This window comes from Arthrobacter sp. Y3221157 (genome assembly GCF_059089865.1).
On sequence record NZ_JBNHFD010000015.1, the window covers coordinates 1 to 57,671 of the forward strand.

Below are 57,671 nucleotides of genomic sequence, written 5' to 3' on the forward strand. Positions count from 1 at the left end.
ACGCCTTCGCCGTTCAATTCCCCAACCGACTCCCGATCTGACCACCCGGCAGACCGGACAACCGACCGGTCCCTTACACAGAAAACTTGACACCCCCAGGAATCCAGGATGCCCTGTGCCGCAGCCAAGTACGGGAGGCGGATTGCACCACTAGTCCGTGAGTCTCATCTGTTGCTTCATCACCGACGAGCCACACCTTTGCCGAGTGTGCCAGTAGTGGACAAACTGAGTCCCAAGTGAGCTCGCTTTGCTCAGCTATGCGAAACAGCAGCTCATCGAAGGTAGGGACAACTTGAATAGGAGCGCCCAAAGCGAGGGCAGCGGCCGTTTGCAAATCTATGGCAGATTCTCCAGCCGGCAGGGAAGATCGGAAAGCAGGGGCTTCTCGCAGTAAGTTCTCTGCCTGTTCGACCAGGACAGAGCGCTGGAAACGCTCGCGCAGCGAGAGTTTGTCTTCGAGAATCCACTGACCTTTCGAGGTGCGCCTCCAGAGAACACCTTGAGTGGCCAGCTGAACTTCGAATTCAAGACTTCCGGGCTTCCGCTGCACAAACAACTGCTGTTCCTGAGCACCAAAGATTTCGTAGACAACCCCTGATCTGTCAGCGGGGTTGTCGTACCACTCCACGGCCTGATCTACTAGGTAGCCAATTTCCACACCGACGCCCGACTCGTCCATCTGTGAATAATCAAAGTAGGACCATTCGTCATCGGGAGGGACGAGGAAAAACCAGCCATCTTCGTCGCGACATTGAGTAACATCCAACCAGTCCCCATCTGCCCGGTACTGGCACTCATCGGAGCCGCCGACGATATAGCGGACCAAAAAGAGCTCGCAGCCACCCTCAGGATGTGGCGCGGTGACAAATTGAAACTGCCATTTCATGGCCTCCTTATGAACTGAATCCGTTTCAGGCGCAACATCCTGGTTGTCGTGAGCCACCCCAACCTGCTTTCGTTGAACGAACTCCGAAAAGTGTCTCACCCGCTAGAGACACGGCAGTAACAGTCTGATTGCTTCGGCCGGGACAACCGAGCCAGGGGCTGGATCCTAGTATGTTTGGATGACCACCAGCTAGTCATACGGAAGTTATTCCTCCAGCTGGTGTATTGGGGAAGCAGCAAGCACAGGAGCAGGTCTTGACAGTTACAGCCGAAAACCGGGAACTCAACGTCGCACCCGGTTCGGTGGTCCACGTCCGAGACGAGGAGTGGCTGGTCACCAGCCTGGAAAAGTCGGTTGACGGAACACTCATCAGGGTCCAAGGCCTCAGCGAGCTAGTAAGAGACACAACAGCGGCTTTCTACTCCGCGCTGGACCGCATCGAGGTTGTGGACCCGGCCAAATCCAAGGTTGTCGCGGACGACACCCCGAACTACCGCAAGGCGCGGCTCTTCCTAGAAACCACTCTCCGCAAAACCCCCACACCCCAGTCTGCGGAGCACCTCACGGTCTCAACGCGCATGCTCGCGAGAAACCTGAAGTACCAGCAGATCGCCGTCGCCAAAGCCCTGGACACCAAGAACATCAGGCCCCGTATCCTCATCGCGGACGCCGTCGGCCTCGGCAAGACGCTCGAGATCGGCATGATCCTCAGCGAACTCGTCAAGCGCGGCCGCGGAGAACGAATCCTCGTAGTCACACCCCGCCACGTCCTAGAGCAAATGCAGCACGAACTCTGGTGCCGCTTCGCTCTCCCGTTTGTCCGTCTCGACTCAGCCGGCATCCAGAAAGTCCGCCAAAAACTGCCAGCGACGCGCAACCCCTTCACCTACTACAAGCGCGCCATCATCTCCATCGATACCCTGAAGAGCGCGCGCTACCGCGCCCACCTCGGCAAGCTGAACTGGGACGCCGTCGTCATTGATGAATCGCACAACCTCACCAACACCGGCACGCTCAACAACGAGCTCGCCCGCATCCTCGCCCCCAATACCGAGGCCCTGATCCTCGCCTCGGCCACCCCGCATAACGGCCGCAACGAGTCCTTCGCCGAGCTCCTCCGGCTCCTCGACCCCACCGTTGTCCGCCCTGACGGGACCTTTGATCCCAAGCAGGTGGAGAACCTCATCATCCGGCGGCACCGCCACAGTCCCGAGGTTGCCCAAGAGGTCGGCGCAGACTGGGCCGAGAGGGAGGAACCGGACAACCGGCTTGTCGCCGCGTCGGCAGCGGAGAATGCGATCGCCGAGGAGCTCTCCGGCACCTGGCTATACCCCAAGGGTCGTCCGTCCCCCTACTCAGGACAGAACGGGTCCCTGTTCTCCTGGACGCTCGCCAAGGCTTTCCTCTCAAGCCCAGCCGCGTTGCTGGAAACAGTGACCGAGCGCCTGAAGAAGCTCGACGCCGATGCCGCCACTGAAGCGAAAGAAACAGAGGCGTTGGGTCGCCTTCGTCAGCTTGCCGAAAAGGCCAACACGGGGGATTCAGCCAAGTACAACGAACTAGTCAGCTACCTGAAGAAGATCGGCGTCGGCAAGGGATCTCCAATGCGGGCCGTCGTCTTCGCCGAGCGCGTCGCCACGCTCAAGTGGCTGCAGGAGACCCTGCCCAAAGCCCTCGGCCTCAAACCGGAAAACGTTGGTCTACTCCATGGCGGCCTGAGCGACGTCGAACAGCAGAGCATCGTCGATCAGTTCAAGCGCGGCAACAGTCCGCTCCGCGTCTTGGTAACGGGCGACGTGGCCTCCGAAGGCGTTAACCTGCACGCCGAATGCCACCACCTCATCCACTTCGACATCCCGTGGAGCCTGATCAGGATTGAGCAGCGCAACGGCCGCATCGACCGCTTCGGCCAGCGCCACACGCCTCAGATCACCACCCTTCTGCTGAACCCCAGCAACACCCGCTTCTCAGGCGACATCAAGGTGCTCACCCGGCTGATGGAGCGGGAGCACGAAGCCCACACCGTGCTGAATGACGTTGCCTCCCTCATGGGAAAGTACAGCGTCAAGCAGGAGGAGGACGCCATCCTCGAAGTCCTCCTCGGCAAGAAGGACTTCGAAGACACCGTCGGCGAGCCAGACCCGGACCCCGAGTCTGGCGACGTATGGGACTTCCTCGACTTCGAGGCCCTGAACCAGGACGGCCCCCCAGAGGATGTACCGGTCGAAAAGCCATCAGGTCTGTATGCCACGGACCTGGACTTCCTCGACGAAGCGCTGAACGAGGCCTTCGCTGAACCGCAGAAGAAGCTTGGCTGGACCATTCACGCCAGCCACGGGCTCGCCGAGCTGAACCCGCCAGCTGACCTCCAGCATCGCCTGGGCTACCTTCCCCAGGACTACTTGTCCGAGCGGAGGGTCACGGAGACGCTCAAGCTCGCCACCACCGTGGAAGCCGGCACCCGCCAACTGGACCGGGCCCGCGAATCTGACGACATGAGCTGGCCCGAAGCCCATTACCTGGGCCCGCTCCACCCCGTCCTCGACTGGGCCAGCGACCGCGCCTTGGGTTCGATGTCCCGGAGCGAAGTGCTCGCCGTCCGCGGCGACGTCGACGCCCCACAGGTTCTGCTCATGGGCACCCTCATGAACCGCCGCGGACAGGTGGTGTCCAAGGCCTTCATCGCCGTCGAGTTCCCAGATCCCAGCAATCCCAACTTCTGCATGGATCAGCCCTTGGAGGACCTGGGCGACCACCTGGCAGCTATCGGCGTTCATAACAAGGCAACAAATCCCGGCCCCGTCAGCCTGGACGGGTTGCAGGCGCTTCTCCCGAGGGCGGTGGAGAACGCCAGGCAGACAATGCAGATGACGTTCGAGTCCGCGGCAAAGGCTGCCGAGCAGCGGCTGCAGTCGTGGACGGACCGCGCCACCGGCTGGACCCAGCTGTCCTTCGAACTCACACAGCGTGCCGAGGTCAGGAAACAGCGAGAGCGCGTCACTGAGGAACAGCTCATCGCGGAGTCGCTCGCTCCGGCTCAGCGCCTGGTCCGCCCGCTTCTGATCGTCGTTCCCCGCAATACCCCTACAGCCGTCCCGGAAGGTGCTGACCAGTAATGCCGTCCTTTGATTCGATCGTTGTCGGTGAAGACTGGATCAGCGAACATTTCTTCACCACCGATTCCACCAAAGAGTCCTTCCAAGCTGAAGTCATCAAACTCCGGAAGTCCTGGGACGAGCAAGCCAAGGAAGGCCACCCCACCACGCTGTCCCGCTTCTCCGAAGTCCGCGGCCGGCTGCAGATCCTCCTCGCCGGACTGACCGAGGACCCTGCGGGCGCTCGCGAGGCATACGCACTCCTGCGCACCGCGCTCGGGTTCAAAGGTACGACGGCGGCAGTCACCTTTGAGCGCAGCGGCACCGAGACATTGGTGCCCGGCGTGTGGAAGACGGACAATGCCGACGTCGTGTTTCTTGAGGCGAGCGCAGCCGACGCTGCTGAAGATGTTTTGTCATCGGTAAAGCCGCTCGGACGCGTGCTCGTCGACGGCAAGGAGATGCCGTCCTTGACGCTGGCCAAGGTCGTGTCCGAGATTTACCTTGCTGAGCGCTCGCCCAAGTACGTCGTTCTCATGGCCGGACGATGGCTGGTGCTGACGGAGCAGGAGCGCTGGGCCGAGGGGCGCTATCTCGCCGCCGACGCTCTGCTGGTTGCCGACCGTAACGACACCAAGAAACATTCTGAAACCGATCGTTTCCTGGCAATCTTTGGCTGGGACTCGCTGATGCCAACTCCTGACGGGTCCATCTGGTGGGATGACGTCCTGGCGGCTTCCGTCAAACACACCATCGGTGTTTCTCAGGACTTGAGGGAGGGCATCCGCCGTTCCATCGAAATCATCGCCAATGATGTCCTCAAGAGGCGAGCCGCTCGCGGGCTCCCGGTGGACGACGTCGATGGTCAGGACCTCGCCCGCCAGTCCCTACGGTTCCTCTACCGCATACTTTTCCTGCTGTACGCAGAGGCTTCACCGGAGATGGGTGTCCTGCCCATCGGGGCTGGCGAATACAACGAGGGCTACGGCCTGGACCGACTCCGGGAACTGACGCTCATCGACATCCAGTCACAGGAATCTCAGCGTGGCACCCACATCTACGAATCGCTGGAGCGCTTGTTCCGGCTTGTGGACGGCGGCCATAAGCCCCGGCGCGGATCATCGGCCGCTGAGGACCCTACCGGAGACAACGAAGGTCTCGTCTTCCAGCCGCTGAAGGCCGACCTATTCCAAGAATCAGCCACTTCCCTCATCAACGATGCGAAGTTGAGTAACTCCGAGCTCCAGCGCGTCCTGCAGCACCTGCTGCTGAGCAAGGAAGCCCGAGGGAAAGACCGCGGATTCATCTCCTACGCAGAACTAGGCATCAACCAGCTCGGCGCCGTCTATGAAGGCCTGATGTCCTATACGGGCTTCATCGCCGCGGAGCCCCTCTACGAGGTGGCGAAGGACGGCAACCCGGAGAAGGGTTCCTGGGTGGTCCCAGTGGACCGCTCCGAGTCCATTGAAGCGAAGCACTTCGTAAAGTACGAGGACGAGCGAACAGGCGAGAAAAAACTCGTGCTCCACGAGACCGGTTCCTTCGTGTTCCGACTTGCTGGCCGTGAACGTCAACAGTCTGCCTCCTATTACACCCCGGAGGTACTGACCAAGTTCGTTGTATCGCAGGCCCTCGAAGAGCTGTTGGACCAGGATGGGACCATCACCCCTGCCGACGACATCCTCCAGCTGACCGTGTGCGAACCAGCGTTGGGATCGGGCGCGTTCGCCATTGAAGCGGTGCGTCAGCTCGCTGATGAATATCTGAAGCGGAAGCAGAAGGAACTCGATCATCAGATCCCGGCGGATGAATACCCCCAGGAACTGCAGAAGGTCAAAGCACAGATAGCCCTGCATCAGGTTCATGGCGTCGACCTCAACTCAACGGCGGTGGAGCTTGCCGAAGTTTCGCTCTGGCTGGACACGATGGTCCAGGACCTTCAGGCGCCGTGGTTCGGGCTGCGACTGCGCCGAGGAAACTCGCTCATCGGTTCGCGAAGAGCCGCGTATTCACGTCAGTCAGTAAACGACAAGACCTGGCTGAAGTCCGCACCGGCCGAGGCGCCGCTTACAGGTCTCGTTGCGGCCATGGCGGACGACACCGACGACCCGAATGTTGCCAGCCGTATCCACCACTTCCTGTTGCCGGCTGAAGGCTGGGGAGCCGCGGCCGAGGCCAAGGAAGTCAAAGACTTAGCGGGTGAAGCACAGAAAGAGCTGAAGGTCTGGCGCACCAAAGTTAAGGCAAAGCCGAGCAAGACTCAGGTCGATCGCCTGATGGCCTTGAGCAGCCGCGTGGAATCGCTGTGGAAGTTGACGCTGCGTCGCATGCAGGTCGCTGAGGCCGAGGCGCGCCGTGAGATCGACTACTTCGGCAAGATTAAGCCGGTGGTCCATGAGGCGGATTCAGTGGCTAAGGCTGTGGATGGCCGTATCGTCACCCGGGAGGAAATTGAGCAGTCCCTCAACGATGAAGATGGCTCCTATCAGCGACTGCGCACGGTCATGGATGCATGGAACGCCCTATGGTTCTGGCCGTTGACCGAACGCGCGACAGGTGGATCCCAGCCGCCATCCCTCGAGGACTGGATTTCCGGGCTTGAAGGCATTCTCGGAATCGCAGCTTCGGCGGGAAAGACGTCAAGGAGATACGGCCGCATCGAGGGGCAAACGTCGGTTTTGTCAATGGCCTCCTGGGGCGAGCTGGAAGCCATTGAGTCCTTCGACCTGAGTACTTCTCAGGTTAAGCCGATCGCCACGGTCAAGACAGAGCATCCTTGGCTCGATGTTTGTGAGCGAGTTGCTGTGGAGCAAGGCTTCTTCCACTGGGAACTCGACTTCGGCTCTGTATTCGGCCGTGGCGGTTTTGACCTACAAGTCGGGAACCCGCCGTGGGTCCGTCCGCGCTCTGACGAGGCGGCCCTTTTGGCTGAAGGCGATCCATGGTGGCAACTGGCCGACAAGCCCACTCAGGGTCAAATAAAGGCCAAACGGGGCGTTACGCTGGCGCTGCCAGGCATGAACGAGCTCTTCATAGGGGCGGCTGTCCCCACGCCGGTGGTCGCCGAGTTCATCGGTTCGTTGGCCCAGTACCCACTTCTGAACGGGCTCCAACCGGACCTCTACCGCGCATTTATGATTCGAACATGGCGGTCGGCTTCGGCGCGCGGGGCGATAGGTTTGATACACCCAGAATCGCATTTCACTGAAAAGAAAGCAGAGCATCTCCGTGCCGAGACATACCGGCGCGTTCGACGGCACTGGCATTTCCGAAACAAGAAGAAGCTGTTCGCGGACCTCACCGACCAACTTGAGTTCGGGGTCCACGTCTACGCGGGCCACAGGCATGCCCCGCGGTTCATCATGGCCGCCTCTCTGTATCAGCCTGATACTGCTGAGAGATCATTGCTCCATGATGGTTCGGGGGAGGCGCCGGCGCTAAAAAGTCCCGACGGAGACTGGGATACCCGTCCACATTCCGAGCGCATTGTGAAAGTTGATGAATCGACGCTGGCGGTGTGGGCAGACATTCTGGATGAGCCCGGAACCCGCGCCATCCATGCGCGAATGGTCTACCCAGTCAACGCGGAGAGCTCAAGGGTCCTAGCGAAACTCAGCAAGGCTCCACGCGTCAGGGAGCTGGGCTTGCAGTATTCTTCAGGATGGCATGAAACCGCTGATCGCAAAAAAGGACATTTCGAAGTCGGGTCCGACATTCCGAATTCATGGGGAGACGTTATCCTCCAGGGGCCGCACTTCACTGTCGGCAATCCCTATTCGAAACAGCCCCGCGAAGTCGTGAAGAGTAACAACGACTGGGACGAAATCGACATTGAGGCCATCCCGCCGGAGTTTATTCCGCGCACGAGTTATCAGCCAAGCGGGGAAAGAGAACGATACATTAAGGACTACGGAATTTGGCGAGACGCTGAGGGGGCGGATTTTGTCCTCGACTCGTACCGCATAGCCTGGCGCCGAATGGCGGCAACCTCGAGTAGGCGTACGCTTCACCCAACGATTATTCCTCCAGGAGCGGCCCATGTAGATGCCGTTCTTTCTGCCGTTTTGAGCCCCCGAAATGAGGCGGGGCCCTTGCTCTTGTGTCTCGCGACGATGACTTCTCTTCTATCAGACTTTTTCGTTAAGGTCTCCGGGGTTGGCGATTTAAGGCAGCCTGCTATTGATTCTCTCCCGACGATTCTGTGGCGGGGAGATGAATTTCAGCGTCTTCTGATCGGCAAAATGGCCGAACTTCTCTTCTTGTCAGACGCCTTCAATGACCTCTCTGCAGCTGCACAAAAGGATGGGCTTTACGTCGGAAGCCCGGTGAAAAATGCGGCTGCACGCCGGAACCTTGAAATTGAAATAGACGTAATTGTGGGGCTCCTTTTTGGTGTGACAATCGACGAGCTCTGCACGATTTACCGCACTCAATTTCCCGTGCTCCAAGGCTACGAACAAAATGACCTCTACGACTCCAAAGGACGCAAGGTCCCTGGGGAGATGAATCGTCTGTATGGAAAGTTCGGCGAGAGCCTGCCGCACGAAGAACGGAGGTGGACGCACCCTCAGAGCGGCGTGGAATACGTCTTCGAGTACCCGTTCCAGAGCTTCGATCGTGAGGAGGACATGCGCAAGGCGTACGCGCACTTCTCAAGCATGCTGGGGGAGAAATCCTGATGTCGGAACTACTGCCCACCAGCCAAGCCGGTGACCTCCGCCGAGGCCTGTCGGATTACCTCGCCACAACGTTCGCCCTTACGGATGGCAACGCGCAGTCGGCCATTAAAGAGTTCCTCGCCGACCCAGAGAAGGGTCTGTTCAAAGGTTCTTACGTCCGGCTGCGTTTGCCATTCGAAACGGCTGAGCCAGGTTGGCGGGACTGCTTGGACTGGTACGAGGGGTTCGAGCCCTACGGTCACCAGACGCAGGCGTTTCAACGGCTAAGCAGCAAGGCCACCGCCAACAATGGAGCCGGCGCCCCCCGCCGCCCAGAGCCCACGCTCGTAACCACAGGGACGGGCTCCGGTAAGACTGAGGCGTTCCTGTACCCCATCCTGGATCACGTCCTGAGGGCAAAACGTGATGGCGTCACAGGCATGAAGGCGCTCATTCTCTACCCCATGAACGCCCTCGCGAACGACCAGGCCAAGCGCCTGGCCGAAATGCTGACCACCTACTCCGAACTCTCCGGGATCAGCGCTGGCATCTATACCGGTCAGCAAGACACCAGCCGCACCAAAGTCTCCAGGGACGGTCTCATCAACGATCGGCAAGTCTTCCGCGAGGACCCGCCGGACATCCTGCTCACGAACTACAAAATGCTGGACATGCTCCTGCTGCGCCAGGAGGACGCACCCCTCTGGCAGAAGTCCGCGACGAGCCTGCAGTACGTGGTCCTGGATGAATTCCATACTTACGACGGCGCCCAAGGAACTGACGTCGCCATGCTGCTGCGGCGGCTTGGGCTCTCGTTGAAGAGCTACTGGCCCGAAGACCTCGCAAGCTATCCACATGGGCTAACCGACGAGGACCGTGCCCGGCCGCTCGGCCGGGTCACCCCCGTCGCAACGTCCGCAACCCTTGGCAGCAAGGGCGATCCCGAGGCTATGCTCCGTTTCGCTGAGACAGTTTTCGGCGAACCGTTCCTCCCGGAAGCCGTGGTCACAGAGTCCAGGCTGAGCCCTGAAGACTGGACTGCGTTGGGCTCCGGCACCGCACAGTCGAAGGATCTGCACGTCGTCGCGCTAACTATTTCCGAAACGAATGCGGCCGTAGTGGCACTGGGGGAAGCGGGTGCTGGTCCGGAAACCGTCGTTGAACCAGTCCTCGACTCGCTCTTCGAGCAGCGGCCTAAGGACCTGCTAGATGCGATGCGTACGCATCCGCTCACCGCAGCCCTACTCGACCACGCAACAGCCGGTATCGAGCTCGCCAAACTCTCACAGACAATTTTCCCGGCGCATTCCCTGCCGGATGGCGTCAACGCTTCTGACGCCGAAGAATTCCTATCTATTGTCATCGCGCTGCTCAGCCACATCCGCGCGCGCCATGGCCGTGGGGCCCTGACTGTCGAGACCCACCTCTGGATCCGTGAAATGTCCCGCGTAGACGCCGCAGTGGATACGGTCCCTCGGTTCCGTTGGTCGGATGACGGAATTGATCAGTCGAACGACATGTTCCTGCCCGCCGTCTATTGCCGGCATTGCGGCCGGTCTGGCTGGGGTGCCGTCCTGGCACCGACCGGCATGGACCTGGAGCTGGACGACTCCAAAATCCGAGAGGCGCGCCTGGCGAACAACCCGAGGTTCAGAACTCTCATTTCCGCCGCCGCCGAGGCCGACATCATCGAGTTCCGTCAGGACGGCGCGGAGCAGGTCCAAGGACTCCACTGGCTGCACACAGTCAACCGGGGACTTTCCAAGACTCCTCCCGCTCCCGACAGCGCAGACCTGGCCGAGGGCCGTGTAATCCCGGTTCTGATGCTGACCGGTCAGGATGCAGACGACCAGTCGAAGCGGGACGTCTGCCCATCCTGTCTGGCCAAGGAAGGCATAGCCTTCATGGGCAGTGCCATTGCCACGATGCTCTCCGTGAGCATCTCCAACCTCTTCGGCGCCGAAGGCCTGGATGAGGGAGAGAAGAAGGCGTTGGTCTTCACTGACAGCGTGCAGGACGCCGCCCATCGGGCCGGGTATGTCCAGTCCCGTTCCCACACCATGACGCTCCGCACCGCGCTGCGGCGCGCGCTGGGGGAGAACACGGCGACGCTCTCAGAGGTTGTCGACGCCGCCATTGCCAATGCAAAGTCGCCTGCGGAGCGTTATCAGCTGGTGGCCCCCGAATACGTGGACCGGCAGAGTTTCCGGCAGTTCTGGAATCCGAAAGCGACACCGGCCGAACAGGCGCGCGGACGCCGGTTCGTCAGGCGCCGCCTGCAGTTCGACGCCATCCTGGAGCTCGGCCTGCAGTCCCGCACTGGCCGGACGCTGGAGCTCACCGGTTCTCTCGCCGTCGAGACGGACGCTGGTAACGCCACGCGCATGCTCGCCGTCGCCCGCCGGGCGCACGACTCGGTGCAGCACCAGACAATGCTCGGGGACACCGCACCTACCGACCAGCAGTTGCTGCAATGGATCCGCGGCACCGTGGAGCGGATACGCCTCCAAGGCGGCATTCACCACGAGTGGCTCAAGGGCTACATCTCCACTGACGGCAAACGGTGGCAGATCTGGGGCGGCCGTCCCAAAGGCGAAGGCATGCCTGCATTCCCGTCCGGGCGACCCGCACCGGCGTTCCCGCGGATCGGCCGCGCGGACGCCGCAACCGACAACCTGGACACCGTCACTCCATCGACCTCGTGGTACTCCCGGTGGGCAGCGCGCTGCCTCGGCATTGCGCCGTCGGACAGCGGGTACCTTTCAAAAGCGCTGATCACCGCGCTGGAAGAAGACGGCGTGCTCGGCAGGACCAGCACCAACTCCGGAGCCGACGTCTACTGGCTGGATCCGGCAAAGATCATGCTCTCCCTCCCCGCTGTCGATGACCTCGAGTCCGGCCGCCACGTCCTTGCGTGCAAGGTCTGCAAGGCCGTGACTCCAGGGAGCCTGACCGTCATCGACCAGCTCGACGGCGCCCCCTGCACCCTGGTCCGGTGCAGCGGCAGGCTGGAACGCCAGGCGGCCGACACCCGGAACTTCTACCGCGACCTATACGCCTCGCGGGAAAGTAAACGTGTGGTCGCCCGGGAGCACACCTCCCTCCTGGACGACAAGACCCGTATTCTCTACGAGACCCAGTTCAAGTCGGGATCCGACAATCCACAGGCTCCCAATGTCCTGGTGGCCACGCCCACTTTGGAGATGGGCATCGACATCGGCGACCTCTCCTGCGTCATGCTTGCCTCGCTGCCTACTTCGGTCGCCTCCTACCTGCAGCGCGTCGGCCGTGCAGGCCGCCTCACTGGCAACTCGCTGGTCCTCGCGTTCGTTCGGGGCCGGGGCGAGCATCTGCCCAAGCTGCATGACCCGTTGTCTGTCATTAACGGTGAGGTCCGCCCGCCTGCAACCTATCTGGACGCAGAAGAGATTCTGGGGCGCCAGTATGTGGCCCATGTGGCAGACCGGTTCGCCCGGACCGACGGCCGCCCGCACCCCCGCGATGCTGTTCAGGCTCTCGGAAGCGTTGCACCGGGCTCGTTCATCGGGGAGCTGATCCAGGACGCCACGACGAATGCCAAAGATTACCTGGCTGAGTTCCTGGGCCAGTTCGGTGAATGGGTCTCCGAGGGAAGCCGTCAGCGGCTGATGGCCTGGGCATCAGAGCACGACGACGGCGAGCCAAGCGGTCTCGCCCGGCACCTCATCCGGGCGGCAGGGGAGTGGAAAGCCGACATCGACGAGCTTGAGGCCCGCCGCAAGGAAATCGACAAGGCTCTGCCGGAGCTGGAGGCCGCAGCCAAAGAAGCGGAGCGGTTGGAGGACAAGTCCTCTGACGCAGTTCAGGCCCTCCGCACGGCCAAAGCGACTCTCCGCATGATCGGCGACCAGCTCAAGCAGCTCCGCGGCGACTACTGGATCTCCGTACTGGAAGCGTACGGCGTCCTGCCCAACTACACCCTGTTGGACGATTCCGTCAGCCTCGACGTGGGGCTGTCCTGGAAGGACGCCGACACACAGGAGTTCGTCACCGATACCGTCACGTACAACCGTGGTGCCTCCATAGCGCTCAGTGAGTTCGCCCCCGGTGCCACGTTCTACGCCCAGGGCATGGAGATCCTGATCGATGCCGTGGACCTCGGGCCGCAGCAAAGCCACATTCAGAAATGGCAGATGTGCCCGCAGTGCGGCTGGATCAAGACAGACCTGGGCACCAGCGCACCGGTCACCAGTTGCGTCAGGTGTACGACGGCGGCAATCGCCGACATGGGTCAGATCTTTGACGTCGTGGTCATGAAAAAGGTCTCCGCCGAAGTCCGTCGGGACGAAGCATCCATCAACGACCGCCGCGATAACCGCGTCCGTGAACGGTTTACGATCGCGGCCGCTGCTGATATTGATCAGCAGCACCTGCAAAAGCGCTGGTTCGTGGAAGGCTATGAGTTCGGCGCGGAGTACTTCAACCGGGTGGACATCCGGTGGATCAACACCGGGCGGACCGCGTCCAACGGTGGGGTACGGACGATTGCCGGCGACGACGTTCGCACACCGATGTTCCGGCTGTGTTCCTACTGCGGCCAGCTGGACCAGTCAGCTAAAGAGAACCGGCCGAACGAGCACCGGTTCTGGTGCAAATTCCGGAAGGAAACCCGGGAGAGCATCAAGGAAGTAGTCCTGGCGCGCGAGCTCAATACCCAGGGCGTGGTGTTGCACCTGCCGCTGGACGTCACCTACGGCGACGATTTCTCGGTGCCGAGTCTTCAGGCCGCGCTGCTCATGGGTCTCCAGAAGGTCCTGGGCGGAGCACCTGACCACCTCGGGGTGCTGAAGATCAACGATCTCGCACATGGCGGTGGCCGGATCGCACTCATGCTCCACGACAAGGTCCCCGGAGGCACGGGATACCTGGCAGAGTTCGCTGATGCGAAGCGGGTGTGGGAGCTGCTGTACGCAGCCTGGGAGATAGTCCGGGACTGCAGTTGCCGGTTCGAGGAACGGCTTGCCTGCCACCACTGCCTCCTGCCGCATGCGGAGCCATGGCAGGTGGACAAGGTTGCCAGGGCAAGTGCCGAGCGACTGCTTGGTCTACTGCTGCGCTCCGGGCAGAAACCCGCTGACGGTGAGGTCCCGCCGTCGTACTCGGACTGGACCGTAACCGAAGAAGCGCCAAGCGTCGATACATCAATCGAATCGCTGTTGGAAAAGCGGTTCCGGAAAGCCTGGATGGACCGCCTCAAAGCAGTGGGCGCGCACACTAAGGTCACCCCCGGCGCGCTCGCCGACACTATTACCTTCCGCATCCCCGGTCAGAACTTCCAGTGGCAGCTTCTACCGCAGGTGGATGTTGCTGGCACACGGCCGGACTTCCTGCTGAAAGGGCCGCCGGACCCGAACTTCCCGGTGCTGGCAATCTACACGGACGGCTTCGCATTCCACGCGTCGCCGGAGCACAACCGGATCGCGGACGACGCAGAGAAGCGCGACAAGCTTCGGCATACCTCGGAGCTGTCTTCGGCTGTGGTTCCATGGGCCGTCACATGGGAGGACGTGACTGCCTTTGAAGCTGGTCCGTCGGCGCCGGATACGTTGCCGTCCTGGGCAAACGCCAAGCTGAACGCACAGCTGATGGCCAAGTTCCCTGTGGACGCGTCCATCATGGGTGCGCTGGGGCGGGATGCCATGAGCATGCTCTGGCAGTGGGTCAACAAGCCGGATCCTGAAGCCTGGACCAAGTTCTCGGAACTGGTGCCGCTGATGCTCATGCAGGAGAAGCCACAGCCTTCGGACGCGGACGCTGTTTACGGGCATGCTGTGGCTTTGGCCCGTGGAGAAGAGCCACCGCTGCCCACCGGCAGTGTGACCGCCTGGACGTGCAGATCCGGCAGCGTCGGCTTTGCTGCCGCGGGCTCGCCTAACAGCCTGTCCACGATCGCCGTCGGCCTTTGCCTTGATGATCGGCAGGATGCACTGGCTTCTTCTTCACATGAAGCCTCCTGGCGCCTTTGGCTGCAGCTCTCGAACCTCCTGGCATTCAAACCCATAGGTTTGACCATCGGATCCATAGCTTCCCGTGTGAGCTCTGCCGGCTCGGTTGCTGCAGAACTCGCGCGCCAAGTAATGGCGGATGAGGTGGGACCCGCGTGGAAGCCACTGTTGGATCAGGCAACTGAATTTGAAAAAACACTGCTGTTGCAGCTCGCCACTGCCGGTCTGGATATTTTGCCGGAGCTCGGATACGAGGTGGACGGCGTGCCAGTTTCAATCGCCTGGCCGGACCATCACCTTGCCGTGGTATTCGACGGTGACGAATGTGAAGGGCTGGAAGCCTCGGGATGGACCACTGTGGGAATTGACGTTGAAGAAATACGTGAACTGCTGAAGGCAAAGGGGGCTTGACGTGGCACTCGTGACTTGGATCAAGCAGAAGGACAAGATCGACGGCGCAATGAAGGCCAAGGTTTATTCCTTCTTTGAGAAGTTGCAGAAAGACGACACTGCACCGGGCCTCCACATCGAGCCGATGCATACGCCTGCCGACCCTCGCGTCCGCACTGGACGTATCGATTTGAACTACCGTGCAGTGCTGTTCAAAGTTGCTTTCGAGAACATCCCGCACTACTTCTACTACGGTGCATGGCCCCACGACCAGGCAATCGACATCGCTCGGTCCAGCGTGCTCCAGGTGAACTCAGTCAACGGTGTCCTCGAGGTGGTGCGGGCATCAACTCCGGCTCCCGTGCCCCCGTTGGACACTGTCATCGAGGAGCCAGCCGACGTAGTCGAGCCTGAGGCTCCTGAGGAAGAGACAGAGACCGAATCACCACAGCTCTGGACGAACCCGCTCGCAACGTGCGGGATGGATCAGGGTGAGCTGGTGGCAAACCTTGGTCTCGCTGCCGATCTCGTGAGCAGAGCCTTCGCTGCTTCATCTGATGAGGAGCTTCTGGATGTATTAGGTGATGCCCCGGAGTGGCAGGCCACCGCGTTGCTGGAGCTCGCCGCTGGGACATCCGTCTCAGAGGTGCGGGACAAGCTGGCCCTGAGCCGCTATGTCGACGACCCGGAGGAGTCCGAAGAGGACAAGATCAAGCGGGCGCTGGAGCATCCGGCGACGAAGATGCAGTTCACCTTTGTCGGGGACAACTCAGAAGAGCTGAAGAAGGTCATCGAAGGCGGCGACTTCGACTCCTGGCGTACCTTCCTCCACCCCGAACAGCGTATCTACGCTGAACGGCGCTACAGCGGATCCTTCAGGCTCTCGGGCGGCGCCGGCACAGGCAAAACTGTTGTGCTGCTGCACCGGGCAAGGGCACTTGCTCTTGCGGAGCCTTCTTCCCGCATAGTGCTGACGACGTACACCACTACCCTTGCTGAGTCGCTTGAAAGCGGACTGGCAAAGCTCGAAGCGGGTCTTCCTCGTACATCCAAGCCTGGTGACCGGGGTATTCATGTTGCTGGTGTGGATTCGCTCGTCAACAAGGTATTCCGTGCCGCTCCCGAAGCCGAACAGCGGCAGTCAATGAAGGATCTGTTTGGCCTTGAGGCTGCAGCTCCGGGCAAGATACTGGAGGCGGACCGAGCGCGCCAACAATGGGAATCGGCGCTTAGCGACGTGGAGCACGAACTCGAGCCCGAGCTCGCCAACCCCACATTCCTTCAGCAGGAATACGAGACCGTCGTGCTGCCAAACTTCATTACGGGTAAAGACGAGTATCTCAAGGTCCCCCGCGCGGGGCGCGGCACAGCACTCAACCGCGCCAAGAGGCTGGCCGTATGGAAGGTCATCGAGGGCTACAGGTACTACAACCGGATCGACATGCATGCCTCCTTTGTTGAGATGGCACACCTCGCAGCTTTGATCCTGAGGCAGCGCGCCGAGAATGGCCTGACCCGGATGGCAGACCACGTTCTTATCGACGAGGCCCAGGATTTGCATGCAGGTCACTGGCTCTTCCTTCGGGAACTGGTGCAGCAGGGTCCTGACGACCTGTTTATTGCCGAGGACTCGCACCAACGCATCTACGGACAGAAGGTGCCGCTGTCCCGTTTTGGCATCGGAATTGTTGGCAGGTCCCGGCGGCTGACCCTCAACTACCGCACCACACAGCAGAACCTGGCGTACGCCGTCGGACTTCTGAAAGGCATTCCCGTCACGGACATCGAGGGCATCGATGAATCCGTCAACGGATATACCTCTTCCCGTGTGGGACCGAAGCCACAGGAACACGCGGCAACGTCCTATGTGGAAGAGTTGGACAACCTCGCCCAGACGCTGCGGACATGGCAGGAGGAAGGCGTGCCGCTGGAAACAGTCGGCGTTCTGGTTCGAGCGAACTTCCAGATTAGCAAGGTAATCAGCGGACTGAATGAACGGGGACTAGAGGCGCGGATTGCCGGATCCGCCGCTGCCTCCGGGGTGCCGGCAGTGATGACAATGCACCGATCAAAGGGCATGGAATTCACCCGAGTTGTGCTGTTCGGCATGTCGGATCAGTCGATGCCGGCTGCATACCAGTTGCAGAACCTGGCTCCGGCCGAACAAGCGGATGCGCTTCTGCGTGAGCGTTCGCTCCTCTATGTGGCTGCTACCAGGGCCCGCGACGGGCTTGTTGTGTCATGGAGCGGCAAACCGTCAGAGCTGCTTGGTACAAAGTAGTTTCCATACATAACGACAATTGGGGGAGAAATGGCGGCAGGATCGACAGCGACGAAGTCCCGATGGTGGGACGGAGACGCTAAACAGCGGTACTGGATGGAACTGGTCAACGTGGACACCTGGGGGAGCGAGCTCATCGCACCCGATACACCGCGTTATGACTTGATGAGGGACGTGCGCGTTGGAGATGTTGTTCTCCATTGGGTTGGAAAGAACAACCCAATGCGCTTCAAATCCGGCATGTATGGTGCTTCGATCGTAGCGGGGGAGCTTCAGCCCCGCGCAGGGGACTGGTACGGAAAGCCCGCAAACACGATTCCCCTGACGAACTACACGCCTTTGCCTCACCCCTATCTCCTGACCGATCTCCGTGCAGATCATCAGTCCGACATCCTCGGCATTAAGAGCGAACTTGAACGGGATTACTCCGGGCGCGGCAAATTCACCATCTATTTTCCGTTTCAGGAGCATCCGACGAGCGGGCTGAAACCGAACCAGGGATATCTGTTCAAGCTCCCGGCGGAGGTCATCCACGCTGCGCCGGACCTGCTGCCGGACAGCGATTGGGGTGGCTTTGACCGGCCCCTAATTGCACCTCCTGTGAGTGGGCAAAACGGTGTGAGTCAGCGGTACGCTGGCTTTTGCGCGGATCCCGTCCTTAAGCAAGCCATCGAGATGCAGGCCGTGCGGCAGGCGATTAGGCACTATGAGGCTTTGGGGTTCGCGGTGGAGGATGTCGGAGCCTACCGGTCCTACGACCTCGAAGCAGTGCGGGGGGACGAAGTTCGCCGCGTCGAAGTCAAGGGCTCGCAAGGTCACGTTCAGAAGGTCATCCTCACCCGCAACGAGGTAACAAATGCCAACGAGTTCGGCCAAACGGACTTAGTTGTGGTTGCGGAGATTCAATGGGAGCGCCACATGGATGGCACCATCGTCGCCGACGACGGGCTGATGAATGTATATCCGGACTGGAAGCCATCACCTGAAAATCTGGTGCCCTTGAGCTACGAGTACTTCCTGGATTAGAACCCCTTGCAGGATGGGTGGGGGTCGGACTCCCGACCCCCACCCATCAGGCCTAATAAACCTTGTCCGCCAGCTTGTCCGCGAGATCAGAAGGCGCAAAGTCCTTCGTGTGATAGGTGGTCCACCCCTGCTCCGCAAGCCAGTCGTCCCGTTCGTCGTCGCGATCCACGAGTACTGCCACTCGCGACGTCGCCCACGATAGGTCTACTTGCCACTGATTATCTGGGCCGATGTCCGCACCCCAGTCGCCGAGCTCTACCTCGACTTCTACAAGTTCCGGAATCAGTTCCTTCAAGTCGGGACCAGATTCCTCAAAGACGGTCAGCCAGGCGCTCTTCCGGATGCTCTCGGGGACGTCGATATGCTCGAGCACTGCTGATGGCCTCTCAGCCGAGCCGCCAGGCTCGCCTAGAGGATTCAACTTGGCCCACTCGAGAAAACCGAGCCCGATTTGCCCATGCACGCCGAATAGAGAGCCTCGATCCAGATTCGAATTGAACAGTTCGCAGCTAGTTTCGGGGACGAGGACGCAGCAATGGCAGGCTGCGAGGTTTCGCGCGTCAGTTCCTGATCCTCTCGACTCAATGCAGACAGGGTCGGCCGAGCACCACGATGTACGGAACAAGCCTTCATCCAGTGCAGGGCCAAGCCGCTTTGGGCTCGCCTGTGCCGCGATGCCGCCCAGGCTGCCAGCGGAGTCCGATGAGGCCGTGTAAAGGAGCACACCGACCTGATCCTGCCCCACATAGAGACGTTCGCGGATAGAAGATGCAGGGTAACCTGCGTCGAGAGAAAGCTGGTCGATAATGATGTGGGACAGCGTGTGGACCAGGGTCTCCACTATGCTTACAGGTGCAGGTTCCAGTCCCCTCTGCTTCGCTGCACGCTTGGCATTGATCCACAAAGTGTTTTCCCGGCTTGCGGCGAAGTCAGTTCTTGCCCACGCTTCAACCTGTGACCTATCGAGGGCTACGAAGAGTCCCTCGCCTAGTGTCTCGATTGCGGGCAGCCAGTTCTGTCGGTTGTCGTCAGGGGAGAGCGGTGACAGCTTGGCGTCGGGCTTGTCCTCGCCTCTCGGTTGCAGGCGGCTAAACCCGTAGAGTGCACGTACTTCCCGTAGCCGGGTGATTTTTCGGGCAGCCTTGATCCAATGCTGGTGGTCGGCTGGCACGGCAACTTTCTCGGCGACAAAGTCCGTGTCCGGGCTATCCTTCCGACCGTTCATCAGCGCAAGGAACTCTTGCTCGCGAAGCTGGTCTTCCGAGAGCTCAGTATCTTCACTACCGTGAAACTGGCGTCTGATTTCCGCCCGCAGCTCGTCCACAGAGAAGCGCCCATCAAACTCCTGAGCAACGCCCTCCAAAACCCATGCGGACGCCGGTTCAAGTGCCTGGGGCTGGCTTAATTGGGCAGCCTTCGACGTCACGACCTTGGCGAGAAACTCCGAGTAGGGCGGAATCGAGATTGCAGATCTTACGACTGGAAACCAGACGTTAGACGCACCACGCTGCACGGTCTTTGGAGGCTTACCGCATTCACGCTCCCGGTATCCCCAGCCCAGCCACGGCCGGTTCCCCTGGCATTTCATTTCCTTCAAGGCGATGGAATTGAAGGCATCGGCCATTGTCCGGGATTTTCCGCACGAGCACCGGACCACCATGTCGGCCAGGGAAGATGTCCGGCCTTCCGAGGCCAGCGAGAGCAAGTGGTTGGCATCCTCTGTCGGCGTGAACCCATGAACCCAATAGGAATAGGGAAAGTCGTCGATATGTCCGTCCTCGCACGCGACGACGAATCGCGACGGAGTCAGTGGTGCCAGCGACTTACATAGGCCACACTTGGGATCCTCGTAGGACGCCTGTAACTGCTGGACCCTCCCAAGGCGGTCGCAGTTCGGACAGACAAGCATCTGTGGGAAACGAACTACCGGAATCTTTCCGCGAGCTCCCGCCGGGGGCAGGAGGAGCTCAGACACTCTCAGGCTTCTAGCCAGACGCGGTTCAATGACCGGCTTCAAATGCTTCCGGTCCCACTGATCAATGCTGGTGATCATGAAGCTGTTGTTTTCAGCAGGGAACAGGCTGCCGACTCCGAAGGTGGAGATCAACTGGCTGCGCCGGGCGGCATAGGTCTTTTTAGCCAAGGGTGGCATCCTTCCTTATTGGGGCCGGCCGGAGGGCGGTCTCTGCGTCAACGTCGCGCATACTGCGGGGTGTGGGCCACGGAATAGTACTTGTGCTGTAGACGAAATCAGGATCTTCAAGGGCCTTGCTGGAATCGATGAGCAGCGAACGTGGCGAATTCCGCTTGCCCTCGTAAGGCAGATCAGCGTCAGCGAGGGCTGCTTTCCGCCATATGTTAAGAAGTCGCTCCAGCTCTTCGCGCGTAGCGGATGATTCCTCAGGATCGACGGATGCGACTCGGCTGGCTATCCAGGTCATCACTTCGTCTACTGCGGGGGATTTGTCTCGGACATGCCCTGCAGTGCCACGCAGCTCGGGGACAAGCATCCTCAGGGCTGACACCAGCGTGGCGTGGAGTCCCCGGTCTCGCGACCGGGCAGCGAAAGGCGTGGCACTGGTTGCTTCAACGGCCCGATAAAGGGCCCCATGGAAATCGTTGAAGGATTCGTAGTGCGAGCGGTCCCGGGTGCGCGCTGCATTGAAGATGGTTACTACCAAGCCCGGGTGCTGTCGCCCGACGCGGCTCGTGGCCTGGATGTACTCAGCACTTGATTGAGGCTGTCCCATGACTGCCATAAGACCCAGGCGGTCGACGTCAAGTCCAACTGAGATCATGTTGGTTGCCAGTACGACGTCTTCGGGTCGCTGGCTGCTCATCAAGCTCTTTTCCAGAGACTTGAGCGCTTCCGGAATCTTGTGGTTTTCCACGCGGCTTGTCAGCTCACTCAATTGGATTCCACGCCCCTCCAGCCTGCCGTCGCGTTTCGCCAGGAGATTAAGGCGGGCTCGGACGTCGTCGTATACCTGAAGGTAAGCGGAACCTAGAACGCGGAGGCTGTTGAAGTACCCCATGAGCGTCCAGTAAGGGTCGCGGTCTTCGGCCGTTGCCGCCTCAATAAGGTTGGCCGAGTGCAACAACGAGGCGTAGGTGCGGACCATGAGCGTCGCATGACTGGTGCCGGATGCGAGCACTCCAACGTATTGGCGTGTCCCGAATTGGTCAGAGGGGGCCTTCTGGGCAAAGAAGGAGTCGTCAGGATCAAGTCCCGGAGGCGGGAACAGGCTGGACTGACGGTCAAAGACGGACCGTATCTGGTCTTCAGCCCTTCGAATCGTAGCCGTGGAGGCAACGATTTTTGGCTTTCTGGCTTCTGAGCCCCCTTCACGCCCGATGCCACTGGCGGCCAAGTCGACAGCTGTTTCAAACAAGCCAACAGTAGAACCGAGGGGGCCGGAAATAAGGTGCAGCTCATCCTGGATGATCAGGTCCGGGCCCAAATCAGTAGGGGAGAGGCGTCCAAAAAGCGTTGCAATTTCGCCGCGCCAGGACATGCCGGCGAACTTGTCGACAGTGCCGATCACGAGCTCCGGGCGTTCCCTATAGACGTCCGTGTCGACTATATGAACTGGAAGGCCGCCGGCGAAGTCGCATGAACGATTGGAGCACGTCACAGTCATGCGATCTGTCGGTACCTTGATGATCCGGTAGTCGTCGACTGCGAGTCGGGTGCCACACCAAGGGCATGCTTCTATCTGTTTGGGGTTGCCTTCTATGACTTCCTGGTTGTTCCTGAGCTTTCCGAGGTTCGTCCTCGCGGTCGCAATGTCGTTCGGGGTGGCGCCTCCGCCGACCCAGAGACCGATGCTGAATGGTGCGTCTCCAAGACGGTCGTTGTCCAGTCGCACGGATTCCAGCGAGCAGATGAGCATAGCGGCGCGTTCGAATTGTTGGATGGTCAGAAGTCGCAGCGTGTAGCGCATGATCACAGCAACGCCGCTAACGTTGCTGTCCCGAAGCCGTCGAAGTAGTAAAAGGTACGCGATAAGAGCGAGATAGGCTTCGGTTTTTCCACCACCGGTGGGAAACCAAAGGAGATCGGCTATGTCGCGTTCCTCGTGTTGGTCGTCCGTTAGCGACGGCAAATTGATGAGGATAAAAGCGATCTGGAACGGGCGCCAGCTCTGTTCGCCTAGTTTGAAATCGCCCTTGGCTCCGTTTCGTACCCAGTCCTGGCGGGATCGCTGCATGTGCATTGCTTTGTTCGCTAGCTGGAATGCCTCGAAGGCCTTGGTATCCTCAGCAAGCAATTTGATCCCAGCCTTGATGCGACTGTGGGCGAGCCCCGCCTGCTTCATGTGTTCGTCCGCGACCTCACGTAGGTGGGGCGGCACGTACGCAGGCCCGTCCTGTGTTGCGGATGCAGTGGATGCCGCAATCCAGGACGAGTAGTCCTGTGCGAGGCGGTTAAGTTCGGTAACAACTTCGTTGCGAGAGGCTGTTGCCATGAAAGGCAGCGACAGATTGGCAGCACTGCCTCCCGCCATGGATCTGTAAACGTCCTGCCGGGGGACAAACGTTGACGAGACTCGTCGGCAAAGCCGCCCGTCGACGTCGGCCTCCTGCACTTCAATAGCGCACCCATGGCCTGCCCCGAAGACCATGTGGTTGCGGTAGAGAAGCTCCGAGGAGGCCAAGTCGGGGTCGGACGGGACGCTGGTGCGGAGCTTGGATCGGTCTACCAGCGCCGGGACTGGTGTGTGGACCGAAACGCTGGCCTGGAACCAGCACGCCACATCCTTGTCGGAGGTCGGGTCCGGCTTGGGCTGCGTGTTCCGGAGAACAACGGTGACAGTGACAACAGCATCTTCCGGGGCACGCACCAAGGCGTACAGTTCCAATGCACCGCCCTCTAGCAGGTGGCGCTGCGGCCCAGCTGCCGAAAGATCTACCTCGATCTCGGGCAAGTCAGCGGCAGCTCTTTGCCAGTCATAAGTATCATGCCGTTTGCTGCCACTCTCCCTAACGGTAGCTATTGGCGTATACCGCGCAGCGGTTGGGGTGACAGTCAGGGACATGGAATGGTTTGTATCCACGGAGACTGTAAGGCCTACACTGCTGGGATACGTCAGGCGCGCGTTCGCGACGGAGGTGTCCACGGAGGCCTCTCCTGAAGCTGCAGCAACCGACTCTGGCTCGTCAGGGGCTTCGACGTAGGTGTCGTCAGCTGCGGGCCAAAGAACGCCCGTCACATAGCGCTCCAGCGGACGTTCCGTGATGAGCTCGTCGGTAGAGCCCGGTCCATAAAGATCTGTTTCAAGGCGGTCCACCATTTCACGGCGGAAGGCGTACTTGGCATCGAGTTTCGACACTTACTGCTCCTAGTTCTTCGTCCGCGTAATCAAACCGGTCAGCCGGGGTACCAACCACATGCCCGAGGAGCCTAACCCCGTTAGCTTTGTCTCTTCCGGGTGGCCGGTAGCGCATTCGATGGAAGTTACGCGGGCGCCCGTGAATCCCGTTGGCCACTCGTGGCTGCGGTTGCCCTTGAGCCCGAAGTTTTTCTTGAGTGCATACGCGAAGGCTGGACTGGTTCGCCCGATAACCTTGCCGTCACTGGTGGTCAAGACGTAACGGGGCACTTCGCCTGGCTCCGGTTCGGATTGTATAGAGCCTGACACGACTTGGCCCAACAGGTCCTCCAATACGAGGTTGTCTTGGATGGCCTGGGCGTCGCCGTCTTCCGGGTAGTACGGGGAGACGTCATCGATGTCCGAGTTGAGGAACTCCATCCGGGCTGTGTAGAGCACCTGATTTTTGCCATAGGCCTTTTCGAGCCATCGATCCTTTGATTTCTCCGTTCGCTTCAATATGCCCTTGGGAAGCTTGGTCGAAATCACTTCTTCCCTGGCGCGGCTAAGCGCGACGTACTTCTGTTTTAGGGTGTCCGCGTTCTGTTTCGCGGCTGGCGATCCAAACTCGGGCTGCAGGTAGAGGACGTTGGTGAACTCAAGCCCCTTGGCCCGGTGAACTGTGGAGACTATGAGGCTGGCAGTATCTGCCACGGTCAGAGTTAATGGGATTGACCGGCTGCGGAGTCGCTGACTCAGCTGGGGAACATTCAAGGAATTGTAAGCCGGGAAGTTCCCTTCAGCTGTCTTTAGCGCGAGCCATAGGTCAGCTGCTGAGTCGCCAAAGAGCGCGGTAAGGCGTGACTTGATGTCGTCCGCATCGTACGTTCGATCTTCGAGGTCTTTGAAGACCTGGTGCACCCAAGGCGCAACACTCATGTCCTGAGCTTTGCGGCGAACCAGATGCGGATAGTCGTTCTGCCACAGAAGTTCGCTCGCTATGAGCACCTCGTAATTTGTCGAACAGAGGAGGGCGGTTGTCTCGCCGGCATTCGGGGATAGCGCCCCGGACTCATTTAGCACCGAGGTGCTGGACACTTGCCTTCGGAAGTCGTCAAGAAGGCCGTGTGCTGTCTCTGAACCTGAGTCATCGAGCTCACCGAGGCTCCGTATTTCGTCGCCCACCAAGATGAGCTCCCGAGTGCGGTCAGTGACCGCCCGATAATGTCTGGCCAGCTTCTGGTGTTCAGCACCAAAATCAGTTTTCAGCTTCTCGATGAGCTCGCCGGAGGTCAGCTTTGAGTCTGACTCTTCCAGCTGGAAATCGTAGATACCTTGCAACGGATCTCCGAGCACAGTGAAGCCTAGGTCCTCGCCTAATGCGGCGAACAAGGCCAAGACAAGCTCCGCCCGGTCTCCCACGAGGTCCTGGGCTTCATCAACCAGAATGTGCTTTAGGTGCAAAATTCGGTCGGGAGTCTCTTCACCAGCAACGTATTGCGTCGCTTTCCTGATCCGCGCCTCGAAGCTGTCACCGAGAGTATCTTCGTCCATGTCGATCAGTATTTGCGCCGCAAAAGAGTCGAACGTCCTGATCTGCAAGCCATCCAGGTCGTGCGCACGAGCACGTTTCCGTACTGCTTCGACGGCGGCTCGAGAGAAACTCAGTACTAGAATCTCGTCTGCCGGATTTAGACCGTCTTCTACGAGTGTTTTCACTCGGGCCAGAAGGACTTCGGTCTTGCCTTGCCCCGCCGCGGCCGTGACAAACAGCCTGTCCTCTGCTTCCGCTTCTGCTACCGCCCGCTGACTCTCGTCCAGCTCGATCTCAGCGAGCACTGATTGCCTCGTTCCTCCAGAGGTAGTCCAGCTGCGTGAAAGCGAGCTGGTGCCCATACTGATCCAAGTTGTCCTTCACATTCACAATCAAAACTTCTTCGCTGCCGCCATTCAGTGGGCCACGAAGGCCCCGGCCAATCATCTGAATGTATTTGTTGGGGGAGAAAGTGGGACGGCAAACGTATACGGCATCCACCTTGGGCGCGTCGAACCCCTGGGTGAGCACATCAAAATTCGTCAACACACGGATTTTGCCGTTTCGGAAGTCTTCGATAATTGAGCGTCGGTGGCCAAGATCGGTCTTTCCAGAAATGGCGGCTGCCGGAATGCCTTCCACCGAAAGTACAGCGGCGAGTGCTTCTGCGTGTTCTACTGAGGCAGCAAAGACGAGAGTGGGTCCTTTCGTCTGTGATGACTTGATGTGATCAAGGATGGCCTCGTTTCGCTGCGTGCTGTCCGCAACGTGTTGCAGGTCGATTCGGGCCTCGAGCATTGCACTTTGTGAATCCTCGTCCGTGGCGGAGGCCATGTCTTTCAGCCTGAGCTGGATGCCCTTGAGCTCGCGATGCTTTACCTGGGCCAGAACCCCCATGCCCTGGAGATACTCGTGAGCGTTTTCCGCGCTGAACTCATCGGGCTCGATGAGATTGCGTCCAAACCGGGCAACAAGTCGCTCAGTCTCCTTTTCGTTCGTGCCCCGATAGGGTGTGGCCGAAAGACCAAGCAGAGACCGGGACTTTTCTGTGAATGAGCGGCCGAACCAGGAAAGGACAGGGGTGTAAGAAGTTGCCGTCGCCCCGTGGGCTTCATCAATGATCACAAGGTCGGGATCAGACATCCATTCATACATGGACCGACGTGTTTGTTGGATGCTGGCAAGTGTTTGAATTGTCGCAACAACCAGATGAAGTTTGGTCTCCTCTCGAACGGCGCTGTTACCACCCCAGAGCCTACTAACGGCCATCCGTTCGCCCGGGGCCCCCGCTGCTTGCCACACGTAGGTCCAGGTTTCGATGGCCTGCTCGCAGAGTTCCTCGGATTGGGCGATCCAGATGACTAAGCGGTGTTCTTCCTTTGGCGCTGTTTTGATCTCCCGGATCACGGATTCAACGGCTACACGCGTCTTGCCAGCTCCCGTGGGCAGCTGAACCAGACCACGGCTGTGCTTGGTGTTCCGAGCAAGGAGGTCAACGATCTTCTTGCTGGTTGTCTCCTGGTATTGGTGAAGAGGGTTCAAACCCACCGGTCCAACGAACTCCTCGCGCTCGGGTTTCTTCTTGATGGATTCACCGGCCATCGCGGGGGAGAACCCGAGCTCTTTGACGAACTCTTGGGCGGTGCGCCCGCCACGGAGTTGACCAGGAGTCTCAATGCCGGCTTCAGAAAGGGCAGGCTTGAGCACTTTGAGGAGACTGCTGCCGTGCAAATTGCTGACGATGTCGAACAAGCGTTCGTCCGTGAGCTCAAGTCCTCGGGCGTCCAGCATCTTCATGACTGCATCCGGGATGAGCTCTTGAAGGGTTTCACGGCCAACAAGCTCTGCGATCTTACCGGCATCTGTCTTTTGCTTGTTGACCCGTCCAAGCCGGGCCTGGGCTTCAGCGTCCTTCTTGAGCTGTCGCATAGTTTGCATGACCTCGGCACTGGCCCGCTTGCAACCGAATGCCCCCAGTATTGTTGTCAGCAGCGCCTGGTCGCCTTGGGGAGCACGATAATAGAGCATGCCGTCTTGCAGGTAGGACGCTCTCGGCGTGGCCACTGATTTTGAATCGTGGCTGTTCGTTTGAACTTCTTCCACGGAGATGCAGGGAACACACAAGGTCTGAACGGCAACTTCACTGGCGGCGCGTTTGAGGTACGGGAATCGCGATTTGATGCTTTCCGGCTCTTCTCCTTCGACTGGAATGGCTCGAGCCGAGGTGAAGAATTCGACTGTGACTGATTTGATTCCCCAGTTCTCGGTCAGGGCCTCATCCAGATCAGGATGACCTGTGTACAGGACTGGGACATCGGCTGTTTCCACCAGGTAGTCCCGCGACTTAAGGTCGGCGGCCAGGAGTACATCCGGTGCCAGATAGCGTGTATTTCGGCCTCCGCTAAGAGGGGTGAGTAGCTCCTTCGGTGGACGCACATCGAGGACAGCTAAAGCCCCATAGAGTTCGTGCAGCTGAAGCATTGGCAGACGCTGTTCGGCCAAGGAAAGGACGAAACCCCACTGGATCTGGCCAGGATCAGTTGGCAAACGTAATGCGGCTGCTTCTTCTTCACCCGGGAAGGGCAGATAGTCGGTGGGTATTCCATCAACTTTCCCGACACACTGCTTGGTGTCCACCAATCCGAGAGGGGTCTCAAAAGCCCCATGGTTCTTGACCCACCAAAGATCGGGCCCATCGATGGTCTCGGGAGCCCGAAAACCGCTGCTGAATTCAACCTTGGTCGGGTACTGTGGACGGGTCAAAATGGTTCGTGTGACTTTCGCCCTGGTTGCAGCTGAGGCATCAACTAGGAGGTGAAGGCCGTCTGTGGTCAGCGCCTGGTTAAAACGTATTCCGGCCTCTGAAAGCCGGCTAGGTCCATTCCGGGTTTCATCGGACAAACGGCTTGCCTCAGAAGCCTTCCATAATTCATAGCTGCCCCCGGCACGGACCATTTTGGCGTCCCCGAGAGACGTCCGGGCGCCTAAGTTTTTCAGCAACGCGATGTCGTGCGCATGGTACTGATCGTCTACTAGCAGATGCTCATCGCCGACGTTCGTCTGAGAGATCAGACTGCCCGCCAGCCATACGTTCGCAAGTTGACGCCATTTGTGGTCGCGGCAACGGACCAAGATTTGGCTGGCGTCCGTTCTCTGGTTGATGACATCGAGACTTTCAGGGACGGCAAGGGATCGAGTAAGTCTCCAGAGAGACTGGGCCAGTTCTGGGTCCGTGTAGTTCTGAGCCACTTCGCTGGCGATGCGGCTGACGATGCCTCGCCCGTCTTGTGCCTGAAGGTCAAGAGCGCGGAGATAAGCATTCGCGTTGCCGTGATGCATCAAGTCGTAGGACACTACGCTAGTCGACTCATCGTCGGCCTTCATGGGGAGGAACACCCTTGACGTAACTGGCGGCTGGACGCTGCCGTCGGACATCAGCACAATTCGGCTTCGCCGCATGGCTGGCCTGTAATCCGCATAGGACTTGTCGATCATGGCGGCTAACTGCAAAGCATTCTCGTAGTCCTGGAGCTCGCCTCCTACAACAACCTCCTCCAACCATTCCTCAATCGAAGCGCGCTTCAGGTTTGCTTCCTGCAGGATCCGTACCACCTGAGGCTCTCGCCCTCGCAAGGCAGATGAGTGCAACCACGGCCGGTCTACCGTGACCCAGGACTCCCAGAGAGCTGTCAGTCTGGTTGCTTCTTCCAAGACAGGCTGGACTTTGACTTTGCTCGGGAGTCGCAGAGTGCCCGACCTGTCAGGTAGACATGGTGCGAAGGGAAGTATGGCAAAAATTGGTTTGTTGATGGCGGCGTCAGCCCACGAATAAGACTCTCTAGCACGCGACGGAAGAATGTCGAGAAACAAGGCAGGGTCGGTCGGGGTGTTGAGATCTTTCAGGGCACCAGCCACCATCCGGGGAAGAGTGCGAGTGAGGATCTCCTTGTTGTAGAGGGTCTCCAGTATGCTGTGGCGGTCCTCGTTCATCTTGAATGCAGCGTTGACGATCCCTCGAAGGGAAGTCTCATGCTGAGTGGGGAAGTAGTTCCAAAATCTGCCGATTTTTCGGCGCTGGTTGTCCGTCAACGGGACGGCCCAAGTGACATCAACCTGTTTGCGGGCGACGATGCTGCCAGCCTCGACGGCCGCCTGCGTGCTGACATTGTGCTTGTCTCGAAAGATGCGCCATTCGCTGATTGCGGACCCGTCGCTCAGGGTCACGCGGTTGCCGTCGCGATCAGCTGTCCACGCTAGTGATGAGCCCTCAAGCCGGTCGTCGAATTCCAGCGCCCCAATCTTCTCGGAAAAAAGGAGGAATTCTCCGGGGAACTTCTTAATCTCGTCTGACAGCCAGGCAGTGCTGCCTGTCAAAGGAAGCTTCACGACCGTAGACGCCCACGGGAATAGCTCGGCCAGGACGTAGTCTTCTGCTGCTGCAATATCGGGGTCAACTGGCGCGGCTAACCGAAGTATCGGATAACTCTCCAAATTTGGGTACAACTCTTGGAGCAGGTCTCGGCTTTGCGTCTGACTCCACGACACCGAACCGCTGCGGCTATAGATTTTTGGCTCGGCTGTCACCTGGATAACTGACTTGAATCCCAGGCCAAAGCGACCGATCTCGTCGTCGCGCTTCTCCGATGAATGGGAAAGCATGAGAGTTCGAAAGCCAGCCTCAGTGAAGGGCTCGCCCTCGTTGGCACAGTAAAGTGCGTCTCGGGTCAAGACGACCTTGATGCGGCCCCCGGGTTCCTTTATTGCGTCGGCCGCATTCTGTATGAGCTCGTTCAGCTGTTTGCGGCCATATCCCCCTTGCGAGATGGCAGCTTCAATGTTGCTGTGTTCACGGACAAGGTCGGGACGTGCCCTGTAAGAGTTGAGCGCGCTTTGCGTTTCAGACGCGACAAACTTGCTTAGGGGCGAGGTCGTACCCGCCCATGAATCCCGAACCATCATCGGTTCCATCCCCCATACTGCGATTAGTGCCCTCGGCCAACGCCAAGATCTTGAAGACAATACTTACCACTCATAGGCGACATTTTGGGACGGAGGTCGGTTGCCACGACGAGAGATTCTATAAGTGCTTCACCAGCTGGGCAGCGATTGCGCGTCCAAGTGCGGTTGGAACGGCATTGCCGATCTGCTTGGCTATGGCAGTTTTGGATCCGACCCATAGCCGGTCATCCGGGAATCCCTGAAGCTTCGCAGCCTCGAGGTGCGTGATGGCCCGGTGTTCAACGGGGTGAAGATACCGGCCCTTCTCGGGCTTGAAAAATTCAGTCCTAACGGTAACTGAGGGCTTATCCCAGTGCATCCGGCCCATGACGTCACCGGAGCCGGACTCATGTTTCAACCAGCACGCCGCTTTCAGATTTTTGGGCAGATCGAACCGGTTGCCGCCTGCAGGGATGTTGACAAATCTGCTCAAGGAAAGTTCTGCGTAGTCGCGGCCAAGATGAAGTTCGGATGTTTGAAATGAGCCGGAAAAGGTCCGACCGGCATACTCTGTCGTGCGCTCCGGTAGCTTCGTCTCGGATACCCGGGCCATCACGCCCTTAAGTGCTTGCCGGACGGTCCGGTGACGCCCTATATGGGTTGGCATCGGAAACCCGGGGAAGGGCAAGTCCCTGTGATGCCCGATAAGTATGGCCCGCTTTCGGGACTGAGGGGCTCCATAATCCGCAGCGTTCAGGACATGCCACTGAAAGTCGTAGTCCTCGATTAGCCCGCCCCTGTCAGTTGCATCCCTGAAGTCTTGCAGCTGCTGGGACTTGCCGAATGCGGGTACGTTTTCAACGACGAAGTACTTCGGCCTAGCTCGGGAAAGCGTCTCGGCGTAGGGCTGCCACAGGGTATTTCTAATGTCCTCAGGATCCTGTTTGCCCAGCTGAGAAAAACCTTGGCACGGCGGCCCACCTATGACGACATCGACTTCAGGAACGGTCTCCTTGACCAACCAGTCCTGAATCGGCCCGGGATAAACTTTGTCGCCAAAAGTCTTCGCGAACGATGCTGCCGCTGCCGGTTCGAACTCCACGGCACGTTCGGTAACGAACCGGGGGGAAGCTGCGTAAAAACCTTGTGTCAGCCCGCCAGCTCCGGCGAAGAGGTCCAAAACTGTGATGGATCCACGGGACTTCCTGCGCTGGTACGGAGCGGCTTGGGCGGTAGAAACTTTACTCATCGTGCCCTAACAATATCTGTACCTGGCGCCCTGCTTGTGGAGCCGCGGCTGCAACACCGACGGGTTCGGAAACTAGTCCTGCGCCTGTCCCTTAGCGGTTCAGCTGTCACGTATGAGTGATGTCACCGATTCTCGCGTCACCACGCGGAACATACTGCGGGCAGGCCACTCTCGAGGAAGCCAGTGGATGTGCTGTTTCGACTTTGACGGGTGATCATCTGGCGGAGCGGAAGCGTTTGAGAAGGCGACGCAGGCTATGAATGCTAGGTTTTGTGCTTACCTGCACAAGCTCAACCTCTGCCTCTCTTATCCTGTTATGCAACTCGGCGAAGGGAAACGCGGGCATAGGCCTAGTGGATCCCTCAGCTCGAAGTGAGGCCCAGATTTGCGCTGAAACAATTTTACTGTGGAATTCTTGAACTAACTCAAGCAAAGTCTGGGCTGCTGCGTGAACCGGGGAAGGAGCTGTAAGTTGCAGGACGTTGGCTAGGCTTCTCAGTTCAGCGGTACCGCTACGTAACAGCTTGTCAGCTTCACGAAGTTGAAGGAGATCGTTCTCAGATTCGAAGTCTGGAACCACCGGGCCACTGAATGCCTCGATCAGCTCGCCAGTAGAAAAGGCCGGGTGAAGAGAATGGATGGAGCTCACTGCAGTAGCAACATCTTTTCTCATTTGATGTAGCACCTGCCGCTCGTGCTCCTGCCTGCTTACCCTTACTGCAACCGTAGCGGCAATAAGAATACCTATGATTGTTGCACCGGTCTGAAGCCAATCTGTAATTGATGGGCCAGGATCGGCGGTAGGTATAAAAATCAAACTCACAAAACTTCCCTTAGGAACTCGAGCTTTAGCATTCGCAATATCCTTTCACCCTGTCTCACGCCTGGCGCCTACGCAAGTTGCCACTTGGGGTCATCTTTCCTACACCAGAGAGGTGCCTTCAACTGCTAGTTGGTAGTCCGCGCAGGAGCGTCGAGGTGCCTCCCGGAGCCAGGTCTGCGCGAGACTAGCGAAGTCCTTGTAACTGCGCAGAGATATTCAAGGTCGACGATAACTTGGTGCCTGGCCCAGGTGCCGCAGCCGCAAGACCAGGCGCAGAGTTAATCCGGGACTCTAGTCGTGGGCTATCTCTTTCGCGCTTTTGTTTATGAATCCCGCAATTTTACGACAGGCCTCTTTGGCTTCGGAGCTTGTTGCTGCACTGTAGATCTTCCTGCCGTCCGCAGATAGTTTTCCTGCCTTAGTCTGCGTCTCAGGGTCCTTGGCAAGAAAGTATGCCTTGGCGGCGGCTTTTGCCTGCTGTCCGCCGTCTCTAATTAATGCTGCGGCTTTGTCTGCCTTTCCGGCCATGGTCTGCTCCGTATCACCGGTGACTTCTTTAACAAGATTCACAAACGCAGAGTTGGTGGACGTTTTGCGCATGGGCAGCTAGGCGGTAACTGCTGGGAAAACTACGAGTGATCCGTCACGCTTCCGCTCAATCTCAATTGCGACGTCATCCCGGTGTCCATTTACCTGTAGACCGTCTCCCAAAGCACGAAGTCGATATGCGGCCTGTAGCAGTTGGTCTACCTCGCCGGGCGTGAATGCTGGAAGTCGGAAACCGCCGTCGCGCTTCACTTCGAGCGCGGAGAGCCGAACCAGAACCTGGTTGATACCTGACTCCAACTCGTTGGTGCTGCGTCCGTCGTCGTGAAGCGCCCCGATGAAATTTTTGAAGGAATTGTCGGTGTCCTGTTGGGCGTGCTCGACTGCCTGAAGCACGAGCACCCGGCGTTTAAGAGCGATGGCAAGCCGTGCAATCTCCAGATGCGTCCGGAACGTGCCGCCGTTCTCCGTGATCCCGGGAAACGCCTTTTTCAGTTCGCTTACTTCGACTGCGCCGCTGGACAGCCCATCCAGCGCCGCTTCCCACTTCTTCAGACGCCTCCGGGCGGCAGCGATAGCGGTATTAATGCCGTGCACGGAGGAATCCAGACCGAGCGAGAAGCCGATCCGGCCCTGGTCCAGAAGGATCGAGGTAGCCTTGTCGATCCCCTCACGGCACCCGTCCAGCTCGTTGCGTTCCTTATCGAGATTGACCTCGTGCAACTGCTCTAAAAGGTCGGTGATTCGCTCGATTGCTTCCTGGCGCTGGTGCTCGGCATAGGCACTGACGCTGACGGCCACCGCCATCAGCACGAGTGGGGCGGCCACCGTCAAAGCTCCAGCGCTGGCAACAGCAACGCCTGCTGTGGCTGCCGAACCAGTTGCAGCGCCGGCGGTGCCCGCAGCCGCGTTTTTACCGGCAACAGGCACAAAGGTAGCCTTAGCCACAATGCCCGTGGAGCCGAGCAGCCCGTCATAGACACCTCCGGCAACAGCCGTTGATGGCATGGGTTTAACAAGTCCCTTGCCCACCTGCGCGGCAACCTTGGCGGGTACTACCATCCGATACAGGACCTCTCCCGTATCCGCGACGTTCAACTGCGGGGGAGCGGATTTTGCTGTTTGATTAACCAGCTGAGTCAACTGCTTTGCCAGCGGACTTGCAACATCAAGCGGAATCCCGCCTTTCCGATCGCGGGTCGACGGCATGGAATGCATTTCGAGTGTCGCTATGGGGGAATCCGCAAGTGCTGCCAGGACCGTTCGCAGTTCTGCAAGTCGGGCTGGCGTCATGCCTTCATGGCCGAGCACGTCGACTACACTTACTGCCTCTGTAGCAAGCGTCCATACCGGCACGAGTGCCTTGCTGTCAGTAGTCACTTTTGTCCCCTCATGGAAGTGAAACCGCCTTAGCGGTGGGAGCGACGCTGCGTGAGGACCTGAGACCAGGGTCCTGCCTAAATGTCACCGGTGGTTATCGTCCCACATTGATATCGGAATGCATGAAAATGTCGCCGCCTAACCGTTGGGCGAGTCCCGCTACACTGATCCTGAATCAGCCAGACAGCAATCTCTGGAAGGCAATCAACAGGAACGGAAACCCAAGCCGTTACAAGGCAAAAGGGGTCCAATGTCCGAAGCTAAATCATTCAAGCCGGTCGCGTTCATTGCCTCTGCGGTGGCGGTGCTACTGGCTGCACTGCTTCTAGCGAGCATGCTTGGGTTCGGCCCGTTTTCGAGCAAGAGCGAGCGGGACCAAAGCGTTCTTCTGAAGTCCGTCACCGGACGTAAGCCAATATCACGCTACGGTCGGTGATTTTGAGCTGTTGTTGGACGAGAAAGAAGACACCGGGGGCTTCCCGATTTTCTAGCAGGTCGACGGACGCTCTTTGTGGCCGCTGGCACCGTCAATGCCTATGTCGATCTTGCAGGCCTCGCCGAAGAGGACCTTACTCTGTCAGCTGATGGCAAATCGGTGACGCTGCGGCTGCCCGAGCCGCAGCTCGACAAGCCCAATAACGACCATGACCGTTCCTATGTGTACAGCCAGGATCGGGGCATTGCTGACCGAGTTGTCGATGCGTTCACGGCGCCTCAGCAAGCGGAGCTCTATCTCCTCGCGGAATCGGATATGGCTGAAGCTGCTGAGAACTCTGAGCTGCGGCAGCGAGCGGGTGAAAATACCAAGAGCATGTTGACCGGTCTGTTTGGGTCGCTCGGATACGAGGTCACCTTCGAGGGCGGCGCAACTAGTTAAGCAATGCTTCAGACCCTACAAAGAACGGCGTGGTCCCCGCGCACGTGCAGCCTGGGAGGACCGGATGAGGCGATCCATTCTTCCAGATGGTCCGGGTTTTGGAACGACTGTGCCCCGAGTTGTAGCCGCCTGAGTTGCCTAGATGTAGCCGCGCCTGGCTCTGCAGACCCTTCACTTACTCCTGAATCTTAGCCACCTTGACCTGTACCCCCGCGTCCCGGAACTTCTGCACCTGCTCCGGGTCGACGCCGTCGTCCGTCACCAAGGTCCATGGCAGAGCCAAACGGGCCCAGGCGTGGAACGGCCGCAGCCCCAGTTTGAACGAGTCCGCCAAAACGTAGACTTCCTGGCCACGCCTGGCCTTGAGCTCTTTGAGGCGGGTCTGGACGTGGTCAGCTTCGTAGATGCCGTCCTCGGCGGTGACGGCGTCGGCGCCCAGGAACACCCGATCAAAGCTCGTCCGCTCCAGGGCAGCCTCGGTCAGCGGCCCCACAAAACACTGCGAAGGGCTCCGCAGCCGGCCGCCCAGGCAGTCCATCTCGATGCCCTCTGAGTCGGCCAGCTGCTGCATGGTGTTGATGCCCGGGGTAGTGACGGACAGCTTCTCGAACCCCCGGAGTTCGTGCGCCAGGGCACCCACGGTGGAGCCGGCGTCGAGCAGGATGCTCTCCATGGGCCGAATCGCGGATGCCGCCCAGCGGGCGATCGCGTGCTTTTGCTCGAACGCTTCGCCGGTGCGCTGCCCCAGGGACGCCTTCGGGTGCGCGCCCAGGGCATGGCCCCGCCGTAGGTGCGAGCCAGCTGGCCCTGCCCGTTCAGCAGCGCCAGGTCGCGGCGGATGGTGGACGCAGTTACCTCTAACCGGGCGGAGAGTTCCTCCACGGAGGCAAGGCCTGTGGTCACGGCAGGTGGTAGATCTCCTCGCGCCGCGCGTTTGCGCTGAGCATTCCCGGTGTCCTTCGCGTGGCACTGGTAACCAGCTAGTTCCGGTCCCGGCAAGTCCCCGCAGCACCCGCCTACGCGGCGACTGACGGGCGGGTGGCCATCTCCGCCGCCTGGTGCAGCGCTTCCACCATGGACCGTGAATCCGTGATTGCTTTGCCGGCGATATCGAGGGCGCTGCTCTGGTCCACGGACGTGCGTATTACCGGCAGGCCCCCGTGATGTTCACGGCGGCCTTGATGCCCAGCACCTTCGTAAGTTCCTCCATGATGGTGGCCGAAAGCTTCTAGGAGGAAGTAGTTCGCGGAGCAGAGCACCGACTGTGGGACCGGCGTCGAGCAGGATGTTCCGCTGTTCAAGCATGGTCTCAAGAATCGAGGCACCACTCGGTGAGGCCAATACAGGATATAAACTTTGAAGTCGGCTACACTCCGAGAACGTGAAAACTCCACGAGCTGGCACCCCCGTGTGGATCACCTGAGGAGCACCAATGGGCATAAGAGCACGAACGCTAAGCCTTTGCCGAGTAGCACACAAAGTGAACGATGACCCGCCCGCGATGCGTGTGTACTGTGGCCACCCACGGCGGTGCGTTGTGTTTGCTATGTCACGGAAAATGTTTAGGTGCGCGCAATGTGGCTAACCGAACCCACTGCACCGTTGGCTGAGAGCCGTAGAGGAGGCACGCCGACGGAAATTGTCGGTCGTGACAATTATTCGCTGACCAGACAAACAGCGCTAGCAGGATGAACATGTCTGAAAAAATTGAACCCGTGGCAATTGGCAGCTCAACTCCGGCCGTGAAACCAGAAATCACCTCTAAAGAGGTGACTGGTCGCGACATCACCTTAAAACTGCACCATCGAGGACGAGAGGTGACTCTCAAACTCAGGAATGCGGACACGGAAGCGGAACTTCGAAAGGTGTTCTCTGACGATCTGGTCAAGGTGATTTTGGGTCAACGGAAAGTGCCCGACCAAGACCGGACCATCGTGCTCGATCGTATAAAGGCCCAGTACGCGAAAAGCCGTCACGAGTGGTCTCGCCGGGCCGGGAAGTCTGCATTGAGTGCGCCGCACAGGCAGCAATAATGCACAGCCCTGGAATTTTTCCCTCGAGTCTCGAAAGTGACAAGCCTTTCCTGAGTAGGGCGCGGACCCGTGAGGCTGTAGATGAACTTTCGGCCGCGGATCGTATGCTCATCTACGCCGGCGCCGGTGTAACAATCGATCGGTCTAATCTCAACTGGCGTGGCCTCGTCGATGGGCTATTGAGTCAATATGTCGTCGATCCCTCGCATAGGGAGGACATATTTTCTTCACACTCAATCTTAGAGGCCGCCTCCCTCGCAATTGAATATTTTCGAAAGGACTATGGTGTCGACAGGCACTTAGAGCGTATTGTCGACCGCCTACGGCTTATGCTTTATGGTCCGGGCGACTGGCAAGCTGGGATCTTGGCTGATAGCCTAGCCCGCCTCTGCAAAGCCTATTCGGAGAACCGTCACGGTTGTTTGACGGTCACCCCAAATTACGATGACTATATTGTCGAGGCTCTTAGTAACGTTTTCGGTTCTGCCGGGGTGTGCTTTACCACTGATACTGATTTTTTGCATGACCAAGCCGACAATGCAAAATCAGCCTCATGGGTGGCGGACAAGTCTGAAATCGCCGATTTATATTTTCAAGGAAATGCGTGTTTGCAGTTGCACGGTTTGATTCCACGTGATGACAATGTTAATAGCGGTAAATTTCGAACACCCGTAATCGGTGAATTAGACTACGTCAGATCGGAGCAATACACATACCGAGCTCTACGCTCGCTACTTCGCGAATCCCCGGCCTTGTTCGTCGGGACTAGTTTGACCGACCGCCCGCTGTTGAGGGCCCTTTCCCGCACCCTCGATTCCGGCTATGAGAGGTATGCCCTAATTCCTGTCGGTCTTGAACTTGATCGCGACCGACAGCGAGCTCTCCGGAGTCACACGCTTGAACGGTTCCAGCATTTCGGTGTAACTCCCATATATGTGGACTACTATTTCCAAATCGCTCAATTTGTCGAAGAACTTTCTCGTCAGTTGACACGCCCGATAGAGGTGGCGCATTCAGATTTGCACGGCTCCGCCGTGCCATTTGCTAAAGTGGATGGCCCAGGGGCAATATCGATCCAAGAGCCCGTCTCGCTTAGCTATGGAAAAAGACTTGCTGCTTGGTCAAATGAATGGGTCCAACTTGAGAACCGGAGCGATGTTGATAGCTCCACCATTTCATCTGGCATTCTAGATTTCGTTCAAGATGAAGTTCGGGAGATTCTAGATATTAGCGCGTCCGAGGTAACAAAGGTTGAGCTATGGGTGCGCGACAGTCCGGTCGGGTTCCGGGGACTTCGATTGTGGCGAAGCACAGTTTCTCTTCACTTGCAGGAAGAATCGGTGCGAAGGGCCCCCTTTTCGAACAACAGCGAGATTGCTGCAATTCAAGCATTCACGGCTGGACGACCGATTGTTTCATCGCTACGTGATGACGAGTCACCTCATCAACGATGGCGTACGTACATTGCATCGCCGATTTGGCTCGACCCGGAGCGTGGGCGTTACGGGCGTCTTCCAGTCGGCGCTTTTGTGCTTGCTTCTATGCGACAGAGTGAAAGTAGCGGACTCTTCCGATTCAAAAGACGTCACGCCATGAAAGATGCCATGAATACACTACTTTGGTTTGGCGAACTGCTTACATCTATAGAGGAGTAACAGGTTCAGGGGTCAAAGGGCGGCTCCGTTTCCACGCACGTGGCGAGTTCACCATCCTACGGCCGCCACCTCAACCTGCACCCCAGCCTCCCGGAACTTCTGCAGCTGCCCGGGGTCGGCGCCGTCGTCCGTCACCAACGTCCACGGCAATGCCAGCCGTGCCCAGGCGTGGAAAGGCCGGAGCCCTAGCTTAGAGGAGTCCGCGAGCACGTAGACGTCCCGGCCGCGCCGGGCCATGAGCTCTTTGAGACGGGTCTGGGCGTGGTCGGCTTCGCAGATGCCGTCCTCGGCGGTGACGGCGTCGGCGCCCAGGAACACGCGGTCAAAGCTCATCCGCTCCAGCGCCGCCTCGGCCAGCGGGCCCACAAAACTCTGCGAAACGCTGCGCAGTCGGCCGCCCAGGCAGTCCACCTCGATGCCCTCGGACTCGGCCAGCTCCTGCAGAGTGTTGATGCCCGGCGTGGTCACCGACAACCGATCGAACCCGCGCAGTTCGTGCGCGAGGGCACCTGCGGTGGAGCCGGCGTCGAGCAGGATGTTCTCCCCGGGCCGTATCACTGCTGCCGCCCACCGAGCGATGGCGTGCTTCTGCTCGAACGCCTCGCCGGTGCGCTGCCGCAGCGACGCCTCCGGGTGCGCACCCAGTGCCATGGCCCCACCGTAGGTGCGGGCCAGCCGGCCCTGCCCGTTCAGCAGTGCCAGGTCACGGCGGATGGTGGAGGCCGTCACCTCGAACCGGGCGGAAAGTTCCTCCACGGAGGCGAGGCCAGTGGTCACGGCAAGGTGGTAGATCTCCTCGCGCCGCGCGTTTGCGCTGAGCATTCCCGGTCTCCTTCCCGTGGGCATGGCGGTGGCAGTGGTAACCATGCTAGTTCCGGCCCCCAAAGAACCGGCGTTACACGGCCACGGCAGGCCGGGTGGCCATCTCCGCCGCCTGGTGCAGCGCCTCCACCATGGACCGGGAATCCGCGATCGCCTTGCCGGCGATGTCGAAGGCGGTGCCGTGGTCCACGGACGTGCGGATCACCGGCAGGCCCACCGTGATGTTCACGCCGGCCTCGATGCCCAGCACCTTCACCGGCCCGTGCCCCTGGTCGTGGTACATGGCCACCACCAGGTCGTAATCGCCCCGGCCCGCCAGGAAGAACAGCGTGTCCGCAGGCAGCGGGCCCACCGCGTTGATCCCGGCAGCCTGCGCCGCCTTCACGCCCGGCCCGATCTTCTCCGCTTCCTCGCCCTGGCCGAACAGGCCGTTCTCGCCCGCATGCGGGTTGATGGCGCACACCCCGATCTTCGGGTTCGGGATGCCTGCCCGGACCAGCGCCTCGTGGCCGCGGCGGATGGTGCGCTCCACCAGGCCCGGGTTGATCTTGCGGATGGCGTCAATCAGCCCGATGTGCGTGGTCACGTGGATCACCCGGATCTTGGGCGTGGAGAGCATCATGGACACTTCCTCCGTGCCCGTCAGGTGCGCCAGCAGCTCGGTGTGCCCGGGGAAGATGTGCCCCGCCGCGTGCAGCGCCTCCTTGTTCAGCGGCGCGGTGCAGATGGCCTGCACCTTCCCGGCCATCGCCAGCTCGCTTGCCACCCGGATGTACTCGTACGCGGCGTGCCCGGCCACGGGGGAGAGCTGGCCCCACGGCAGGTCCTCCGGCAGCAGCGCCAGGTCGATCACGTTCACCCGGCCCGGCGTGAACACCGCGTCCTCCACGTTCTCAATGCTCTGGATGTCCGCCTCGATCCCCAGGACGTCCGCGGCCTGGCGCAGGCGCAGCGCGTCGCCGATCACCACGGGCCGGCACTCGGCGTTGCTCTGCGGATCCAGCACGGCGGCCACCACCACCTCCGGCCCCACCCCGGCGCCGTCGCCCATGGTCACGGCCACGTAGGGGAGGGCGTTCTGCTCGGTCTTGCTTGCTTCGGTTGTCATGAGTACTCCAGATTGTTCGGAAGTCTTGCTGGAAAGGGTGTTGGCGGGAGTCTGCGCGGAGTGGCCGCGGCGCTCCCGGATTTCGTCGTAAAGCTGTAGGAGGGCCAGGTCATTGCCGAAGCTGCCGGGCTTGGTGCCCACCAGCGTCCCGTCGTCGGCACGGCTGAGCACCGCCCCGTGCTGCACGGCCGCGAGCGGCACCAGCCGTTGGTGGCCGACGGCGTCCAGGACTTCCCGGGCCGTCTCACCGCCGGTGAGGATCAGGTCAGCTTCCAGCCCCTTTGCTGCCTTCGCTGCGAAGGTGGACAGGGCCTGGACGATGCTGGCGGCGCGTGCCGGGTCCACTTTTCCTGCGGCCAGGGTGACGGCCACGTCGGTGCCGGCGGCCAGAGCCACCCTTGCTTCCTGCAGTTGGGGTCCGTACGCGCCAGTGGCGCCGGCGTACTGCGGGTGAAGCCGGATGACTTCGAAGCCGCATGCCTCCAGCTGCGCCAGCTGAGCCTGCGCGGTTCCGGATGCGGAACCGACGACGGCGAGCACCGGCCTGGCGGTTCCCTGGGGTTCTGCGGGGGTTGCGTCAGCTTGTTCCTCAACTTGCGCACTTCGCGCAACTTGTGCAGCCAAGCGGTGCGCGAGGACGTCTGCCGTTCCGCCGGTACCAACCAGCACGATGCGTCGGCCGTCGGCCTGGAAGTCCAGTTCCAGCAGTGCGTCCACCACATGCTCCAGGTCCTGCACGGTTTCGCCGTCGGCCACGACCAGCGCGGGCTGGTCACTTTCCAGGAGCCCGGACAGTTTCGTGGCGAGCGAGCCCGACCGGACCTCGGCCAGATCCAGGGTCTTCACCGAGGACGGATCCTCCGGGCGCAGCAGCGACGGAATATCCACCGGCGGGGCCGAAGCCTCTGCCTGCCACAGATCCGTTTCCGCCAGGGGAGTGCCGGCCACCAGCGGCCGGCCATCCACGACGGAACGCCGCAGCTGGGGGAGTGCCCCAGCAACAACTGTATGGAAACCAAGGCCGCTCAAGGCGGCAATCTCAGCGCCCACGTTCCCGCGCCACAGGGAGTCCATCTTCTTGAACATCACCTGCGCGCCAGAAGCTGCGGTACTGGAAAAGGCTTCCTTCACCAGTGCCTCCGCGGCTGACTCAGAAAGCCCGCGCGAATGCGTATCGGCGACCACAACGTCGGTGGCGGACCCTGTAAAGAAGGTGCCGCCGTCGTACGTTACCGAAGCAGTACCCGTTCCCAGCAGAACCTGCGCGGAGAGCCCGTGCTGGACAAAGCAGTAGCCAACCTCGGCGGCGCCGGAGAAATCGTCGGCCTGCACAAATACGGAAGCCACGTTGCTCCTCTCGTCGTCGTCGGCTGAACCCCGCGGAAGTGCGGGAAGCTTTCCAACATTCTGACACGGTTGCGCGAATCACGCTAGAGGGGTTGCGCAATTTGCGCAGGAGTGGCAAAGTGATGGACACAACATTCGGCGCAGCCACTCCGGCCGGCAGCCGTCCCCCCGATCTACCGAGAGGTCAACGATGACCGTTCTTCCTCAAGGAAGTGAGATTTCCCGCCGCCGCCTGCTGCAGTTCGGTGCGGCCGCAGGATTTTTGCTGGGCACCGGCAGCCTCGCCGGCTGCGCCGGCCCCACCGGACTCCCGGGCCCCAGCACCCTGACCCTGGCCCTCAACCGCTCCCTGGTCAGCCTGGACAACAAGCTCAATCAGTTTGACGCCGCCGTGACCGTGCAGCGCGCCGTCCGCCAGGGCCTCACCGCCATCGGCCCCGAAACCAAGCCCGTGCTGGTCCTGGCCGAGCGCTTCGAGATGACCGGACCCACCGAATGGACCGTCACCCTCCGCGAAGGCATCCGCTATTCGGACAACAGCCCCGTGCAGGTGGAGGACGTTGCCACCGCCCTGAAGATGTACCAGCAGGTGCAGGGCTCCTTTGTGGCCGGGTTCTTCCCCGAGTTCCCCGAGGTTGTCCCGGTGGATGAGCGCACCTTCACAATGGTCTCCCAGAAGCCCATCCCCATCCTGGACTCGCTCATGAGCATGATCCTGGTAACCCCGGCCGCGCAGAACAAGCCGGAGGAACTGCAGGAAGGCCTGGGCACCGGCCCGTACGTGGTCACCAAGTTCAACCGCGGCGCCGGCACCTACAGCCTGGAACGCAACAAGAACTACTGGGGCCCGGCGCCGCAGGTGGACAACGTGGAAGTCCGGTTCCTCCCCGAGGAATCCAGCCGCGTGATCGCCCTGCGCAGCGGCGAGGTGGACGTCATCGACTCCATCACGCCCGACTCCCGCGAACAGCTCGCCGGCCTTCCCGGCGTCGAACTCCAGGAGGCGTCCAGCCTCCGCCTCAACCAGATTTTCTTCAACTTCCGCAAGCCCGCCGGCCACCCGCTGGCCGATCCCCGCGTCCGCCAGGCGCTCAGCATGGCGATCGACGGCCAGGCGCTGGTCCGCGACGTGCTGGTGGACTCCGTCACCCAGGCCGAAGGCGTCACCCCGTCCAGCCTCACCGGCTACCACAAGACCGGCGAGTACGTTTACGATCCCGAGAAGGCCAAGGCCACGCTCGAGGAGCTGGGCGTCAAGGACCTCACCCTGAAGATCATCTGGGAAACCGGCGAGTTCGCCTCCGACACCTCCGTGATGGAGGCCCTGGTGGAGATGTTCGGCAAGATCGGCGTGAAGGCCGAGCTGCAGCAGTTCGAGCCCGGCGGCAACATCCTGGCCTGGCGCCAGGGCAAGCAGGGCGACTGGGACCTGCTGGGCAACGGCTACCCCAGCCCCACCGGCCTGGCCATCACCATGCTGCAGGGCATGTACTCCGGCACCCCGGAGAAGGAAGCCACCCGTGACACCTACCAGGGTTACGTGATCCCCGAGGTCACCGCCAAGATCCAGGCCGCCTCCGCCGAAGCGGACCCGGCCCGCAGGACCGAACTGCTGAACGACGCCCAGCAGGCCGTGTGGGACACCTGGCCCTGCGCCTGGGCGTTCGTCCCCAAGTCCGTCCTCGCCCACCGGGAGCGGGTGTCCGGGATCAACCTGGCACCCACCAACTCCTACCCCCTTGTTGATGTCCGGCTGGAGGCCTAAGCCATGACGAACTACATCCTGAAGCGCCTGGGACAGGGCCTGCTGACCGTGTTCCTCACGGTGTCCACCGTGTTTGTTTTGATCCGCATGGCCCCCGGCGACCCCGCCGTGTCCTACGCCGGCCCGCTGGCCAGCAACGAACAGCTCGCCGCGGTGCGGGAGCAGTTCGGCCTGGACCGGCCGGTGCTGGAGCAGTACTGGATCTTCCTGCAGCAGCTGTTCACCGGCAACCTGGGCCAGTCCTACTCCTTCCAGGCCCCGGCCATGCAGGTGGTGGCCGAGCGCATGCCGTACACGCTGACACTCGCCACCGCCGCGATCCTGCTGACGGCCGTGGTGGCCATCCCGCTGGGTGTGTGGATGTCCCGCCGCCCGGACACCGGCAAGGAACTCGGCGTCAACGTGCTCACCATCGCCGGGCAGTCCATGCCGGACTTCTGGACCGGCATCATGCTTCTCACCGGCTTCGCCGTGCTGATCCCGCTCTTCCCGGCCTCCGGGTTCGCCACCTGGGGCGGGCTGGTGCTCCCCACCATCACCATCGCCATCCTGCAGATCGCCCTGATCTCCCGGATGGTCCGGCGGGAAATGACCACCAACCTGGCAGCCCCGTTCCTCACGGTTGCCCGTTCCCGCGGCGTCCGCAGCTCGGCACTCACCTGGCGCTACGCCATGGGCAACTCCGCCATCCCCGTGTTCACGGCCTTGGGCACCCGGTTCGCCGCGATGCTCAACGGTGTTGTGGTGGTGGAGGTGGTGTTCGCCTGGCCCGGCGTCGGCTCCCTGATTGTGCGGGCCCTCGAAACCCGCGACTACCCCCTCATCCAGGCCACGGTCCTCCTCACCGCACTGCTGGCGGTGGGCGTGCAGCTCCTCATCGACCTCGCCTACCCGCTCCTTGATCCCCGCGTTCGTCTCGGAAAGGCGGCAACAGCATGAGCCTCGACACCGCAACCCCTACTGCCGGCACCCCGGCCCGGCAGCCCAGCCCCAGCGCCGTCACCAAGGCGGACATCGCCAAGGCAGGTGCCACCCGCCGTCGTAAAGCCGCCAAGTGGAAGCTCATTGTGGGCACCATCTGCACCCTGCTGGTGATCATCCCCATCATCCTGGCCCAGGTGCTGCCCCTGCCGGACGCCAACTTCCAGGACCTCGGCGCCCGGCGCCTGCCGCCGCTCACCGACGGGCACCTGTTCGGCACCGACCAGCTGGGCCGCGACCTCCTGTCCCGTGTGCTGCACGGCGGCCAGGTCTCGCTGACCATCGGCCTACTGGCCGTGCTGGTCTCCGGCGCCATCGGCATCATCCTGGGCGCAGCCGCCGGCTACTACGGCGGCTGGGTGGACACCATCGTTTCCCGCGTCCTCGAAGCCCAGATGTCCCTGCCGCTGCTCATGATGCTGCTGCTGGTGGTGGCCCTGTTCGGCCCCTCCATCCCGGTGATCACCTTCGTGATCGCCATCGCCCAGTGGCCCGAAGTTGCCCGCCTCACCCGCTCCATGGTGCTGGTGGAACGCGAAAAGCCGTACGTCTCCGCCGCCCGGATCCTGGGCCTGCACAAGATCCAGATCCTCATCCAGCACATCATCCCCAACGTCATCAAGCAGGCGACGCTGGTGGTCCTGCTCCTGCTGGCCCAGGCCGTGCTGCTCGAATCCGCGCTCAGCTTCCTGGGCGCCGGCCCGCAGCGCCCCTTCGCCACCTGGGGCCGCATCATCTCCGACGGCCAGGACTACATCACCACCTCCTGGTGGATGGTCACCCTGCCCGGCCTGGTGATCGTGCTCATGGTGGTGGGCGTGAACCTGCTGGGCGACGGACTCCGCGACCGTCCCCGCCGCAAGAAGAAGGGTGCCTGACATGACCGCACAACCCAGTTTTGAGGAACAGCCGCTGCTGGAGGTCCGCGACTTCCAGGTGGAACTGATCACCGACGCCGGCATCATCCGCGCCGTGGACTCCGTCAGCTTCAGCATCCGCCGGGGCGAGACGGTCACCATCATCGGCGAGTCCGGCTCCGGAAAATCGACGACGGCGATGGGCATCCTCCGCCTGCTGCCCGAGGACCTGGCGGTACTGTCCGGCACCGTGCTGATTGACGGCGTCGACGTCACCGCCGATCCCAAGGCCATCGACAAGGTGCGCGGCAAGACCCTGGCCCTGATCCCGCAGGACCCCATGACGGCGCTCAGCCCGGTGCACTCGATCGGCAGCCAGCTGTTCGAGGCCATCCGGATCGCCGGAGCCGCCTCCGCCAAGGACAAGGGCGCGCTGCAGGCCCGGGCCGTCCGGCTCCTCGAACAGGTCCACATCCCGACGCCTGAGAAGCAGCTGAAGAAGTACCCGCACCAGCTCTCCGGCGGCATGCTGCAGCGCGTGCTGATCGCCATCGCCCTGGCCAGCGAGCCGCAGCTGCTGGTGGCGGACGAGCCGACGTCGGCCCTGGACGTCACGGTGCAGGGCGGCATCCTGGACCTGCTCCTGGAACTGCAGGAGCAGCGCGGCATCGGGATCCTGATGATCACGCACGATCTCGGCGTAGCCCGGCTGATCTCGGACCGCATCCACGTGATGAAGGACGGCAGCTTCGTGGAGTCCGGCGAGGTCCAGCAGATCGTGGACCACCCCGCCACCCAGTACACCCGTGACCTGTTGGCCGCCGTACCCGTGCTGGGGCCGTGGGACGAGACTCCCGCCGCTCCCGCTTCCCGCGGCGCGCACGCCGCCGGCTCTTCAGCCACCTCTGACCCAGCCCTCACCCAGACCGGAGCAAAGCCATGACGAAGCCGTTCCTCGCCGTCGAAAATCTCGTGGTGGACTACCACGTGCCCGGCGGCACCTTCCGGGCCGTCGACGACGTTTCCTTCTCCGTGGACAAAGGCAAGACGATCGCCGTGGTGGGTGAATCCGGCTGCGGCAAGTCCACCATCGCCAAGGCGCTGATGCGGCTGGTGACCCCCACCAGCGGGCGGATCGACCTGGACGGCACGGACATTGCTTCCATGAGCGAGGCGAAGCTGCGGCCCATGCGGTCCAGGTTCCAGATGGTGTTCCAGGACCCGTACGGCTCGCTGGACCCGCACATGACCGCGCAGGAGATCGTGGCCGAGCCGCTGAAGTTGCAGGGCGTCCGGTTCAAGGCGGAGCGGCACAAGGCGGCGGCGAAGCTGATCGACCAGGTGGGCCTGCCCGTCCGGTCCCTCGACAAGCACCCGTCTGAGTTCTCCGGCGGCCAGCGCCAGCGCATCGGGATCGCCCGGGCGCTCGCGTCCAAGCCCGAACTGCTGGTCTGCGACGAGGCCACCAGCGCCCTGGATGTTTCGGTCCAGGCGCAGGTGCTGCGGCTGCTGAAGTCCATTCAGGACGAAACCGGCATCACCTACGTGTTCATCTCGCACAACCTTGGCGTGGTGCAGGAGATCAGCGATAGCGTCATGGTGATGCAGAAGGGCAAGCTGGTTGAGCACGGTTCCACCGCGTCCGTCCTGACCGCACCCAAGGAGGACTACACCCGTAAACTCCGCCGCGCGGCCCTGGACCCCTCCACCATGACGGGCCTCAAGCCGCGGCACCTGGTCCGCTCCCTGGCACTGGCTAATCAATCGAACTAGCCCAACCAGTCCAACTGACCCTTTTCCTGACTCACTGAAGAACGCAACCACGAGGAATCAACGCATGAGCAAGCAGCCCGAAGGCGCCCAGGTGGACGGCCTGAAACTCCCCATCTCCCGGCTGGTCCTGGGAACCATGACGTTCGGCGACACCGTTGACGAGGCCACCGCCGGGCGGATGGTGGAGGAAGCGCTAGCCGCCGGCATCACCACCATTGACACCGCCAACGCCTACGTGGGCGGCGTGACCGAGGAGATGCTGGCGCGGCTTTTGAAGGGAAAGCGCGACGGCGTCATCCTGGCTTCCAAGGCCGGCATGCCCCACGCGGACCACGGGCCCAATTCGCCGCTCTCGCCCGCCGGGCTGCGTGCCAGCGTGGAAGGGAGCCTGCGCCGGCTGGGCACGGACAGCATCGACCTGTTCTACCTGCACCAGCCGGACCGGGCCACGCCCCTCTCTGAGACGCTGTCCACCGTGGCCGAGCTGGTTGCCGAGGGGAAGATCGGGGCGCTGGGTGTGTCCAACTTCGCCGCCTGGCAGATCGCGGACGTCATCCATACGGCGCGCGAAGTCGGGGCGCCGCGGCCCGTCGTCGCGCAGCAGCTGTACAACCTGGTGGCCCGCCGGCTGGAGGAGGAGTACCTCGAGTTCGCGTCCACCCACAACGTGCACACCATGGTCTACAACCCGCTGGGCGGAGGGTTGCTCACCGGCAAGCACAGCTTTGACGCCAAGCCCACCGAGGGCCGCTACGGCGATTCCAAGCTGGCGGCCATGTACACGCAGCGGTACTGGGACAAGCAGTTGTTCGACGCCATCGGGGAGCTCTCCCGGATCGCCTCCGATGCCGGGGTTTCCCTCGCCGAGTTGTCCCTCCGCTGGCTTGCCTACCGCGACGGTGTGGGCTCCATGCTCCTGGGCGGATCCAAGGTGGAACAGCTCCGCGCCAACATCGCCGCCGTGGCCAACGGGCCGCTGCCGGCCGACGTCGTGGAAGCCTGCGACGCCGTGGGCACCTCGCTCCGCGGACCGATGCCCGCCTACAACCGCTGAACCTCCCTGAACCGACTTCCCTGCTGAACCGAACTGACTGAAGGACTCTCATGACCTCCGAACTGGCCCTTGAATTCGCCCGAAAGATCCGCGCCCGTGAACAGGCCGTGGGCTACTGGGCGGTGCTGGACGCGCCCGTGGCCACCGAACGCATCGGCCGGCTCGGTTACGACTACGTGGCCCTGGACGCCCAGCACGGCCTGCTCGGCTACTCGGGAGTCCTGAACGGGCTGATGGCCATCGACGCCGGGCACACCGCCGTCGGCATGGTCCGGGTGGAGGCCAACGACTTCACCGCAATCGGCAAGGCCCTCGACGCCGGCGCCGTGGGCGTCATCGTCCCGCTCATCAACAACGCCGCAGACGCAGCCGCCGTTGTGGCCGCCGCCAAGTACCCGCCGCTGGGCGGCCGCTCCTACGGCCCCATGCGCTCGGCCCTCCGGATCGGGCCCAAGCCTGCCGACGCCAATGCCACCACCCTGGTCTTCGCCATGATCGAGACGCCGGAGGGGCTGGCCAACGTCAAGGAAATCTGTGCCACCCCTGGCCTGGACGGCATCTACGTGGGCCCGTCGGACCTTGCCATCGCCGTGGGCGGTGCCTTCCCCGGGGACCCCGCCGTCGACGCCGAATTCAACGCCGCCCTGGAGACCATCGCCGAGGCCGCAGCCTCCGCGGGCATCGCCGCTGGCATCCACACCCCTGCCGGCACTGTGGCCAACCAGCGACTGAAGCAGGGCTACACCTTCACCACCATCGCCTCGGACCTGACGCACCTGGAACAGATCGCCAAGTCCCACCTCGACGCCGCTACTTCCAAGGACCAGTAACCATGACAAACACCACCACCGACGCGTACAGCACCATCACCCCGGACGGGGCCGTGAAGCGGGCCGACGGCGCGGACTTCGCCTACCTGCCCGCCCCTACCGTGCAGAGCCACGCCGCCAACCTCCTCACCCTGCCGGACGGCCGGCTGGGCTGCGTCTGGTTCGGCGGCACCCAGGAGGGCGTGCCGGACATCTCCATCTGGTTCTCGGCGCTGGAGCCCGGCAGCAGCCAGTGGTCCGAACCGGAACAGCTCTCGAACGACTCCACCCGCTCGGAGCAGAACCCCATCCTGTTCACCGCCCCCGATGGTGCGTTGTGGCTGCTGTACACCGCGCAGAAGGCGGGCAACCAGGACACCGCCGAGGTCCGCCGTCGTATTTCCACGGACAGCGGCCGCACGTGGGGTGAGGTGGAGGCGCTGTTCCCCGCGAACGAAACCGGCGGCGTGTTTGTCCGCCAGCTGCCGGTGGTGCTGCCGTCCGGCCGGCTGATCGTGCCGATCTTCCGCTGCATCACCACGCCGGGGGAGAAATGGGTGGGCAACAGCGACGACAGCGCCGTGATGATTTCGGACGACGCCGGTGCCACCTGGACCGAGCACGTCCTGCCGGGCAGCCTGGGCTGCGTCCACATGAACATCCAGCCCGTGGCGGACGGCTCGCTGCTGGCCCTGTTCCGCAGCCGCTGGGCGGACTCGATCTACGAGTCCCGCTCCACGGACAGCGGTTCCACCTGGAGCGAGCCGGTTCCCACCGAGCTGCCGAACAACAACTCGTCCATCCAGTTCACCACGCTCGCCGACGGCCGTCTGGCGCTGGTGTACAACCACAGCCGGGCGGGGGAGGACACGGAGCGTCGGCTGTCCCTCTACGACGAGATTGACGACGACGGCCTGGCCGAGGAGCAGGGGCAGGTCGCTGAGCCGGTGCCTGGAGCTGTCTCTGCTTCCGACGGCGAGCGGCGCGCCTTCTGGGGGACACCGCGCTCGCCGATGACGCTGGCCATCTCCGAGGACTCCGGCCGGTCCTGGCCCATCCGCCGGAACCTCGACGTGGGGGACGGGTACTGCCTGTCCAACAACTCCCGCGACGGACTCAACCGCGAGTACTCCTACCCGTCCATCCACCAAGGCCCGGACGGTGCATTGAACATCGCGTACACGTACTTTCGGCAGGCCATCAAGTTCGTGCGGGTGGACCCGCAGTGGGCGTACGAGGGCACTGAAACGCCGGGCGGCCTCGAGGACGGTTCGATCAATGACTGAGCCGGCTGAGTCGATGCCGGCTGAGCAGCATGCGGTGGTCACGGGCTGCAGTTCGGGCATCGGCCTTGCCATAACCCGCCGCCTGCTGGCGGACGGGTGGGCCGTGACGGGATTGAGCCGGACCCCGACATCGCTGGACGGAAAGTTCGAGTGGCTGCGGGCGGACCTGTCCGAGCCCGAGTCCCTGGTGGACGCTGTTGCGGGGCTGCGGCCTGCCGATGCACTGGTGCACGCAGCCGGGTTCCAGCGGACCGCCCACCTGGGTTCTCTTGACCCGTCCGCACTGGCGGGGATGTTCGCGGTCCATGTGGCGGCCGCATCCGTGCTGGCCAACGCCCTAGTGCCGTCCATGCCCGACGGCGGCCGGATCGTTCTGCTGGGCAGCCGCACCTCCACGGGGATGCCGGGCAAAAGCCACTACGCCGCGACGAAGGCCGCGCTCATGGGACTCGGCCGGACCTGGGCGCAGGAGCTCGCGCCGCGCGGGATCACCGTCAACGTGCTGTCGCCGGGCCCCACCGACACCCCGATGCTGAAGGACCCCGGCCGCGCCGCAACCCCGGTCAAGATGCCGGCGCTGGGAGCCCTGGTGGAGCCGGAGGACGTAGCCGCCCTGGCCGCGTTCCTGCTGGGCCCGCACGGCAAGTCCATCACCGGCCAAAACTACGTCATCTGCGGAGGCGCTTCCCTCTAATCCGACGCCTCATCACTTCCTGCCCCTTTTCCCCAAACCCCCGCCTAACGCCGCTTTTCCGGAGACGCCCTATCACCTCCTGCAGGTTTTTCGGCGACGCTCTCGCACTTCCCAAGTGCCGGCCAAGCCGTTACATGTAACGATGGATCATGAGTGTCAGGGATCGCGCTGCACGGCGCCGGATTGCTATGCGGGAGCGTGGCCTCCGGCAGATTCAGATGTGGGTGCCGGACACTCGTACTGAGGAGTTCAAGCGTGAAGCGCCGCGGCAGGCACTGGCTGTTGCTGCCGCGGACCGTGCGCGGGACGACCAGGACTTCATCGAGGAGATTTCGGAAGACTGGCCGGAGTGAACCGTCCGCCGCGCCAACCTTGGGCAGCGGACAGGACAAGTTGATGCCAAGACGATGTCGGCGGGCTACGGAAGCGGCTGCCTCTCACCGACGGCCACGGCACCGTCAAGCGGGACGTAGGTGAGGCCTCGCCGCTCCAACCGCATTTGTTGCCCGGGAGCAGGGATCCGTGCGCCTTTGGCTCGGTTGCACCGGCTGCAGGCGGCAACGAAATTTTGAAGGCTGGTGGATCCGCCCTTGGACCAGGGATAGAAGTGGTCGGCGTGCTCGGCCGCACGGGAGCACCGGCGGCCAAAACCCGTCTCCATCTCACATACGCCGCCGGCCCGCGCCATCCCTGCGCGGCGCTGTACTCGGCGTCCTGAGCCATCACGGGCACCCGGTCGCCCCGCCGCGGCGAGCCACATCGATGAGGGCACCGACGAGTTCGGGACCCATCGCCAGTGCTGCATCGTTGTGGTTCGCCGCCGCTACCTCCACCTCGATGACGTCGTTTCCAGCGTCCCGGGCCGCCTGAGCCACGTCCCGGCTCTGCTGTGCGGGCACGATGGTGTCCGCGCTCCCGTAGACCACGGCCGTGGGGATGCCCGCTCGCACTACGTTCTCGCGTACCGGGTAGTGATCGCGAAGCATCCAGCCCACCGGCACACCGTAGGCTGCCCGGCCGACGTCGGCGAGCGAGGTAAAAGGTGAGCGCAGCAGCATCGCGGCCGGAGGGTGCTCGGTGGCGAGCTCCGTGACCACCCCGGCGCCAATGCTCTCCCCGAAATAGACGAGCGCGCCCGCCGGTACTGCTGCCGCACCTGTCAGGAACTCGCGAGCGGCGCGGACATCGCGCGCGAGACCTTCCTCGGACGGGTACCCGGGATTCGCCGCGTAACCGCGATAGTCGAAGAGCAGCACGCCGAACCCGAGTTCGCTGATCGCTCGTCCCAGCCCTGCCCGATAAGCCCGGTTGCCGCCGTTGCCCGGTGCGACGAGCACGGTCGCGCGGCAGCCGGCTGAGGCTGGCAAGTACCACGCGCCGAGCTCAAGGCCGTCACTCGTCGTGAGCGCGACTTCCTTGGCTCCGGGTAACAGCTCGGCGGCCGGGCGTGGCTGGCGGCGATCGGGAAAATAAACGAGTGTGCGTTGGAAGAACCATGCCATGCCAATCAGGAGCCCGACGACGATGAACACGGTCGCGAGCGGCATGATCCATCGCACCGCTAACTTTTGCGCCACCGTCTTATGATCGCAGAGCGGTTCGCGCCCGCACACGTCACGATCCCTCTGCTTATCAGCGCCGACGCTTCCGGGGATCAAGCGCTGGGCTGTGCAGATCGGGCATTGGCAGCACGCCCCAGGCCGTCCGACTATCTTGTGGCTACCCGCGTGCTGGGCCGGTCTGGCCGGAGAACTTGTCCGACGGACGCTACTCGGCAGGCCCCAGGTACTTCCTGGCCGTTGCCACCTTCATGTACATCCGCAGATTGCTCCTACCGGTGGCAGCAAAGCCGTGGCGTCCGTACCATTCGACCAGCCCGGCGTTGTCCGCATCGACCACAATGATCTGGCCACCGCCTATCTCTGAGGCACGGATGATCGTCTCCAGGGCTGCCCGCAGCAACTGCGAGCCCCACTGGTTTAAGTGATCGCCGCGCTTGGTGCGGTCGAGGGCCAGCTTGGCCAAGAGCCAGCCTGGTGCACTGCGGAGCGCTTTCCGCTGGAGTGGCTTCGGCATATCATCGCGAATTACGAGGGTGGGGCAGATTGCGAAGTACCCCATAACGTGCGCCTGAGTGCCAGGCGCTTCCTCCAGAAACAGGTAGACCATGCTCGCCCCGGCCTCGACCGACTGCAGGGCATGGTCCGTCAGCCACTGGTTGTAGGCCGGTTCGCCGCAGTCAAAAGCCCCCAGATCATACCCGGGGGTGAGCCTGGCGATGCGGAGCGACGATTCGCCAGTCACCCGATCAGTCGGGGAAGTTTGGCCAGTGCCGCAAGTCCCTCGGACTCGTCGGGGGTATCGAGGGAAGCCATCATCACGTCGAAGACCTCCGGGGCCATCAGCGTCATGTCCGCCCGCGAGACAACCTTCTGGGCAGCCTGCCGTGCGGCGTCGGCCACGAACGCGGATTTGGTCACGTGGAGCAATTCGGCCGCCTCCGTGATCAAAGCGTCAGTGCTCTCGTCCGTGCGCAACTCAAGCCGGCGTGATTTTGTATTAGGCATAGAAACCTCCAGCAACAACTGTACGGCACTTGTACGGTTGCTGCTAGTTTCTCGGCTTGGCGCGCTGACCCGAGTTCAATTACTGCAATCGGCCAGGAACGACAGGTAGCGTGCATCGCCCCGGCCAACTAGCCTGCCCAGAGCCTCCACGGCCTCGAAGTCCGAAGCACCCATGTCCGTGGACAGCCATCTGATAAGCAGCTCGGCATCGCCGCTGGTCCGCACGGCCGATCCCATAGCAAGGTCCAGCCGGTCCCGAAGCAGCTGCACTGCCAGAACACCGGACCGGCTGAGCAAGGGAGCGGTGTACGCCTCCAGCGCCTCGGCAACGCGCCCCTCGCGCAGCAGCCGCAGCACCCGCCCCGAATCCGAGCACCCGGCCAGGGCAGCAGCAAGCCGGTAGGGGTTCGACTCCACTGCATCGCCCAGCATCGACCGCACCCGGAACATTTCCGTCCGGATGGCCTGGGGTGTTCCCGCATCGCCGTGGAGTTCGTACGCCAGCTCCTCGGCGCTCCACCCCTGCGACCGCGAGTCCAGCAGCGCCAGGATCTCCGCCCGGCGCAGCGTCAGCGGCACCCTGCTCCCGTCGGCAAACACCGCCGCTGGTTTATCACCCAGCAGTTCCAGCGACGAAACCGCAACACCAGGGCTGACACCCTGCCGGGACTCACGCGCGGAAGACGACGCACCCAAGAAGGCGCCGCCGTCGGACGTTCCCAGCAGTGACTCCGCCACCCGGACCGCGCACCGGACCATCCGCAAGGTGTCCGCGCTGATCGTGTCCAGCGGCCCGGAGACGTCCAGGATACCCAGCAACGCGCCCGTCAAAGGGTCCGTGATGGGCGCCGCCGTGCAGGCCCAGTCGTGGTGGGTGCGGACCAGGTGCTCGGCGGAGAACAGCTGCACCGGCCCGCCGGTGACCAGCGCCTCGCTGATGGCGTTGGTGCCGATCCCCGCCTCGGACCAGTCCGCGCCTTCGGAGAACTCCAGCCGGTCCGCCCGGCGCAGCGCCTCCCGGCTGCCCACCCGCCACAGGATCTCGCCGGTCGCGTCGGTGAGCACCAGCAGGTGCCGGCCGGAACTCGAATCGTCGGCCAGCAGGTCCTGCAGCGCCGGCATCACCCGCTGCAGCCGGTGCTCCCGCCGCAGCTGCAGCACCTCGGACGGATCGTGCAGGTGCCGCGGGCTGTGCTGGTCCGGGCTGATGCCCAGCGCCATGGACCGGCGCCACGACTCCGCCAGCGGCACGGGGATCTCCGGGCGCGGGACACCGGAGATGACCAGCTCGTGCGCGCGGCGCAGGGCACGCGCGTACTTCGCCGGTTCCGAGAACCTCAGGCCGTAGTCCACCGTCTCCTCCTCACCGCCGGCGTCCTTGCCGGCAGTGCCCGTGTAACGCGCTTGTTACCCCCGCCGCGTTCCAATAGTGATGCAGCTCACGCCCGACCCAGCATACCGCAGGGACCCCGGCGGACCGGAGCCGCCCGCACCACCTGAGGAACCGCACACAAAGGAGTGGAGATGACCGAAACACCCACCGCCGCCGCGCAGGCCTGGCTGGCCAGCCTGGACGGCGCACTGCAGCGCCGCGACGTGGACGCCGCGCTGGACCTCTTCGAGGACGACAGCTACTGGCGCGACTTCGTGGCGTTCACCTGGAACCTGAAAACGCTGGAGGGCAAGGCGGAGATCCGCCGGATGCTCCAGACCACGCTGGACCACGTGCAGCCGGCCAACTGGGCGCTCGCCGAGGACGCCACCGGCAGCGCCGCCGCCGACGGGACCGTGGAAGCCTGGATCACGTTCGAGACCGGCGCCGCCCGCGGCTACGGCCACCTCCGGCTCCGGAACGGCAAATGCTGGACGCTGCTGACCACCATGCAGGAGCTGAAGGGCTTCGAGGAGAAGAAGGGCCCGCGCCGCGAGCAGGGCGTGGCACACGAAATCATCCGCGGCCGCCGCTCCTGGAAGGAACTCAAGGAGGAGCAGGAGGCGCGGCTCGGCTACGAGGAGCAGCCCTACTGCGTGATCATCGGTGGCGGGCAGGGCGGCATCGGCCTCGCGGCGCGGCTGCGGCGGCTGGGCGTGCCCACCATCGTGGTCGAGAAAAACCAGAACCCGGGCGACTCCTGGCGCAACCGCTACAAGTCCCTGCACCTGCACGACCCCGTCTGGTACGACCACCTGCCCTACCTGAAGTTCCCGGACGACTGGCCCGTCTTCGCCGCCAAGGACAAGATCGGCGACTGGCTGGAGCACTACACCCGGATCATGGAGCTGAACTACTGGTCCGGCACCGAGTGCGTGGGCGCGGAGTACGACGACGGCGCGCAGGAATGGGCGGTCAGCGTCCTCCGGAACGGGTCGCCTGTAACCCTCCGGCCAAAGCAGCTCGTCTTCGCGCTGGGCGTCTCCGGCTACCCGAACATCCCGGCGTTCGACGGCGCGCAGTCCTTCCTGGGGGAGCAGCGGCACTCCTCACAACACCCCGGCGGCGGGAACTGGACCGGGAAGAAGGCGGTGGTGATCGGCTCCAACAACTCCGCGCACGATATCTGCGCGGACCTCTGGGAGCACGGCGCCGACGTCACCATGGTGCAGCGCTCCTCCACGCACATCGCCCGCAGCGAGTCATTGATGGACCTGGCGCTGGGGGACCTGTACTCGGAGAAGGCGCTGGCTGCCGGGGTGACCACGGAGAAGGCCGACCTGCTCTTTGCCTCGCTGCCCATGCGCATCCTGCCCGAGGCGCAGGTTCCCGTCTATCAGGAGATGGCGAAGCGGGACGCGGAGTTCTACTCGCAGCTGGAGGCCGCCGGGTTCGAGCTGGACTTCGGCGTGGACGGGTCCGGCCTGTTCCTCAAGTACCTGCGGCGCGGCTCCGGCTACTACATCGACGTCGGCGCCTCCCAGCTGATCATCGACGGCCGGGTGAAGCTGAAGTCCGGCCAGGTTTCCAAGATCACCGGCAATGCCGTGGTGATGGACGACGGCACCGAGCTGGAGGCCGACCTGATCGTCTACGCCACCGGGTACGGCTCCATGAACGGCTGGCTGGCGGACCTGGTTTCGCCCGAAATCGCGGACCGCGTCGGCAAGTGCTGGGGCTACGGCTCGGACACGCCAAAAGACCCTGGTCCGTGGGAGGGGGAGCTGCGCAATATGTGGAAACCAACCAATGTCCCCAACCTCTGGATCCACGGCGGCAACCTGCACCAGAGCCGGCACTACTCCTCCTACCTGGCGCTGCAGCTCAAGGCCCGGATGGAAGGTCTGGAGACGCCGGTGTACGAACTCCAGCCCAGCCACCACACCCGCTGAAAGAAGGAGCCCATCATGAAGGCAGCCCGATTCCACGGCCGCGAGGACGTCCGGATCGAGGACATCCCGGAACCGGAACTCCGCGCCGGGGCGGTGAAGATCGACGTCGCGTGGTGCGGGATCTGCGGCAGTGACCTGCACGAGTATTTGGAGGGCCCTATCTTTGTCCCCGCCCCGGGGCAGCCGCACCCGCTGTCCCACGAGGACGCGCCCATCACCTTGGGGCACGAATTCTCCGGGACCATCTCCGAAATAGGCGAAGGTGTGGAGGGGCTCGCGGTGGGGGACAACGTCGTCGTCGAACCCTACTTCGTGGACGGGACCTGCGACATGTGCCGGGCGGGCAGCTATCACCTGTGCCGGCAGATGGGCTTCATCGGGCTCTCCGGCGGTGGCGGGGGCCTGAGCGAGACGATCGTGGTGGACAGTCGGTGGGTGCACCCCATCGGCGACATTCCCCTCGACGAGGCCGCACTGATTGAGCCGCTGTCCGTGGCGCACCATGCGGTGGAGCGCAGCGCCGTGAAGGCGGGCGATGTTGCCTTGGTGGGCGGCTCGGGGCCGATCGGGCTGTTGACCGCCGCGGTGCTCAAGGGCCTGGGCGTGACCACGATCGT

36 protein-coding genes and 2 pseudogenes (1 of these 38 running past the window's edge) are annotated in these 57,671 nt (G+C 61.9%); 20 read left to right on the plus strand and 18 right to left on the minus strand.

Translation table 11 applies throughout. From position 1 onward, the window contains the following. Positions 1 to 73: 73 nt before the first annotated feature. Positions 74 to 943, minus strand: coding sequence for a hypothetical protein (locus AC5RTT_RS06625; RefSeq protein ID WP_494144524.1), 870 nt, complete (start codon positions 941 to 943; stop codon positions 74 to 76). A gap of 197 nt (positions 944 to 1,140) precedes the next feature. On the opposite strand from AC5RTT_RS06625, the gene AC5RTT_RS06630 reads away from it, so the two are divergent. The 5 genes from AC5RTT_RS06630 (at position 1,141) to AC5RTT_RS06650 (ending at position 18,320) form a co-directional block, all read left to right on the plus strand. Continuing rightward, on the plus strand, positions 1,141 to 4,002 hold the full coding sequence (locus AC5RTT_RS06630; RefSeq protein WP_494144525.1) for a helicase-related protein: 2,862 nt from the start codon (positions 1,141 to 1,143) through the stop codon (positions 4,000 to 4,002). Further along, a complete protein-coding gene (locus AC5RTT_RS06635) occupies positions 4,002 to 8,660 on the plus strand; it encodes a DNA methyltransferase (protein WP_494144526.1) in 4,659 nt (1,552 codons plus the stop codon). The genes AC5RTT_RS06630 and AC5RTT_RS06635 overlap by 1 nt, the downstream gene beginning before the upstream one ends. After that, entirely contained in the window at positions 8,660 to 15,034 is a 6,375-nt protein-coding gene (locus tag AC5RTT_RS06640) for a DEAD/DEAH box helicase (protein ID WP_494144527.1), read from the plus strand. The genes AC5RTT_RS06635 and AC5RTT_RS06640 overlap by 1 nt, the downstream gene beginning before the upstream one ends. Before the next feature lies 1 nt (position 15,035). Continuing rightward, entirely contained in the window at positions 15,036 to 17,294 is a 2,259-nt protein-coding gene (locus AC5RTT_RS06645; RefSeq protein WP_494144528.1) for a 3'-5' exonuclease, read from the plus strand. 96 nt (positions 17,295 to 17,390) lie between these two features. Then, a complete protein-coding gene (locus AC5RTT_RS06650; protein ID WP_494144529.1) occupies positions 17,391 to 18,320 on the plus strand; it encodes a protein NO VEIN domain-containing protein in 930 nt (309 codons plus the stop codon). A 52-nt stretch (positions 18,321 to 18,372) separates the two neighbouring features. On the opposite strand, the gene drmB is transcribed toward AC5RTT_RS06650, so the two are convergent. The 8 genes from drmB to AC5RTT_RS06690 all read right to left on the minus strand — a co-directional run bounded on the left by drmB (position 18,373) and on the right by AC5RTT_RS06690 (position 34,102). Continuing rightward, positions 18,373 to 20,463: a DrmB family protein gene (drmB, locus tag AC5RTT_RS06655; protein WP_494144530.1), complete on the minus strand. Its 2,091-nt coding sequence runs from the start codon at positions 20,461 to 20,463 to the stop codon at positions 18,373 to 18,375. Continuing rightward, entirely contained in the window at positions 20,456 to 23,653 is a 3,198-nt protein-coding gene (locus AC5RTT_RS06660; protein ID WP_494144531.1) for a helicase-related protein, read from the minus strand. Before AC5RTT_RS06660 ends, drmB begins: the two co-directional genes overlap by 8 nt. A gap of 9 nt (positions 23,654 to 23,662) precedes the next feature. Next, positions 23,663 to 25,471: a UvrD-helicase domain-containing protein gene (locus AC5RTT_RS06665; RefSeq protein WP_494144532.1), complete on the minus strand. Its 1,809-nt coding sequence runs from the start codon at positions 25,469 to 25,471 to the stop codon at positions 23,663 to 23,665. Then, positions 25,461 to 30,134, minus strand: a complete 4,674-nt coding sequence (locus AC5RTT_RS06670; protein ID WP_494144533.1) for a DEAD/DEAH box helicase — start codon at positions 30,132 to 30,134, stop codon at positions 25,461 to 25,463. The genes AC5RTT_RS06665 and AC5RTT_RS06670 overlap by 11 nt, the downstream gene beginning before the upstream one ends. 109 nt (positions 30,135 to 30,243) lie before the next feature. Further along, positions 30,244 to 31,353 carry a DNA cytosine methyltransferase gene (locus AC5RTT_RS06675; protein ID WP_494144534.1) on the minus strand — a complete coding sequence of 370 codons (1,110 nt, stop codon included), beginning with the start codon at positions 31,351 to 31,353 and terminating at the stop codon, positions 30,244 to 30,246. 214 nt (positions 31,354 to 31,567) lie between these two features. Then, positions 31,568 to 32,176: a hypothetical protein gene (locus AC5RTT_RS06680; RefSeq protein ID WP_494144535.1), complete on the minus strand. Its 609-nt coding sequence runs from the start codon at positions 32,174 to 32,176 to the stop codon at positions 31,568 to 31,570. Positions 32,177 to 32,467: 291 nt separating this feature from the next. Continuing rightward, on the minus strand, positions 32,468 to 32,746 hold the full coding sequence (locus AC5RTT_RS06685; RefSeq protein WP_494144536.1) for a hypothetical protein: 279 nt from the start codon (positions 32,744 to 32,746) through the stop codon (positions 32,468 to 32,470). A 36-nt stretch (positions 32,747 to 32,782) separates the two neighbouring features. Further along, positions 32,783 to 34,102, minus strand: a complete 1,320-nt coding sequence (locus AC5RTT_RS06690; RefSeq protein WP_494144537.1) for a hypothetical protein — start codon at positions 34,100 to 34,102, stop codon at positions 32,783 to 32,785. Between the two features lie 457 nt (positions 34,103 to 34,559). Here AC5RTT_RS06690 and AC5RTT_RS06695 point away from each other — a divergent pair. Further along, a pseudogene (locus tag AC5RTT_RS06695) lies at positions 34,560 to 34,979 on the plus strand (DUF4230 domain-containing protein); the annotation flags it as partial. A 175-nt stretch (positions 34,980 to 35,154) separates the two neighbouring features. Here the strand turns inward: AC5RTT_RS06695 and AC5RTT_RS06700 are convergent. After that, a pseudogene (locus AC5RTT_RS06700) lies at positions 35,155 to 35,926 on the minus strand (DeoR/GlpR family DNA-binding transcription regulator). Positions 35,927 to 35,995: 69 nt separating this feature from the next. Beyond that, positions 35,996 to 36,112, minus strand: a complete 117-nt coding sequence (locus tag AC5RTT_RS06705) for a hypothetical protein (RefSeq protein ID WP_494144538.1) — start codon at positions 36,110 to 36,112, stop codon at positions 35,996 to 35,998. A 561-nt stretch (positions 36,113 to 36,673) separates the two neighbouring features. On the opposite strand from AC5RTT_RS06705, the gene AC5RTT_RS06710 reads away from it, so the two are divergent. Together AC5RTT_RS06710 and AC5RTT_RS06715 are read left to right on the plus strand one after the other, a co-directional pair. Continuing rightward, positions 36,674 to 37,012 carry a hypothetical protein gene (locus AC5RTT_RS06710; protein ID WP_494144539.1) on the plus strand — a complete coding sequence of 113 codons (339 nt, stop codon included), beginning with the start codon at positions 36,674 to 36,676 and terminating at the stop codon, positions 37,010 to 37,012. A 104-nt stretch (positions 37,013 to 37,116) separates the two neighbouring features. Continuing rightward, on the plus strand, positions 37,117 to 38,667 hold the full coding sequence (locus tag AC5RTT_RS06715) for an SIR2 family protein (RefSeq protein ID WP_494144540.1): 1,551 nt from the start codon (positions 37,117 to 37,119) through the stop codon (positions 38,665 to 38,667). A gap of 48 nt (positions 38,668 to 38,715) precedes the next feature. On the opposite strand, the gene AC5RTT_RS06720 is transcribed toward AC5RTT_RS06715, so the two are convergent. Both AC5RTT_RS06720 and pdxA read right to left on the minus strand, forming a co-directional pair. Beyond that, positions 38,716 to 39,489 carry a DeoR/GlpR family DNA-binding transcription regulator gene (locus tag AC5RTT_RS06720; protein WP_494144541.1) on the minus strand — a complete coding sequence of 258 codons (774 nt, stop codon included), beginning with the start codon at positions 39,487 to 39,489 and terminating at the stop codon, positions 38,716 to 38,718. Between the two features lie 73 nt (positions 39,490 to 39,562). Then, positions 39,563 to 41,944 (minus strand): 4-hydroxythreonine-4-phosphate dehydrogenase PdxA, encoded by a 2,382-nt coding sequence (gene pdxA / locus AC5RTT_RS06725; protein WP_494144542.1) that lies wholly within the window; start codon positions 41,942 to 41,944, stop codon positions 39,563 to 39,565. A 190-nt stretch (positions 41,945 to 42,134) separates the two neighbouring features. Here pdxA and AC5RTT_RS06730 point away from each other — a divergent pair, with 190 nt between their 5' ends. The 10 genes from AC5RTT_RS06730 to AC5RTT_RS06775 all read left to right on the plus strand — a co-directional run bounded on the left by AC5RTT_RS06730 (position 42,135) and on the right by AC5RTT_RS06775 (position 51,516). Further along, entirely contained in the window at positions 42,135 to 43,709 is a 1,575-nt protein-coding gene (locus AC5RTT_RS06730) for an ABC transporter substrate-binding protein (RefSeq protein ID WP_494144543.1), read from the plus strand. Between the two features lie 3 nt (positions 43,710 to 43,712). Continuing rightward, a complete protein-coding gene (locus AC5RTT_RS06735; RefSeq protein ID WP_494144544.1) occupies positions 43,713 to 44,648 on the plus strand; it encodes an ABC transporter permease in 936 nt (311 codons plus the stop codon). Then, positions 44,645 to 45,568, plus strand: a complete 924-nt coding sequence (locus AC5RTT_RS06740) for an ABC transporter permease (RefSeq protein ID WP_494144545.1) — start codon at positions 44,645 to 44,647, stop codon at positions 45,566 to 45,568. The genes AC5RTT_RS06735 and AC5RTT_RS06740 overlap by 4 nt, the downstream gene beginning before the upstream one ends. Position 45,569: 1 nt before the next feature. Continuing rightward, positions 45,570 to 46,490 carry an ABC transporter ATP-binding protein gene (locus AC5RTT_RS06745; protein ID WP_494144546.1) on the plus strand — a complete coding sequence of 307 codons (921 nt, stop codon included), beginning with the start codon at positions 45,570 to 45,572 and terminating at the stop codon, positions 46,488 to 46,490. After that, positions 46,487 to 47,320 (plus strand): ATP-binding cassette domain-containing protein, encoded by an 834-nt coding sequence (locus tag AC5RTT_RS06750; RefSeq protein ID WP_494144547.1) that lies wholly within the window; start codon positions 46,487 to 46,489, stop codon positions 47,318 to 47,320. Before AC5RTT_RS06745 ends, AC5RTT_RS06750 begins: the two co-directional genes overlap by 4 nt. A 64-nt stretch (positions 47,321 to 47,384) precedes the next feature. Continuing rightward, positions 47,385 to 48,374: an aldo/keto reductase gene (locus AC5RTT_RS06755; protein WP_494144548.1), complete on the plus strand. Its 990-nt coding sequence runs from the start codon at positions 47,385 to 47,387 to the stop codon at positions 48,372 to 48,374. A 50-nt stretch (positions 48,375 to 48,424) separates the two neighbouring features. Then, a complete protein-coding gene (locus AC5RTT_RS06760) occupies positions 48,425 to 49,204 on the plus strand; it encodes an HpcH/HpaI aldolase family protein (protein ID WP_494144549.1) in 780 nt (259 codons plus the stop codon). 2 nt (positions 49,205 to 49,206) lie between these two features. After that, entirely contained in the window at positions 49,207 to 50,469 is a 1,263-nt protein-coding gene (locus AC5RTT_RS06765; protein ID WP_494144550.1) for a sialidase family protein, read from the plus strand. Between the two features lie 13 nt (positions 50,470 to 50,482). Further along, positions 50,483 to 51,163, plus strand: coding sequence for an SDR family NAD(P)-dependent oxidoreductase (locus AC5RTT_RS06770; RefSeq protein ID WP_494052516.1), 681 nt, complete (start codon positions 50,483 to 50,485; stop codon positions 51,161 to 51,163). 149 nt (positions 51,164 to 51,312) lie between these two features. Beyond that, the gene (locus AC5RTT_RS06775; RefSeq protein ID WP_494052432.1) at positions 51,313 to 51,516 is read left to right on the plus strand and encodes an antitoxin MazE-like protein; all 204 of its coding nucleotides are present in this window, start codon (positions 51,313 to 51,315) and stop codon (positions 51,514 to 51,516) included. Positions 51,517 to 51,581: 65 nt separating this feature from the next. On the opposite strand, the gene AC5RTT_RS06780 is transcribed toward AC5RTT_RS06775, so the two are convergent. The 5 genes from AC5RTT_RS06780 to AC5RTT_RS06800 all read right to left on the minus strand — a co-directional run bounded on the left by AC5RTT_RS06780 (position 51,582) and on the right by AC5RTT_RS06800 (position 55,083). Then, positions 51,582 to 51,968: an HNH endonuclease gene (locus AC5RTT_RS06780; RefSeq protein ID WP_494144551.1), complete on the minus strand. Its 387-nt coding sequence runs from the start codon at positions 51,966 to 51,968 to the stop codon at positions 51,582 to 51,584. Continuing rightward, positions 51,886 to 52,710 carry an alpha/beta hydrolase gene (locus tag AC5RTT_RS06785; RefSeq protein WP_494052430.1) on the minus strand — a complete coding sequence of 275 codons (825 nt, stop codon included), beginning with the start codon at positions 52,708 to 52,710 and terminating at the stop codon, positions 51,886 to 51,888. Before AC5RTT_RS06785 ends, AC5RTT_RS06780 begins: the two co-directional genes overlap by 83 nt. Before the next feature lie 220 nt (positions 52,711 to 52,930). After that, positions 52,931 to 53,467 carry a GNAT family N-acetyltransferase gene (locus AC5RTT_RS06790; protein ID WP_494052429.1) on the minus strand — a complete coding sequence of 179 codons (537 nt, stop codon included), beginning with the start codon at positions 53,465 to 53,467 and terminating at the stop codon, positions 52,931 to 52,933. Beyond that, positions 53,464 to 53,730: a type II toxin-antitoxin system TacA family antitoxin gene (locus AC5RTT_RS06795; protein ID WP_494052428.1), complete on the minus strand. Its 267-nt coding sequence runs from the start codon at positions 53,728 to 53,730 to the stop codon at positions 53,464 to 53,466. The genes AC5RTT_RS06790 and AC5RTT_RS06795 overlap by 4 nt, the downstream gene beginning before the upstream one ends. A 75-nt stretch (positions 53,731 to 53,805) precedes the next feature. Further along, positions 53,806 to 55,083: a GAF domain-containing protein gene (locus tag AC5RTT_RS06800; RefSeq protein WP_494052427.1), complete on the minus strand. Its 1,278-nt coding sequence runs from the start codon at positions 55,081 to 55,083 to the stop codon at positions 53,806 to 53,808. A gap of 171 nt (positions 55,084 to 55,254) precedes the next feature. Between AC5RTT_RS06800 and AC5RTT_RS06805 the strand changes: the two genes are divergently transcribed. Beyond that, entirely contained in the window at positions 55,255 to 57,054 is a 1,800-nt protein-coding gene (locus AC5RTT_RS06805; protein ID WP_494052426.1) for an NAD(P)-binding domain-containing protein, read from the plus strand. A 15-nt stretch (positions 57,055 to 57,069) separates the two neighbouring features. Next, positions 57,070 to 57,671: the 5' portion of a 2,3-butanediol dehydrogenase gene (locus AC5RTT_RS06810; protein ID WP_494144552.1), read on the plus strand. The gene runs 454 nt beyond the window's last position; only the first 602 of its 1,056 coding nucleotides appear in the window; its start codon is at positions 57,070 to 57,072; the stop codon falls past the right edge of the window.

Bases quoted from the DNA above. Each gene is read 5' to 3' on its own strand.
- AC5RTT_RS06635 (WP_494144526.1), top strand. From the start codon at position 4,002: ATGCCGTCCTTTGATTCGATCGTTGTCGGTGAAGACTGGATCAGCGAA.
- AC5RTT_RS06640 (WP_494144527.1), top strand. From the start codon at position 8,660: ATGTCGGAACTACTGCCCACCAGCCAAGCCGGTGACCTCCGCCGAGGC.
- AC5RTT_RS06650 (WP_494144529.1), top strand. From the start codon at position 17,391: ATGGAACTGGTCAACGTGGACACCTGGGGGAGCGAGCTCATCGCACCC.
- AC5RTT_RS06670 (WP_494144533.1), bottom strand. From the start codon at position 30,134: ATGGAACCGATGATGGTTCGGGATTCATGGGCGGGTACGACCTCGCCC.
- AC5RTT_RS06675 (WP_494144534.1), bottom strand. From the start codon at position 31,353: ATGAGTAAAGTTTCTACCGCCCAAGCCGCTCCGTACCAGCGCAGGAAG.
- AC5RTT_RS06710 (WP_494144539.1), top strand. From the start codon at position 36,674: ATGTCTGAAAAAATTGAACCCGTGGCAATTGGCAGCTCAACTCCGGCC.
- AC5RTT_RS06715 (WP_494144540.1), top strand. From the start codon at position 37,117: ATGCTCATCTACGCCGGCGCCGGTGTAACAATCGATCGGTCTAATCTC.
- AC5RTT_RS06720 (WP_494144541.1), bottom strand. From the start codon at position 39,489: ATGCTCAGCGCAAACGCGCGGCGCGAGGAGATCTACCACCTTGCCGTG.
- AC5RTT_RS06730 (WP_494144543.1), top strand. From the start codon at position 42,135: ATGACCGTTCTTCCTCAAGGAAGTGAGATTTCCCGCCGCCGCCTGCTG.
- AC5RTT_RS06735 (WP_494144544.1), top strand. From the start codon at position 43,713: ATGACGAACTACATCCTGAAGCGCCTGGGACAGGGCCTGCTGACCGTG.
- AC5RTT_RS06740 (WP_494144545.1), top strand. From the start codon at position 44,645: ATGAGCCTCGACACCGCAACCCCTACTGCCGGCACCCCGGCCCGGCAG.
- AC5RTT_RS06745 (WP_494144546.1), top strand. From the start codon at position 45,570: ATGACCGCACAACCCAGTTTTGAGGAACAGCCGCTGCTGGAGGTCCGC.
- AC5RTT_RS06750 (WP_494144547.1), top strand. From the start codon at position 46,487: ATGACGAAGCCGTTCCTCGCCGTCGAAAATCTCGTGGTGGACTACCAC.
- AC5RTT_RS06755 (WP_494144548.1), top strand. From the start codon at position 47,385: ATGAGCAAGCAGCCCGAAGGCGCCCAGGTGGACGGCCTGAAACTCCCC.
- AC5RTT_RS06760 (WP_494144549.1), top strand. From the start codon at position 48,425: ATGACCTCCGAACTGGCCCTTGAATTCGCCCGAAAGATCCGCGCCCGT.
- AC5RTT_RS06765 (WP_494144550.1), top strand. From the start codon at position 49,207: ATGACAAACACCACCACCGACGCGTACAGCACCATCACCCCGGACGGG.
- AC5RTT_RS06770 (WP_494052516.1), top strand. From the start codon at position 50,483: ATGCCGGCTGAGCAGCATGCGGTGGTCACGGGCTGCAGTTCGGGCATC.
- AC5RTT_RS06775 (WP_494052432.1), top strand. From the start codon at position 51,313: ATGAGTGTCAGGGATCGCGCTGCACGGCGCCGGATTGCTATGCGGGAG.
- AC5RTT_RS06780 (WP_494144551.1), bottom strand. From the start codon at position 51,968: ATGCAGCACTGGCGATGGGTCCCGAACTCGTCGGTGCCCTCATCGATG.
- AC5RTT_RS06785 (WP_494052430.1), bottom strand. From the start codon at position 52,710: ATGCCGCTCGCGACCGTGTTCATCGTCGTCGGGCTCCTGATTGGCATG.
- AC5RTT_RS06795 (WP_494052428.1), bottom strand. From the start codon at position 53,730: ATGCCTAATACAAAATCACGCCGGCTTGAGTTGCGCACGGACGAGAGC.
- AC5RTT_RS06805 (WP_494052426.1), top strand. From the start codon at position 55,255: ATGACCGAAACACCCACCGCCGCCGCGCAGGCCTGGCTGGCCAGCCTG.